Annotated in this window: 58 protein-coding genes, 1 other RNA gene and 1 riboswitch (1 of these 60 running past the window's edge); of the genes, 23 read left to right on the top strand and 36 right to left on the bottom strand. The window is 55.1% G+C overall.

Annotated features, from left to right (window positions below):
• The coding region (locus GYRE_RS07685; RefSeq protein ID WP_038254289.1) for a cobyrinic acid a,c-diamide synthase CobB at window positions 1-936 on the bottom strand (936 nt) is incomplete at its 3' end.
• A gap of 95 nt (window positions 937-1,031) precedes the next feature.
• Window positions 1,032-1,205: riboswitch (cobalamin riboswitch) on the bottom strand.
• 428 nt (window positions 1,206-1,633) lie between these two features.
• Here GYRE_RS07685 and GYRE_RS07675 point away from each other — a divergent pair.
• Window positions 1,634-2,500 (top strand): GHMP family kinase ATP-binding protein, encoded by an 867-nt coding sequence (locus tag GYRE_RS07675; protein WP_038254286.1) that lies wholly within the window; start codon window positions 1,634-1,636, stop codon window positions 2,498-2,500.
• 12 nt (window positions 2,501-2,512) lie between these two features.
• On the opposite strand, the gene cobD is transcribed toward GYRE_RS07675, so the two are convergent.
• From cobD to ffs, 3 genes are all read right to left on the bottom strand, one after another.
• Entirely contained in the window at window positions 2,513-3,586 is a 1,074-nt protein-coding gene (cobD, locus tag GYRE_RS07670; protein ID WP_038254283.1) for a threonine-phosphate decarboxylase CobD, read from the bottom strand.
• Window positions 3,583-4,371: a uroporphyrinogen-III C-methyltransferase gene (gene cobA, locus GYRE_RS07665; RefSeq protein WP_006818808.1), complete on the bottom strand. Its 789-nt coding sequence runs from the start codon at window positions 4,369-4,371 to the stop codon at window positions 3,583-3,585. Before cobA ends, cobD begins: the two co-directional genes overlap by 4 nt.
• Window positions 4,372-4,619: 248 nt before the next feature.
• Window positions 4,620-4,716, bottom strand: an RNA gene (ffs, locus tag GYRE_RS23625) — signal recognition particle sRNA small type.
• Between the two features lie 208 nt (window positions 4,717-4,924).
• On the opposite strand from ffs, the gene GYRE_RS07660 reads away from it, so the two are divergent.
• Both GYRE_RS07660 and GYRE_RS07655 read left to right on the top strand, forming a co-directional pair.
• Entirely contained in the window at window positions 4,925-5,332 is a 408-nt protein-coding gene (locus GYRE_RS07660; protein WP_006818806.1) for a hypothetical protein, read from the top strand.
• 62 nt (window positions 5,333-5,394) lie between these two features.
• Entirely contained in the window at window positions 5,395-5,706 is a 312-nt protein-coding gene (locus tag GYRE_RS07655; RefSeq protein WP_038254281.1) for an MGMT family protein, read from the top strand.
• A 34-nt stretch (window positions 5,707-5,740) separates the two neighbouring features.
• Here the strand turns inward: GYRE_RS07655 and GYRE_RS07650 are convergent, their stop codons facing one another.
• Window positions 5,741-6,256, bottom strand: a complete 516-nt coding sequence (locus GYRE_RS07650; protein ID WP_038254279.1) for a YbaY family lipoprotein — start codon at window positions 6,254-6,256, stop codon at window positions 5,741-5,743.
• Between the two features lie 214 nt (window positions 6,257-6,470).
• Between GYRE_RS07650 and tesB the strand changes: the two genes are divergently transcribed.
• On the top strand, window positions 6,471-7,331 hold the full coding sequence (gene tesB, locus GYRE_RS07645; protein WP_006818803.1) for an acyl-CoA thioesterase II: 861 nt from the start codon (window positions 6,471-6,473) through the stop codon (window positions 7,329-7,331).
• A gap of 51 nt (window positions 7,332-7,382) precedes the next feature.
• Here tesB and amtB read toward each other — a convergent pair whose 3' ends face one another.
• From amtB to GYRE_RS07620, 5 genes are all read right to left on the bottom strand, one after another.
• The gene (gene amtB, locus GYRE_RS07640; RefSeq protein ID WP_006818802.1) at window positions 7,383-8,669 is read right to left on the bottom strand and encodes an ammonium transporter AmtB; all 1,287 of its coding nucleotides are present in this window, start codon (window positions 8,667-8,669) and stop codon (window positions 7,383-7,385) included.
• A gap of 29 nt (window positions 8,670-8,698) precedes the next feature.
• The gene (glnK, locus tag GYRE_RS07635) at window positions 8,699-9,037 is read right to left on the bottom strand and encodes a P-II family nitrogen regulator (protein WP_006818801.1); all 339 of its coding nucleotides are present in this window, start codon (window positions 9,035-9,037) and stop codon (window positions 8,699-8,701) included.
• A gap of 210 nt (window positions 9,038-9,247) precedes the next feature.
• Window positions 9,248-11,026 (bottom strand): SmdB family multidrug efflux ABC transporter permease/ATP-binding protein, encoded by a 1,779-nt coding sequence (locus tag GYRE_RS07630; protein ID WP_038254277.1) that lies wholly within the window; start codon window positions 11,024-11,026, stop codon window positions 9,248-9,250.
• Window positions 11,019-12,785, bottom strand: a complete 1,767-nt coding sequence (locus tag GYRE_RS07625) for a SmdA family multidrug ABC transporter permease/ATP-binding protein (RefSeq protein WP_038254275.1) — start codon at window positions 12,783-12,785, stop codon at window positions 11,019-11,021. The genes GYRE_RS07630 and GYRE_RS07625 overlap by 8 nt, the downstream gene beginning before the upstream one ends.
• 43 nt (window positions 12,786-12,828) lie before the next feature.
• A complete protein-coding gene (locus GYRE_RS07620) occupies window positions 12,829-13,287 on the bottom strand; it encodes an Lrp/AsnC family transcriptional regulator (RefSeq protein WP_006818798.1) in 459 nt (152 codons plus the stop codon).
• 115 nt (window positions 13,288-13,402) lie between these two features.
• Here GYRE_RS07620 and GYRE_RS07615 point away from each other — a divergent pair, with 115 nt between their 5' ends.
• Complete coding sequence (locus GYRE_RS07615; RefSeq protein ID WP_038254274.1) at window positions 13,403-14,452, top strand: PLP-dependent cysteine synthase family protein; 1,050 nt, start codon at window positions 13,403-13,405, stop codon at window positions 14,450-14,452.
• Window positions 14,453-14,501: 49 nt separating this feature from the next.
• Here GYRE_RS07615 and cof read toward each other — a convergent pair whose 3' ends face one another.
• Window positions 14,502-15,320, bottom strand: coding sequence for an HMP-PP phosphatase (gene cof, locus GYRE_RS07610; protein WP_006818795.1), 819 nt, complete (start codon window positions 15,318-15,320; stop codon window positions 14,502-14,504).
• 122 nt (window positions 15,321-15,442) lie between these two features.
• Between cof and GYRE_RS07605 the strand changes: the two genes are divergently transcribed.
• Together GYRE_RS07605 and queC are read left to right on the top strand one after the other, a co-directional pair.
• Entirely contained in the window at window positions 15,443-17,143 is a 1,701-nt protein-coding gene (locus GYRE_RS07605) for an SgrR family transcriptional regulator (RefSeq protein WP_038254272.1), read from the top strand.
• 66 nt (window positions 17,144-17,209) lie between these two features.
• On the top strand, window positions 17,210-17,905 hold the full coding sequence (gene queC, locus GYRE_RS07600; RefSeq protein WP_006818793.1) for a 7-cyano-7-deazaguanine synthase QueC: 696 nt from the start codon (window positions 17,210-17,212) through the stop codon (window positions 17,903-17,905).
• 33 nt (window positions 17,906-17,938) lie between these two features.
• Here queC and GYRE_RS07595 read toward each other — a convergent pair whose 3' ends face one another.
• The 11 genes from GYRE_RS07595 to bolA form a co-directional block, all read right to left on the bottom strand.
• The gene (locus tag GYRE_RS07595; protein WP_038254270.1) at window positions 17,939-18,352 is read right to left on the bottom strand and encodes a type II toxin-antitoxin system HicB family antitoxin; all 414 of its coding nucleotides are present in this window, start codon (window positions 18,350-18,352) and stop codon (window positions 17,939-17,941) included.
• Between the two features lies 1 nt (window position 18,353).
• Complete coding sequence (locus GYRE_RS07590) at window positions 18,354-18,560, bottom strand: type II toxin-antitoxin system HicA family toxin (protein WP_038254269.1); 207 nt, start codon at window positions 18,558-18,560, stop codon at window positions 18,354-18,356.
• 52 nt (window positions 18,561-18,612) lie between these two features.
• The gene (locus GYRE_RS07585) at window positions 18,613-19,011 is read right to left on the bottom strand and encodes a YbgC/FadM family acyl-CoA thioesterase (protein WP_006818790.1); all 399 of its coding nucleotides are present in this window, start codon (window positions 19,009-19,011) and stop codon (window positions 18,613-18,615) included.
• A 115-nt stretch (window positions 19,012-19,126) separates the two neighbouring features.
• Entirely contained in the window at window positions 19,127-19,498 is a 372-nt protein-coding gene (locus tag GYRE_RS07580; RefSeq protein ID WP_038254267.1) for a helix-hairpin-helix domain-containing protein, read from the bottom strand.
• Between the two features lie 148 nt (window positions 19,499-19,646).
• Window positions 19,647-21,521 carry a peptidylprolyl isomerase gene (gene ppiD, locus GYRE_RS07575; protein ID WP_006818788.1) on the bottom strand — a complete coding sequence of 625 codons (1,875 nt, stop codon included), beginning with the start codon at window positions 21,519-21,521 and terminating at the stop codon, window positions 19,647-19,649.
• A gap of 202 nt (window positions 21,522-21,723) precedes the next feature.
• Complete coding sequence (hupB, locus tag GYRE_RS07570; RefSeq protein WP_002444653.1) at window positions 21,724-21,996, bottom strand: nucleoid-associated protein HU-beta; 273 nt, start codon at window positions 21,994-21,996, stop codon at window positions 21,724-21,726.
• A 210-nt stretch (window positions 21,997-22,206) separates the two neighbouring features.
• Window positions 22,207-24,561, bottom strand: a complete 2,355-nt coding sequence (lon, locus tag GYRE_RS07565; RefSeq protein ID WP_006818787.1) for an endopeptidase La — start codon at window positions 24,559-24,561, stop codon at window positions 22,207-22,209.
• A 183-nt stretch (window positions 24,562-24,744) separates the two neighbouring features.
• Window positions 24,745-26,019 (bottom strand): ATP-dependent protease ATP-binding subunit ClpX, encoded by a 1,275-nt coding sequence (clpX, locus tag GYRE_RS07560; RefSeq protein ID WP_038254263.1) that lies wholly within the window; start codon window positions 26,017-26,019, stop codon window positions 24,745-24,747.
• Window positions 26,020-26,125: 106 nt separating this feature from the next.
• Window positions 26,126-26,749 carry an ATP-dependent Clp endopeptidase proteolytic subunit ClpP gene (clpP, locus tag GYRE_RS07555; RefSeq protein WP_038254258.1) on the bottom strand — a complete coding sequence of 208 codons (624 nt, stop codon included), beginning with the start codon at window positions 26,747-26,749 and terminating at the stop codon, window positions 26,126-26,128.
• Between the two features lie 255 nt (window positions 26,750-27,004).
• Complete coding sequence (gene tig, locus GYRE_RS07550; RefSeq protein WP_006818784.1) at window positions 27,005-28,303, bottom strand: trigger factor; 1,299 nt, start codon at window positions 28,301-28,303, stop codon at window positions 27,005-27,007.
• Window positions 28,304-28,631: 328 nt separating this feature from the next.
• Window positions 28,632-28,949 carry a transcriptional regulator BolA gene (gene bolA / locus GYRE_RS07545; RefSeq protein WP_006818783.1) on the bottom strand — a complete coding sequence of 106 codons (318 nt, stop codon included), beginning with the start codon at window positions 28,947-28,949 and terminating at the stop codon, window positions 28,632-28,634.
• Window positions 28,950-29,260: 311 nt separating this feature from the next.
• On the opposite strand from bolA, the gene GYRE_RS07540 reads away from it, so the two are divergent.
• The 7 genes from GYRE_RS07540 (at window position 29,261) to cyoE (ending at window position 36,612) form a co-directional block, all read left to right on the top strand.
• Window positions 29,261-29,839: a lipoprotein gene (locus GYRE_RS07540; protein WP_006818782.1), complete on the top strand. Its 579-nt coding sequence runs from the start codon at window positions 29,261-29,263 to the stop codon at window positions 29,837-29,839.
• A gap of 47 nt (window positions 29,840-29,886) precedes the next feature.
• Window positions 29,887-31,371 carry a muropeptide MFS transporter AmpG gene (gene ampG, locus GYRE_RS07535; RefSeq protein WP_006818781.1) on the top strand — a complete coding sequence of 495 codons (1,485 nt, stop codon included), beginning with the start codon at window positions 29,887-29,889 and terminating at the stop codon, window positions 31,369-31,371.
• 453 nt (window positions 31,372-31,824) lie between these two features.
• Window positions 31,825-32,772, top strand: a complete 948-nt coding sequence (gene cyoA, locus GYRE_RS07530; RefSeq protein WP_006818780.1) for a cytochrome o ubiquinol oxidase subunit II — start codon at window positions 31,825-31,827, stop codon at window positions 32,770-32,772.
• A gap of 19 nt (window positions 32,773-32,791) precedes the next feature.
• Window positions 32,792-34,783 carry a cytochrome o ubiquinol oxidase subunit I gene (cyoB, locus tag GYRE_RS07525; protein ID WP_038254255.1) on the top strand — a complete coding sequence of 664 codons (1,992 nt, stop codon included), beginning with the start codon at window positions 32,792-32,794 and terminating at the stop codon, window positions 34,781-34,783.
• Window positions 34,773-35,387 carry a cytochrome o ubiquinol oxidase subunit III gene (locus GYRE_RS07520; protein ID WP_038254252.1) on the top strand — a complete coding sequence of 205 codons (615 nt, stop codon included), beginning with the start codon at window positions 34,773-34,775 and terminating at the stop codon, window positions 35,385-35,387. Before cyoB ends, GYRE_RS07520 begins: the two co-directional genes overlap by 11 nt.
• A complete protein-coding gene (locus GYRE_RS07515; protein ID WP_006818777.1) occupies window positions 35,387-35,713 on the top strand; it encodes a cytochrome o ubiquinol oxidase subunit IV in 327 nt (108 codons plus the stop codon). The genes GYRE_RS07520 and GYRE_RS07515 overlap by 1 nt, the downstream gene beginning before the upstream one ends.
• Window positions 35,714-35,724: 11 nt before the next feature.
• Window positions 35,725-36,612 (top strand): heme o synthase, encoded by an 888-nt coding sequence (gene cyoE, locus GYRE_RS07510; protein ID WP_006818776.1) that lies wholly within the window; start codon window positions 35,725-35,727, stop codon window positions 36,610-36,612.
• A 54-nt stretch (window positions 36,613-36,666) separates the two neighbouring features.
• On the opposite strand, the gene GYRE_RS07505 is transcribed toward cyoE, so the two are convergent.
• The gene (locus tag GYRE_RS07505) at window positions 36,667-37,335 is read right to left on the bottom strand and encodes a hypothetical protein (RefSeq protein ID WP_146751078.1); all 669 of its coding nucleotides are present in this window, start codon (window positions 37,333-37,335) and stop codon (window positions 36,667-36,669) included.
• 234 nt (window positions 37,336-37,569) lie between these two features.
• On the opposite strand from GYRE_RS07505, the gene GYRE_RS07500 reads away from it, so the two are divergent.
• Window positions 37,570-38,934 carry an MFS transporter gene (locus GYRE_RS07500; protein WP_038254246.1) on the top strand — a complete coding sequence of 455 codons (1,365 nt, stop codon included), beginning with the start codon at window positions 37,570-37,572 and terminating at the stop codon, window positions 38,932-38,934.
• 27 nt (window positions 38,935-38,961) lie between these two features.
• Here GYRE_RS07500 and GYRE_RS07495 read toward each other — a convergent pair whose 3' ends face one another.
• The gene (locus tag GYRE_RS07495) at window positions 38,962-39,453 is read right to left on the bottom strand and encodes a YajQ family cyclic di-GMP-binding protein (protein WP_006818773.1); all 492 of its coding nucleotides are present in this window, start codon (window positions 39,451-39,453) and stop codon (window positions 38,962-38,964) included.
• Between the two features lie 144 nt (window positions 39,454-39,597).
• Here GYRE_RS07495 and panE point away from each other — a divergent pair, with 144 nt between their 5' ends.
• Window positions 39,598-40,512 carry a 2-dehydropantoate 2-reductase gene (gene panE / locus GYRE_RS07490; RefSeq protein ID WP_038254245.1) on the top strand — a complete coding sequence of 305 codons (915 nt, stop codon included), beginning with the start codon at window positions 39,598-39,600 and terminating at the stop codon, window positions 40,510-40,512.
• Window positions 40,472-41,062 carry a protein deglycase YajL gene (yajL, locus tag GYRE_RS07485; RefSeq protein WP_038254243.1) on the top strand — a complete coding sequence of 197 codons (591 nt, stop codon included), beginning with the start codon at window positions 40,472-40,474 and terminating at the stop codon, window positions 41,060-41,062. Before panE ends, yajL begins: the two co-directional genes overlap by 41 nt.
• A 70-nt stretch (window positions 41,063-41,132) precedes the next feature.
• Here the strand turns inward: yajL and GYRE_RS07480 are convergent, their stop codons facing one another.
• The 3 genes from GYRE_RS07480 to thiI all read right to left on the bottom strand — a co-directional run bounded on the left by GYRE_RS07480 (window position 41,133) and on the right by thiI (window position 43,428).
• Window positions 41,133-41,561 carry a type II toxin-antitoxin system HicB family antitoxin gene (locus tag GYRE_RS07480; RefSeq protein ID WP_038254241.1) on the bottom strand — a complete coding sequence of 143 codons (429 nt, stop codon included), beginning with the start codon at window positions 41,559-41,561 and terminating at the stop codon, window positions 41,133-41,135.
• Window positions 41,562-41,564: 3 nt separating this feature from the next.
• Window positions 41,565-41,747, bottom strand: a complete 183-nt coding sequence (locus GYRE_RS07475; RefSeq protein ID WP_038254240.1) for a type II toxin-antitoxin system HicA family toxin — start codon at window positions 41,745-41,747, stop codon at window positions 41,565-41,567.
• Window positions 41,748-41,976: 229 nt separating this feature from the next.
• The gene (gene thiI, locus GYRE_RS07470; protein ID WP_038254238.1) at window positions 41,977-43,428 is read right to left on the bottom strand and encodes a tRNA uracil 4-sulfurtransferase ThiI; all 1,452 of its coding nucleotides are present in this window, start codon (window positions 43,426-43,428) and stop codon (window positions 41,977-41,979) included.
• 196 nt (window positions 43,429-43,624) lie between these two features.
• On the opposite strand from thiI, the gene xseB reads away from it, so the two are divergent.
• The 4 genes from xseB to GYRE_RS07450 all read left to right on the top strand — a co-directional run bounded on the left by xseB (window position 43,625) and on the right by GYRE_RS07450 (window position 47,696).
• Window positions 43,625-43,867: an exodeoxyribonuclease VII small subunit gene (xseB, locus tag GYRE_RS07465; protein WP_006818767.1), complete on the top strand. Its 243-nt coding sequence runs from the start codon at window positions 43,625-43,627 to the stop codon at window positions 43,865-43,867.
• A complete protein-coding gene (gene ispA, locus GYRE_RS07460; RefSeq protein ID WP_006818766.1) occupies window positions 43,867-44,766 on the top strand; it encodes a (2E,6E)-farnesyl diphosphate synthase in 900 nt (299 codons plus the stop codon). Before xseB ends, ispA begins: the two co-directional genes overlap by 1 nt.
• A gap of 25 nt (window positions 44,767-44,791) precedes the next feature.
• Window positions 44,792-46,654 (top strand): 1-deoxy-D-xylulose-5-phosphate synthase, encoded by a 1,863-nt coding sequence (gene dxs, locus GYRE_RS07455; RefSeq protein WP_038254237.1) that lies wholly within the window; start codon window positions 44,792-44,794, stop codon window positions 46,652-46,654.
• Window positions 46,655-46,721: 67 nt separating this feature from the next.
• Window positions 46,722-47,696: an aldo/keto reductase gene (locus tag GYRE_RS07450; RefSeq protein ID WP_038254234.1), complete on the top strand. Its 975-nt coding sequence runs from the start codon at window positions 46,722-46,724 to the stop codon at window positions 47,694-47,696.
• 71 nt (window positions 47,697-47,767) lie between these two features.
• Here the strand turns inward: GYRE_RS07450 and pgpA are convergent, their stop codons facing one another.
• The 6 genes from pgpA to nrdR form a co-directional block, all read right to left on the bottom strand.
• Window positions 47,768-48,280 (bottom strand): phosphatidylglycerophosphatase A, encoded by a 513-nt coding sequence (pgpA, locus tag GYRE_RS07445; RefSeq protein WP_038254232.1) that lies wholly within the window; start codon window positions 48,278-48,280, stop codon window positions 47,768-47,770.
• A complete protein-coding gene (thiL, locus tag GYRE_RS07440) occupies window positions 48,261-49,238 on the bottom strand; it encodes a thiamine-phosphate kinase (protein ID WP_038254230.1) in 978 nt (325 codons plus the stop codon). The genes pgpA and thiL overlap by 20 nt, the downstream gene beginning before the upstream one ends.
• A 73-nt stretch (window positions 49,239-49,311) precedes the next feature.
• The gene (gene nusB / locus GYRE_RS07435; protein WP_006818761.1) at window positions 49,312-49,731 is read right to left on the bottom strand and encodes a transcription antitermination factor NusB; all 420 of its coding nucleotides are present in this window, start codon (window positions 49,729-49,731) and stop codon (window positions 49,312-49,314) included.
• Window positions 49,732-49,751: 20 nt separating this feature from the next.
• Complete coding sequence (gene ribH / locus GYRE_RS07430) at window positions 49,752-50,222, bottom strand: 6,7-dimethyl-8-ribityllumazine synthase (RefSeq protein WP_006818760.1); 471 nt, start codon at window positions 50,220-50,222, stop codon at window positions 49,752-49,754.
• Between the two features lie 80 nt (window positions 50,223-50,302).
• On the bottom strand, window positions 50,303-51,406 hold the full coding sequence (ribD, locus tag GYRE_RS07425; RefSeq protein WP_038254227.1) for a bifunctional diaminohydroxyphosphoribosylaminopyrimidine deaminase/5-amino-6-(5-phosphoribosylamino)uracil reductase RibD: 1,104 nt from the start codon (window positions 51,404-51,406) through the stop codon (window positions 50,303-50,305).
• A gap of 3 nt (window positions 51,407-51,409) precedes the next feature.
• Window positions 51,410-51,859, bottom strand: coding sequence for a transcriptional regulator NrdR (gene nrdR, locus GYRE_RS07420; protein ID WP_006818758.1), 450 nt, complete (start codon window positions 51,857-51,859; stop codon window positions 51,410-51,412).
• Window positions 51,860-52,009: 150 nt separating this feature from the next.
• On the opposite strand from nrdR, the gene GYRE_RS07415 reads away from it, so the two are divergent.
• Both GYRE_RS07415 and GYRE_RS07410 read left to right on the top strand, forming a co-directional pair.
• Window positions 52,010-52,555, top strand: coding sequence for a SadB/YajI family lipoprotein (locus GYRE_RS07415; RefSeq protein ID WP_038254224.1), 546 nt, complete (start codon window positions 52,010-52,012; stop codon window positions 52,553-52,555).
• A 253-nt stretch (window positions 52,556-52,808) separates the two neighbouring features.
• Window positions 52,809-53,693: a nucleoside-specific channel-forming protein Tsx gene (locus GYRE_RS07410; RefSeq protein ID WP_038254222.1), complete on the top strand. Its 885-nt coding sequence runs from the start codon at window positions 52,809-52,811 to the stop codon at window positions 53,691-53,693.
• 72 nt (window positions 53,694-53,765) lie between these two features.
• Here the strand turns inward: GYRE_RS07410 and GYRE_RS07405 are convergent, their stop codons facing one another.
• From GYRE_RS07405 to secF, 3 genes are all read right to left on the bottom strand, one after another.
• Window positions 53,766-54,446, bottom strand: a complete 681-nt coding sequence (locus GYRE_RS07405) for a helix-turn-helix transcriptional regulator (RefSeq protein WP_038254220.1) — start codon at window positions 54,444-54,446, stop codon at window positions 53,766-53,768.
• 21 nt (window positions 54,447-54,467) lie between these two features.
• A complete protein-coding gene (locus tag GYRE_RS07400; RefSeq protein ID WP_038254219.1) occupies window positions 54,468-54,833 on the bottom strand; it encodes a VOC family protein in 366 nt (121 codons plus the stop codon).
• A 142-nt stretch (window positions 54,834-54,975) separates the two neighbouring features.
• On the bottom strand, window positions 54,976-55,298 hold the end of the coding sequence (secF, locus tag GYRE_RS07395) for a protein translocase subunit SecF (protein ID WP_006818752.1). 649 nt of this gene lie beyond the right edge of the window; only the last 323 of its 972 coding nucleotides appear in the window; the start codon falls outside the window, past its right edge; it ends in the stop codon at window positions 54,976-54,978.

Below are 55,298 nucleotides of genomic sequence, written 5' to 3'. Positions count from 1 at the left end.
AGCCGCAAGCTTACCGGCATGCAGCTCAGGGTAGCCGCCTCCCAGCCAGACCATCTGGCACTCGGGCAAATGAGAGTCATGTAGCGGGCTGAAGCGGACAACCTCAACGCCGGTGCGCTCCAGCAGGCTGATATTATCCGGATAATAGAAGTTGAACGCCTCGTCATCCGCCAGCGCAAGCGTCAGGCCGTGACCGGCGCCTTCTGCCGGGCATTCTGGCCAGCCCCCCTGAGGTAACGCCGTTATCTCACAGCACGCCAGCAGCGAGTCGATATCCAGCGTTTGAGTGAGCACTGCGGCAAAATCCCGCCAGGGCTGCTGGTTCACCACGGACTCACGGGCGGTCACCAGCCCCAGATGTCTTTCCGGTAAGGCAATGCCACTAACATGGGGGACGTAACCAAAGACAGGTACGGCGCAATAGTGCTCAATAGCCGTTTTCAGCAGCTGGTAATGGGATTCACTGTTGACGCGATTAACTATCACACCCGCGACTGGCACCGCGGGGTCGAAGTGCTGAAAACCCATGACCGTTGCGGCAATGGAGGTGGAAACGGCTTTTCCGTCGACCAGCAGGATAACCGGGCAGCCAAGTTGCTTCGCCATGGCCGCCGTGCTGCAGTCATTCGGATCGGTACCGCAGCCGTCGTACAGCCCCATCACCCCCTCAATAACCGCGATATCCGCATCCTGCATCTGCTCGCAGAACAAAGCATTCAGCACCGGTTGAGGGAGCATGAAGCTATCGAGATTTCGGGAAGTCACGCCGCAGACTGCTGAATGCCAGCCGGTATCGAGGTAATCCGGCCCCACTTTGTAGGGCTGTACGCGTAACCCACGCTGTTGCAATAAGCTTAACAAGCCAAGCGTTACTGTGGTTTTTCCACAGCCACTTCCTGTCCCTGCCAGCACAAACGCGTACTGCTTTGCCGCCATGACCCCGATCCTGTTCAGGGTGGTAGGGGTGTAGAGATACACGAAACCCGTCGTAAGGCTTTATGCATCAGAGCAACCCACTTCCCACCGAAGTTGTTGGTAGTTACCGACAGGCAGGTCTTCTGGCTTAGCGTCATCCTCACCCGCCCTTCCCAATCTCGCGATCAGTGGTATCTTCGGGGTCGTCAGCATCACAGCAGCGGGGGCTGCGGGGGATTTACACCCCCTTCCCTGGCACAATTGTGTGAACCTGTTGGCTTACATCTGCGAGAAATGGGCTTTCTCACAGGCACTATTACACATAACTGATACGACAATCGACTCGTATAAGAAAATACTTAGCAAACATCATGTCGCGCTGATTAAATTCGCCACGATGGTAATGAATACAATTAGGCACAACCCGGTGCTTTATCACAAAAAATAACAATGGCATTTCATTTTGCGATAAAAACAATATTTCTTGCGCTATGACAATTTGTTGCCAACTATTCACTAACGTATTTTTTTGACAACAACCATCGATATCAAATTAAATAATTCCAGAAACATTCCCAATATATCAAGTTTACGATAAGCACCAATAAAAGATATTCAGACTCAGTATTATGGATCCGCACATTGCGAAAAATCATGGTAATAGCACAATCCCCATGACACTATTCCGCGGAAGATTTCTGAGCATAAAGGTGAAAACGTGGCTGTTGCGCAGTGCCCTGCATCGTGCGGAGAATTAATCCAGGGCTGGATTCTGGACAGTGAAAAACTGATCTCCTGCCCGATCGACTGGTATAGCACCGTGGAAGTCCGTTCGGGGGCCCCTCTTGCCGATGAGCGCCCCCTCTCACGTGCCATGATAAACCAGGTCCTGGCGCTGTTTCATTACCCGGTGAAAATGAGCCAGAGCCTGCGCTTAGAGATCCACTCCACTATTCCGATTGCCAAAGGCATGGCCAGTAGCACTGCCGACATCGCCGCCACCGCCGTTGCCACCGCGCATCATCTGGGGCATACCCTCGATGAAGCTACGCTGGCGAAGCTTTGCGTTGCGCTGGAGCCCACCGACAGCACCATTTTTCGCCAGCTCACGCTTTTCGACCATAATGATGCCTCAACGCAAGAGGCCTGCGCAGCGCAGCCCAAAATCGACGTATTAGTGCTTGAGAGCCCGGAAACGTTGCGCACAGAAGATTATCATCGCACGCCGCGGCGCGCCGGGCTGCTTGCCGGTGCCCCGATGCTGAAACAGGCGTGGGAAAAAGTACGTCTGGCCTGCGCTTCTCAGGACCCCGTTCTTCTGGGGGAAGCCGCCACGCTAAGCGCTATCGCCAGCCAGCCGTTATTACCAAAACCGCATTTTTCCACCCTGCTGGATGTGGCTGAGGCGTGCGATTTATACGGTATTAACGTGGCACATAGCGGCAGCGTGGTGGGGTTATTACTGGACCGCCGCAAGCATGACGTTGAGCAGGTGCGCTGGCTCCTCGGGAAAAAACACCTCACTGCGCACTGGCCTGAGCAGCACCTGTTAACCATGGTTGAAGGTGGGGTGACCTTACTCTGACGGCAAAAAAGGTCAGCCTTCCTGCAATACGTCGGTTAAGGCATTGATGAGCTTTTTGTTTTGCTCTTCGGTACGTACCGCGACCCGATAACAGGAATCATCAAGGCCGGGAAAGTTTGCGCAGTGACGGATAAGAATATGGTGCTGCAATAGCGCCTGCTGCAGGTTAAGGTTGTGCCGAAGACATCTGAAAAAGATGAAATTCACCGCACTTTTCCACACCACCAGCGATGGGAAACCGTCCAGTCTCCGCCACAGTTCATCCCGCTGGCGGGCGATGTACTCATGGCTGGCCTGTATGTAACGTTCATCAGTAAGTAAATGCTGACCAACCAGAGCGGACAACGCGTTGATGGTCCACGGCTCACGGGTGTTTTTCATCAACGTAATGAGCTCGGTATGCCCACTCAAAAGATACCCTAAACGCAGGCCCGGAATGGCGAAGAACTTCGTAAGCGATCGCAGTAAATACAGGTATCGCGACGTCTTTAAGCGCGTAGCAAGCCCTGAACCTGAGGGGAGAAAATCAATGAAAGCTTCGTCAACAATCAGCGCTATCTGCAGCGTTTCACAAAGCGTGGCAAGTTGATTGAGCAAACCAGCATCCGGCATTAAGCCGGTTGGGTTATTGGGGGTCGCAATGAACAGACAATCGGGCCGATGGGTACGCACCGCATCAAGTAACGAAGTCGTCACCTGGAAGCCATCCGGTTCGCTCAACGCATAGTCGATAATCTGGCATCCCTGCTGCTGCAACGCGCGGCGATACTCGGCAAAACCCGGTACCAGTAACATGGCGAGGCGGGGAGCCAGCGCACGCACTAAACCATAAATCAGCTCCGTTTCGCCATTCCCCGCAATCACCTGGTCGTAGTCACACTGGTTCGCCCGGGCGATGGCCTGGTGAAGATGCCGGTATTCGACATCAGGATAATGTTCAATAACTTGCAGATTATTAACGATCAGCGATTTAACGCTTTCCGGGAGCCCAAGAGGATTGATATTGGCGCTAAAATCCAGCAATAGCGCAGGGTCAATCCCGGCCTGTAGCCCCATTTCGACAACGTTACCGCCGTGTTCACTCATTCAATATTCTCGCAGTGGATTTCGTCCGTAGTGATAGCGGCTGGCGTGGCGGCAAACGCCAGGACTTCCTGCAAATTGACGACTTCACCAACCACAATCAGCGCCGGAGCATGAATTTTTTCTCGCTCAACTTCAAGATGAATCGTCGCCAGCGTCCCTTTTACCATCCGCTGACGCGGCTGGCTGGCGTACATCACCACGGCAACGGGAGTCTGCGCCGACATACCGCCTTCTATAAGCTTTTGACAGATTTCGCTAAGCCTGGTCATCCCCATCAGAATGACGAGTGTACCGTGAATTTGTGCTAGCGCATGCCAGTTCTGTGGATCGTTTCCCTGACATAAATGCCCCGTCACCACATGAAAGCTGGAGGAGTAATTGCGGTGCGTGACGGGGATCCCCGCGTACGCCAGCCCGCCAATAGCAGAGCTTATCCCTGGGACAACTTCGAATGTCAGCCCTTCCCGAGCCAGCTGCTCCGCCTCTTCTCCTCCGCGCCCAAAAACATAGGGGTCTCCACCTTTCAAGCGAACAACCTGCTGTCCTGCCATGGCATATTTTACCAGGAGGGCATTGATTTGATCCTGAGGGATGGGATGATGATTTGGCATTTTCCCGACATCAATAATAAGGCAATTTTTCGCAGCTTGTTTTAAAAGGTCAGGATTAACCAAACGGTCGTGAATAATCACGTCTGCGCGGCGAATACAGTGCAAGCCTTTTACTGTTATCAACGATGCGTCACCCGGGCCCGCGCCAACCAGCCAAACTTTCCCCTTACTCATTGCTCAATCCTTAGTTAATATATTAATGTCCTGGAAAATGCCTGGTAGAAAATCACGCGAATTGTAGAGTCTGGTCTTTTAAAAAAACTTGAAGTATTTATCACTATGAATTGATTTATATAGAGCGTTGATGACCAGCATCTAATTTTCAGGCGTAAAACGATGAGCAAGAACATCATCCAGCATGGATTTGGGATGTGGTTTCGATTCAGAAGTGATGAGAAGGGTGTCGCAGAATTGGGTGGGGGCCCTGCCAGCTACATCCCGGCACACACGTCGTCTGCCCTGGCTGCTTCCTTCCGGACCTGACCTGGTGAACAGAGTAGCGTTGCGGGAGAACCAACAGAGCCCCCATTGAGAGCGTTGTTAACCAACGCGCAGGCGCATTATCATAGGCTTCCCCGCCAATTGCAAGCCATGCAGGTTCAGATGCTGGATTATTGCGCAGTTGCCCGCCCAGAGAAAAACACCACATTGCGAACTCCCTCGCAGCAAAATGGCAGATTTCGTCCAGACTAAAATGAAATCCACTCATTAGCTGCAGGGAACCACCATGGTCAACGCGCTCCCCCAGACGCTCACGCTTGCTATGCCAGCCATCGACGGCGTGACCATTCCACATAAAGGGCTGAACTATCTGCGCCCGGAACTCCTGCTGGACTTCGTCAGCATCAGCCCGCAGCCGGTGCTGTTCGTGACTCCGGTGGCCGTACTCTATGCCACCCTCGGTGTGGTCAGGTCGGTCAACCTTCGCCGGATCCCCATTACCGTTTCCGGCCGGGTCATCTACCCCATCTGTTCCCAACTGCTGCCGGACCTGCGTGCCAAGCTCATCATCAACACGACGGCAAGAAAGCTAAAATTCCTCGAAAGCCTGGTCGCCATGCGGGTGCAGCCAGCGGCAAGCGCCACTCAGGTGATTGGCCTGGCGCTGGAATTTACCGTTCAGCAACCGGCCTGAGGCGGCTTCACATCCTCCAGGCTGTGCCTTATTCTGTGCTTTTGGCTGCTCAGGAACCCGATATGGAACCGCAGGACTCTTTCCCACAGCGGGTATGGCAAATCGTTGCCGCGATTCCGGAAGGTTACGTCACGACCTATGGCGATGTTGCGCTACTGGCGGGGTCACCGCGCGCGGCACGTCAGGTGGGTGGTGTACTGAAACGACTGCCTGAAGGATCAACGCTGCCATGGCACCGGGTGGTTAACCGTCATGGCACGATCTCCCTGACCGGCCCCGATCTTCAGCGACAGCGTCAGGCGCTCCTTTCGGAAGGTATTCAGGTTTCAGGAAGTGGGCAAATTGATATGCAGAAGTATCGCTGGCGATATTAGTGGCCCTCTTCGGCTGAAGAGGGCCCGGGACGACTTATGGAACCTGGACCGGAGCAGCATCGGTCGGTGCCTGAACCGGGATCGCGGTTTGCTGAACCGGAACCAGCGTCAGATCCGCTTTGGTCCCGCCATGGTTAATAACCGACTGGAAGGTATCGGTGATGAACAGCAGTTTACCGTTCTGAGTAATTGCAGCACTCAGCAGGATGCGCGCGTTCGGCTGGATGTCAGCCGGGTTATACGGCAGGGCAAAGCTAAACGGTGCCTGTTTACCCTCGGTACGAACGGCTTTCTGCGACAGCACGCGTGATGGCGCATCCGCCAGGGAAGCGTCAGAGAGGGTAACGGTCAGAACCGCATCCGGCGGCAGGGCCACTTTCTGACGGATCCAGACGCTACCGGAAACCATTGGCTGCTGGACAGCGGGCTGTGCGGCCGCCGCGTTAGCATTCGGGTTCTGTTCTACGGTCTGTGTATTTGTGCTTTTACCAGCACAGGCGCTCAGGGCGACCGCAACAGCAACACCACTAACAATATGCACGAGTTTCATTCTTTTCTCCTTTTCATCCATGCATCCGCAGCAGTAATCCTGCGGATTAAGTGGTCAGAATAGTCGTAACGGTTTTAAGTGTGGCACAGATCACAGATATTTACCTGTCCGGTCACTGATATTCAGACAATTGAACCCATCTGACCACTTTCATTTCTTTGTTATACTCCGTCTATTCTGCGCCGCTGCGGTGTTTTCAACATTGGGGTTTCATATGAGTCAGGCACTGTCTAACCTGCTGACATTATTAAATTTAGAGAAGATTGAAGAAGGGTTATTCCGCGGCCAGAGCGAGGATCTTGGGTTACGTCAGGTCTTTGGTGGACAAGTGGTAGGCCAGGCCATGTACGCGGCGAAAGAAACCGTGCCAACCGAGCGATTGATTCACTCGTTCCACAGCTATTTTCTGCGTCCTGGCGACAGCCAAAAACCGATTGTCTACGACGTGGAAGTCCTGCGCGATGGCAACAGCTTCAGCGCCCGTCGGGTTGCCGCTATCCAGAACGGTAAACCGATTTTCTACATGACCGCCTCCTTCCAGGCGCCGGAAACCGGCTACGAGCATCAAAAAGCCATGCCCCCAGCCCCGGCACCAGACGGGTTGAAGTCAGAAACCGATATCGCCCGCTCACTGGCGCACCTGCTGCCGCCGCAGGCTAAAGAGAAGTTTCTCTGCGATAAGCCGCTGGAAATTCGCCCGGTGGAGTTTCATAACCCGCTGAAAGGCCATGTCGCCGAGCCTGCGCGTCAGGTATGGTTCCGCGCCAACGGCATCGTGCCGGAGGATTTCCGCGTGCATCAGTACCTGCTGGGTTACGCCTCTGACTTCAACTTCCTGCCAGTTGCGCTACAGCCGCACGGCGTGGGCTTCCTTGAAAAAGGGATGCAGGTCGCCACTATCGATCACTCCATGTGGTTCCATCGCCCGTTCAACATGAACGAGTGGCTGCTCTACAGCGTGGAGAGCACCTCGGCCTCCAGCGCGCGTGGGTTTGTGCGTGGGGAATTCTATACTCAGGACGGGATTCTGGTCGCCTCGACCGTTCAGGAAGGGGTAATGCGTAACCGGGGGTAGTTGGTGATAATGCCCGATAGAGATAGCACTACCGGGCAATCGTATAAAAAGTTATGCGTTGTAGGCGTTCTCGCCGTGGCTGTTGACGTCCAGCCCTTCGCGTTCCTGCTCTTCCGGAACCCGCAGACCGACGGTCAGGTCTGCCAGCTTGTAGCCAATAAAGGCCACCACGCCTGACCAGACGATCGTTATCCCGACGCTTTCGAGCTGTACCAACACCTGGTGCCACATCGTCACGCCTTCGGCGTAGCCGACACCGCCAAAGGCGGTAGAGGCGAAGAAGCCGGTCAGAATGCAACCGATGATGCCGCAGACGCCGTGAACGCCGAAGACGTCACAAGGGTCATCCACCCGCAGCCAGCGCTTCAGCGCCGTCACGCCCCAGAGCCCCGCCAGGCCGGCAACAATCCCGAGGATAAGCGAGCCACCCACCCCGATATAGCCACACGCCGGAGTCACCGCAACCAGCCCGGCGATGGCGCCAGAACAGGCTCCCAGCAGAGAAGGTTTACCGCGCACCACCCATTCGCCAAACACCCAGCCGAGGATGGCGGCAGCGGTGGCCACAACGGTGTTGACGAACGCCAGCGCCGCAATTTCGTTCGCCGCACTGGCAGAACCGGCGTTAAAACCAAACCAGCCGATATAGAGGATCGCGGTACCGGTGAACACCATCGGCAGGTTATGCGGTTTGAACGCTTCTTTGCCAAACCCGACGCGTTTACCGATGAGATACGCCCCCACCAGCCCGGCCACCGCAGCATTGATATGCACAACGGTACCACCCGCGAAGTCCAGCGCACCGTGCGAGGCCAGCAGGCCGCCCCCCCACACCATATGGGCGATCGGAACATAAGAGAGCGTCATCCACACCACCACAAAAATCAGCACCGCGGAGAAGCGAATACGCTCCGCCAGCGCGCCGACAATCAGGCCAACGGTGATGCAGGCAAACGACGCCTGGAACACGACGTGGATATACTGATAGAAGGTGCCCATCAGCGCTTTCAGCTCAATGTTCTTCAGCATCACCCACTCGAAGCTGCCAAAGAAGTTGCCACCGCTACCGAAGGCAAGCGTGTAGCCGTACACCACCCACAGCACGCACACCAGCGCAAAGGTGACGGTGACCTGGGTCAGCATTGAAAGGACGTTCTTGCTGCGGATAAGGCCACCGTAGAACAGGGCAATACCGGGGATGCTCATAAACAGCACCAGCGCGGTACAAATCATCATAAAGGCGTTGTCTGCTTTATCCGCCACCGCCGGTGCTGCCAGCGCCAGACCCGGCATCAGCGCCAGCGCCGCCAGGCTTGCTTTCATCAAAGGTTTTTTCATCGTGGTACCCTATCGCTGTGTGCCCGAAATCAGAGTGCCGCTTCGTCGGCTTCGCCGGTACGAATGCGAATGACGCGCTGCAGTTCGGCGACGAAGATTTTGCCGTCGCCAATTTTTCCGGTGTAGGCGGCTTTAGTGACCACGTCGATGACCTCATCGAGCTGATCGTCCGCAATCGCTACATCGATTTTCACTTTTGGCAGGAAATTGACGCTGTACTCTGCCCCACGGTAAAGCTCGGCATGGCCTTTCTGACGACCAAAACCTTTCACTTCCGTGACGGTCAGCCCCTGAATACCAATTGCGGAGAGCGCCTCACGGACGTCCTCCAGTTTGAATGGTTTGATTACCACGGTAACCAGCTTCATAGATCCCCTCCAGTCAGAATTCACTAATGGCTGCAGCTAACACAGGGTTCAAAGCAAGGGGCATGCCAAAAGTAAAAAACGTGCCGTCAGGCGGCAAATTGCGGGGGTTATGCCATTACAATCGCGGGATAAAAACGAAAAACGCACCATGCGGGTGCATGATGCGTGTCACAAAAGCATTGTGTTAGAAAAATGCCTGCCGCTGGTGCATCAGGCGGTTAAGGCATCTTCCTCAGCGCTGGCGGCAAGCTCTTCTCCGGCAAGCTGCAACTGATACATTTGCCAGTAACGGCCTTTGGCTTCAAGCAGTTGCTGGTGTGAACCCTGCTCAACGGCTTCACCCCGGTGGAGCACCATAATGGTATCGGCTTCCACGACGGTCGAAAGACGGTGGGCAATCACCACAAGCGTAGTGTGCTCGCGCACGGCGCTCAGCGCCTGCTGGATCGCACGCTCGGTACCGGAGTCTATGTTAGCGGTGGCTTCGTCGAGGATCAGCACCTGCGGGGTATCCACCAGCACCCGCGCCAGCGCCAGCAGCTGTTTCTGCCCCACTGAGAGATTATTCCCCTGCTCGCCAAGGTGAGTATGGATCCCCTCAGGCAGGCTGCGCGCAAGCTCCGCGAGCTGCACCGTCTCCAGCGCCTTCCACACCTGCTCTTCGCTGACGTCACGCCCAAGGGTGACGTTGACGAAGAACGACTCGGCCATCACCACCGGATCCTGCTGCACCATCGCCACGCCCTGGCGCAGCACCGAGTGGCTCAGGGTAGACAGCGAACGCCCGTCAAGACGGATGTCACCCTGGCTTAGCGGGTAATAGCCCATCAGCAGGCTGGCAAGGGTACTTTTCCCGCTGCCGGTATGCCCCACCAGCGCCACGAAACTGCGGGACGGGATGCTGAGGTTAATATTCTGCAGCACCAGCCGGTCATCGCGATAAGCAAACGAGACGTTATCAATATCAATCGACCCGCTCTGTAGCGGTGTGGTGTCGTGACCGTAGGTCTGACGCGGGCGGTCCATCAGCGCAAAAACGCGTTCACCGGCGACCACCGCCTGCTGCAGCATCGACTGCTGGGTCGTCAGTTCAATCAGCGGTTCGTTGAGCCGCCCCAGATAGCTGATGAAGGCGTACAGCACCCCCACTTCAATTGTTCCGACAGAGGTAAAACCAAACAGCATCAGCAACCCGCAGAGCACCAGCGCGGAAAACAGGCTCAGCAGCGGACGCAGCAGGAAGCCGTCGAGACGCAGCGTCTGCATTCGCGCCATGTAGTGCGAACGACTGGCCTCGTTCATCCGTTCACCAAAGCGCGCCTGCTGGCGGAACTGCTGGATAACGCTCATGCCGTTAATAATTTCGTTAAAGCCGTCGTTGATATCCGCCAGGTATGCCCGCACGCGGCGCACGATTGGCGTGCTGTAACGTTGATAAATCAGCATCACCACAATCACCGCCGGGAAGATGCACAGCGCGACCAGCGCCATGCGCCAGTCGAGGCTGAACATCGCTACCAGCATCGCACCTATCAGCGCCGCGCTGCGTAGTACGGTGGCGACGACGGTAACGTACAGATCGCGGATCACTTCCGTATCGTTGGTGACGCGGGAGATGATTTCGCCCACCGGCTGGGTATCGAACGCGCTCAGTGGCTGGCGCAGCGCCGCGTCCATGACGTCGGTACGCAGCTGCTGTACCACCCCCACGGCGGCACGGTTAAACAGCAGCGACTGCATATAGTGCAGGCTCGCCGCCAGCACCTGAAGCCCGACGTACACCGCGGCCAGCCCGGCCACAATGCCGAGGGGCAGGTAGTCTTTTGCGACCATGTTATCGATGAAATAGCTGATGAGCATCGGGCCGCTCACTTCGGCAATCGCGGCTATCCACATCATCCCCACCGCCACGGTGAGCGGTTTACGCCACGGGGAGCCATAGGCCAGCAGCCGTTTCAGCGTCGGCCAGAGTTGTCCTGCTTTACGCATGAGGCACCTCCTCTGCCGGCGCGTCGTTAAGCGCGGCCTCCAGTTGCTGATAGCGATACATATCGCGATACCAGCCGCTTTGCCCCGCCAGCGCCTCGTGGCTGCCGCGCTGGGCGATATGCCCGTGCTGCATCACGATTATCTCACTGGCATCGGTCAACGCCGAGAGGCGGTGCGCGCTGATAATCACGGTTTTGCCTTCGCCCCACTGGCGCAGGTTATGCAGGATCTGGTGCTCGGTACGGCCATCCACCGCCGACAGCGCGTCGTCGAGGATCAAAATTTCAGCTTCCAGCAGCAGTGCACGCGCAATGGCGATACGCTGCTTTTGCCCGCCCGAGAGCATCACGCCGCGCTCGCCCACTTCGGTATCGTAGCCCTGCGGCAGACGCAGAATATCTTCATGTACGCTGGCAAGCCTGGTCGCATGCTCAATTTCGGCCTGGGTCGCCCCCGGTTTGCCCAACGCGATATTGTTGGCTACGGTGTCGGAGAACAGGAACGGCGTCTGGCTCACCACCGCCAGGCGGCTGCGCCAGTCGTCCAGCCTGAGATGCGGCAGCGGAACGTCGTGGAAACAGATCTCTCCGTGTTCAACATCGTAATGACGCTGGATAAGCGACAGCACCGTTGATTTCCCGGCGCCGGTCGGCCCACAGATGCCGAGCATCTGCCCGGGCTTAAGGGTGAAATTGACATTTTCCAGCGTGCGGGTGTCGCTTTGCGGATAGTGGAACTCGTTGACAGCAACGCTCAATGTTCCGCGCCCGGCGGGCACCGCTTCGCTGCCGTCATTCACTACCGGCGCCTCGGCGAGCATCGCACGAATACGGCTGTACGCCGCGCTACCGCGCTCTACGATGTTAAACATCCACGCCAGCGCCAGCATCGGCCAAATCATAAGCCCGAGGTACATCATAAAACTGGTGAGCTGCCCGAGGGTGATACTGCCCTGCGTCACCATCCAGCTCCCGCCGCCAATGGCCAGCAGGTTCGCCATGCCGATGGCGATATAAATCGTCGGATCAAAGCGGGCGTCTACGCGCGCTACGCGCATGTTCTTCACACCGGTGTCGGCAGCATCGGCGGCAAACAGCGCCGACTGACGGTCCTCAAGGCCAAACGCCTTGATCATCCGGATACTGGTCATGCTTTCCTGAGTGCGGTTGTTGAGGCTCGAGAACGCCGCCTGCGCCAGCTTAAAGCGGTCGTGCAGCATGTCGCCGTAGCGCTTTATCACCAGCGCCATCACCGGCATCGGCACCAGCGCCAGCAGCGTCAACTGCCAGCTGATTTGCGTCGACATGACAATCAGCACCGCCAGCCCGGTGACCATAGAGTCGACCAGCGTCAGCACCCCTTCCCCGGCGGCAAACACCACGCGATCCACGTCGTTGGTCGCGCGCGCCATCAGGTCACCGGTACGGTGGCGTTGATAAAACTCGGGATGCTGGCGGCTCAGCTGGCGGTAGTAATCTTCGCGCAGCTCAACGGCGAGCTGGTAGGACGCACCGAACAGCAGCACGCGCCAGACGTAGCGCAGCAGATAGATAATCACCGCAATAAGCACCATCGTGCCGATCCACATCAGCACCTGGTGAGGGGTGAAATGATTTACGGTGACGCCGTCCACGATAATTCCCACCACTTTTGGCGGAATAAGCTGTAAGAAGGCAATCATAATAAGCAGGGATACCGCCCCGAGATAGCGTCGCCATTCCCGACGGAAGTACCAGCTTAATTGTGCAAATAAACGCAAGCGTCAGATCCTGAAGATATATTTCCGGTCGAAACCGTGAGAGTTAATCAATGGGTAAAGCCGTGGTGAACTTAATCTGCTCCATTGCAAAGCTGGATGTCACATCCGTGAGCCCTGGAACGTTGGTCACCAGACGTTTATAAAAATCGTCGTAGCGTTTCATATCCGCTACCTGAACGCGCATCAGATAGTCATACTCCCCGGCCATGCGCCAGAACCCCAGCACTTCCGGCATTTCGGTGACTTCCGTGACGAAGCGGCAGTACCACTCGCCGCTGTGGTGCTGCGTTTTGATAAGCACAAACGCCGTCAACCCCAGGCCGAGTTTTTCGGCATCCAGCAGCGCGACGCGTGAGAGCAGGATCCCGTCATCTTCGAGACGCTTCAGGCGTTTCCAGCAGGGAGTGGTGGTCAGATTAACGGCATCAGCCAGATCCTGCAAAGAGAGGGTGCAGTCTTCCTGCAACAGGGAGAGCAGCTTACGGTCAATTTTATCTAACACTGGCCACCTCAGGAGAATGATTTTCTCCTTTCATTCTATTTCAAAGGCGAAATGGCAACAATTTTTTCTGTGCTTTCCGCTAAGCTAGGCACAAAATGATAAACAGGAAGTGAAGATGAACAGCACCTGGGTCAAACATGCTATTAGCGAAATTAACGCCGATTATCAGCGCTCTGCCGACACGCATCTGATTCGTCTGGCGCTTCCGGCTTTTCCTGGTATTCAGCTGTATCTGAAAGATGAGAGCACCCATCCGACCGGCAGCCTGAAACACCGTCTGGCGCGTTCGTTGTTCCTCTACGGCCTGTGTAACGGCTGGATCAACGAAAACACCACCATTATTGAATCCTCTTCCGGCTCTACTGCCGTATCGGAAGCCTACTTCGCCCGCCTGTTGGGCCTGCCGTTTATCGCGGTAATGCCGTCCTGCACGGCAAAACGCAAAATCGAACAGATTGAATTTTACGGCGGCCGCTGCCACTTCGTGCAGAGCGCCTGCGAAATCTACGAAGCGTCTGAAATGCTCGCCCGCGAGCTGAACGGCCATTATATGGATCAGTTCACCTACGCCGAGCGCGCCACCGACTGGCGCGGCAATAACAATATTGCCGACAGTATTTTCCGTCAGATGACCCACGAGCCGAATCCGGAACCGTCCTGGGTGGTGATGAGCGCCGGAACCGGCGGTACCTCTGCCACCATTGGCCGCTACATTCGCTGCCAGGGCTATAACACCCAACTGATGGTGGTGGATCCCCAGAACTCTGTCTTCCACGACTACTGGCAGACCCGCGATACCAGCCTGCGTAGCCCAACCGGCAGCAAGATTGAAGGTATCGGCAGACCGCGCGTCGAACCTTCGTTTATTCCGGATGTGGTCGATGAAATGCTGCGCGTGCCGGATGCAGCGAGCGTGGCTACCGCGCTGTGGCTGGAAGGTCAGCTTGGCCGTAAAGTCGGCGCCTCGACCGGTACCAACATGTGGGGCGCACTGCAGCTTGCAACCCGTATGCGCGACGAAGGTCGTAGCGGCTCTATCGTGACGCTGCTGTGCGACAGCGGCGAACGCTACCTCGACACCTACTACAACCCGGAATGGGTGGCGAGCAACATCGGTGATATCGCGCCATGGCAGGCAGAACTTGCGGCAATGATGAAATCATAAGAAAAAAGCCGGGTGTCACTGGACGCCCGGCTTGCTGGAAGAGATCTCGTCACTCGGGGGAGTAAGGGATATGTGGTGTGTCCAGCCAATGAGATAAATAGTGGGAGACCGCCTGATTCTGGCAGTGTCCAATAACCGGTAAATGCGGAAGTTCCGCCTTCAGCTGTGCCATGGCGTTGCCCATGATCACCCCGCGCCCTACCAGCCCAAGCATTTCGCGATCGTTCATCGCGTCACCAAAAGCCATGCAGTCGCCAAGCGTCATACCCAGATGTCCGCTGAGTACCCCCAGCGCGGAACCTTTGTTACAGCCGACGGGTAAAATTTCCAGACAGTCCACGGCTGAGAAACACAGATGCGCGCGCTCGCCCAGCACGTCGTTCAGTTGGATCCGCAGACGACAGAGATCGTCATGATCGCCGCAGAAGCAGATCTTAGTCACCTCGTGGGCGGGGATCGTTCTCAGATCGCGCAGCTGGTAGTGGAAGCCGCTGAAAACATGCGCCTGTAGCAGCTCGGGCATCTCTTTGCCGGTTATCCAGCCGCTGTCGTTGAAAACGTGCATGCTGGCGCGGGTTTCCCACGTGCTGTGCAGAACAAGATCGGCAATTTCCGGCGAGAGATCGCTGCGGTGCAGGACCTCGCCTTCCTGAGAGTGAATGCGGGTCCCGTTGCCGGTAATCAGAAAAGCATCGAGAGAGAAACGGCCCATCAGATGGCGCATCTCCAGCACATGGCGACCGGTGGCAAATGTGAGGGTGATATCACGCTCGCGCAGACGTTTCAGCGTGGAGAGCGTCTCCTCACCTATGCGGTGGTTCGGCATCAGAAGCGTGCCGTCCATATCGAATGCTGCCAGTCTTGCCATGGTGTGGTATCCCGCTGTGAAATCATTTCCGCCTGTGATGCAGTATTCACTGGAATATACGGAAGTAATAGTGAATAGTTGATATTTATTGTTCCGGTTTTAGCCAGAGGATCCGTGTTGCGATGAGGCTACTCAATCGACTCAACCAGTTTCAGCGCCTGTGGCAGCCAGGCCAGGGCGCGACTCAACAGGTCACTATCACCGAACTGGCGGAGAGGTGCTTTTGCAGCGATCGCCACGTCCGAACGCTGCTGCGTCAGGCGCAAGAGGCAGGTTGGCTCGAGTGGCACTCGCAGTCCGGGCGCGGCAAACGCGGCACACTACGCTTTTTAACGTCCCCGGAAACCCTGCGCAGCCAGATGATGGAACAGGCGCTGAATGAGGGACAGCAGCAGAATGCGCTCGAGCTGGCGCAGCTGGCACCGGTGGAACTTCGCTCGCTGCTGCACCCTTTTTTAGGTGGCCAGTGGCAGAACAACTCTCCGACGCTGCGTATTCCCTACTATCGTCCACTCGACACCCTGCACTCGGGATTTTTGCCAGGACGGGCGGAGCAGCACCTGGTGGGGCAGATTTTCTCCGGCCTTACCCGCTTTACCGATACCTCATCGACCCCCATCGGCGATATGGCGCACCACTGGCAGGCCAGCGATGACGGGCTGCGCTGGGATTTTTTCATTCGCTCTACGCTCTTCTGGCACAACGACGACGCGGTGGAAACCGCCCAACTGCAGCAGCGTCTGGAAATGATCCTCCAGCAGCCACAGCTGCGTAAACTGTTTGCAAGCGTTGCGGCCATCAGCGTGAGCCACGCCCAGTGCCTGACCTTCACGCTGCATTACCCCGATTACTGGCTACCCTGGCGGCTTGCCAGCTACTGCAGCCTGCTTGCTCATCCGGAGCACCCCACGCTTGGCACCGGCCCCTTCAAGCTTAAGATCTTCGAGCCAGAGCTGGTGCGTCTGGAGAGCCATTCCCGTTACCACCTGAGCCACCCGTTGTTGCAGGCCATCGAATACTGGATAACCCCGCAGCTGTTCGATACGACGCTTGGCACCAGCTGTCGACACCCGGTAGAAATTGCCATCGGCGAACCGGACGAGCAGGACAACCTCCGGCTCGTCAGCAACAGCATCAGCCTCGGTTTTTGCTACCTGACCCTGCGCCAGACGCCGCGCTTAACCCAGCCGCAGGCCCGGCGCATTATTGCGCTTATTCACCGCACCACGCTGCTGCAGACGCTGCCGCTCGATGAAAACCTCATCACCCCCAGCGAAGAGCTTCTGCCGGGCTGGTCGATTCCACAATGGCAGGAAGAGGAGCAGGTAAAACTCCCCAACACCCTGACGCTGCTTTACCACCTGCCGGTTGAACTGCACACCATGGCAGAACAGCTTCGGCTGGCGCTGGCGGCTCGGGGCTGCGAGCTTAAGGTTATCTTTCATGATGCAAAAACCTGGGATAGCTGCACAGAGCTTGAAAACGCCGATGTGATGATGGGCGACCGGTTGATTGGCGAAGCTCCGGCCTACACGCTGGAGCAGTGGCTACGCTGTGACAAACTGTGGCCCAGCGTGCTGACGCCGCCGCAGTACGCCCATCTGCAGGCCACGCTTGATGCGGTGCAGCGCACGCGCGACGAAGCCTCGCGGACGCTGGCGCTGCAGGGGGTTTTCAGTAGCCTGATGGAAAGCGCCACCCTGACGCCGCTGTTTAACTATCAGTATCGGATAAGCGCTCCGCCGGGCGTTAACGGTATCCGGCTTAATCCCCGTGGCTGGTTTGATTTCACCGAAGCCTGGATCCCCGCCGACTCGCGGTGAAGGAGCTGGCTGCCCGGAGCTTCAGGCGCTACCATAGCGCCATCTTTTTTATTGTCAGGAATAGCTATGAAACGCGCCGTTGTGGTTTTTAGCGGGGGTCAGGACTCTACCACCTGCCTGGTGCAGGCCCTGCAGCAGTACGATGAAGTACATTGTGTTACTTTCGATTATGGTCAACGCCACCGCGCCGAGATTGACGTTGCTCGCGAACTGGCGCTGAAACTCGGTGCCCGCGCGCATAAAGTGCTCGATGTGACCTTACTGAACGAACTGGCAGTCTCCAGCCTGACCCGCGACAGTATCCCGGTTCCCGATTACGAGCCAGATGCCGACGGCATTCCGAACACCTTCGTTCCAGGGCGCAATATTCTGTTTCTGACCCTGACCGCTATTTATGCGTATCAGGTGAAAGCGGAAGCGGTGATTACCGGTGTCTGCGAGACCGATTTCTCCGGTTACCCGGACTGCCGGGATGAATTTGTCAAAGCCCTGAACCACGCGGTGGATCTGGGAATGGCGAAAGAGATTCGTTTCGAAACCCCGCTGATGTGGCTGGATAAAGCCGAGACCTGGGCGCTGGCTGACTTCTGGGGCAAGCTGGATCTGGTTCGCAGTGAAACGTTGACCTGCTACAACGGCATCAAAGGTGATGGCTGCGGTCATTGTGCAGCCTGCTCACTGCGCGCCAACGGGTTGAATCACTACCTCGCGGATAAAGCCGGCGTGATGGCGGCAATGAAGGCGAAGACGGGTTTGAACTAACCCAGTGCCCTGGCGGAAGTATTCTGCCAGGGTTTATAATCCGGGCTTGGTTATTCTTTCTATTGCCGCCTGCGCCAGAAAGCCTGAACGACTTTTAAATTCAGGATGGCGAGCAACACAGCGGTCGATACGGTCTATCAGGACTTTCGGCAGCGTCACGTTGATTTTTTCCGAACCGCCAAGCAGACGAGTGAGATCGATATCGACCAGAGCCCACGCCATTCCCTGATACTGTGAATGACCCACTAGATCGCTGATACTTGATACCGGAGGAATATCGTCCCCCATCTCAATCAGCAGTTCGATGTGTGCGGTAATCGCCTCGCTGGCATTAATCATCGCTTCTTCCAGCGTATCTCCTGCTGAAAAACACCCCGGCAAATCGGGAACAATCACCCCCCAGGCATGAACGTCATCACCGTTTTCAACTGCAATTGGGTAGTACATATTATCTCCAGGAATGCATCACAGGGTTGCTGACCCTTGCCTGGCGGCGGATGCTTTTCACCGTTCCGACAGGTAAATCTTTTTTTGGGTGCGGAACCGTCACCAGACCTGTCTTAATCGGGTGACGAAAGTGATGATGGCTTCCGGTCACCCTGATTAACATCCAGCCGTCAGCAACGAGTTCGGCTATCAGTGCCTTGCTGTTCATCCATGATATCCTGGAATTTAAAGTAACTCCAATAACCCCAACCAGAGGTTAGTTACGCCACCATCTGCTCCAGATGCGTGCGCAACTCCCCTTCCAGCGCCAGCGCTTTCTGGGTTTTAAGATCGATACAGACGAAGGTAATTAACGCATCTGCCACTACCTCGCCTTCGGGCTCAAGAGTGACCACCTGGCTCAGCACCCCGCTCTTCCCGTTCAGCTGTTGCACTGAACTGGTCACGGTCAGGAGATCGCCCAGCACCGCGGGGCGGCGGTAGTTGATGTTGATGTTCACCACCACGAACGCGATGTTGTGCTCGGTCATCCACTGGAAACCTGCGCTGTTTTCCAGCCCATCCCAACGCGCTTCTTCGAGAAACTCCAGATAGCGAGCGTTGTTCACGTGCTGGTAGACATCGAGATGGAATCCACGGACTTTGATTTGTGTTTGCATAGCGCAATAGCCTTCTAATCATTCTAAGTTGTTGTGAGTCGGGACAGAGGCCACACCACTGGTATGACCTCTCTAGTCTGGCAAAAAAATGCCACTCTGCAAGCCCCGTTGCGCGTCAGAGCATCAGATGTGAAAGATTACGCTCCACCAGCGAGCTACCCATCCCCGGAACCTGACGCAGATCGTCCAGGGTTTTGAACGGACCGTACTCCTCCCGGTAGCTAACAATAGCCTGCGCTTTTTTAAGCCCCACGCCGTTCATCGCTTTTGCCAGCTCCTCCGCTGAGGCGGTGTTAATGCTGACCCGGGTGCCATCATCCTCTGCGGGTTTCGTCGCCTCGGCTTTTTTGATGACGGGTGCCGCTTCTGCAGACTGACTTTGGCTCATCGGCGGCTTCGCCGCGTTGCCTGCAGCGACGGCACTGTGACCCATGATAGAAAAGGCGACGCTTGCCGCCACGATGAGGGTTTTGATTCCACGTTTCATGCTGTTTTCTCCTTGTTTGTTGACAGCGAGGTCACGATAACGGGAAGAAAACGCCACGACAAAAGGCAAAAATCAGAAATGGAAAAGGCCGCGAAAGCGGCCTTTTGGTATTACACGGTGTTACTTATTTCTGCGAAGCGGATTCCGCTTACTGCTGTTCGGCAACGAGATCGCCAAGCTTAATTTTGGCAGATTTACGCAGGTTACTCATCAGCGCTTCGAAGGCAATCTGAGCGTTGTTCTGAGTAATCCCCTGAACCATCGCTTTCTTCTGCGCTTCCGGCATTTCGCCCGCTTTCACTTCGTCGAGCGCCAGCAGCACCACGTTGCCCTGCATGTCGCTGCCGATACCATAGCTCGGCTTGTCTTTCTGCGGCAGTGCCAGCGTGAACGCGACCTGGCTCAGCGGATCCTGGCCGGTACGGCTCAGGGTTTTCGCTGCACCGAAGGTCAGGCCAGCGGCTTTCATTGCCTCATCGCCTTTACCTTCTTTCAGCGCAGCCAGCAGCTTCTCAGCATCGACTTTCGCCTGCTGTTCCGCTTTGGTGTGCTTCACAATATCCGCAACCTGAGCTTTCACTTCGCTGAGCGGTTTAACGGCTTCGGCTTTGTGCTCGCTCACGCGCAGCACGAAGGCACGATCGCCATCAACGGTGATAATGTCGGAGTTGCTACCCGGGGTGCCATTCTCACCGACCAGGCCACCATTGAAGATAGCATCTGATACCGGTTTGAAATTCAGCGCTTCTGGCAGGCTGTCACGGCTGAACCACTCGGTTTCAACCACTTTCATGCCAGACACCTGCGCAGCCCCTGCGAGAGATTCGTTGTCGTTGCTTGCCGCTTCGCTCACTTTCTGCTGCAGCGCGTAGTAAGCGTCCAGCGCTTTCTCTTGCTTCACTTTGGTGGCGATACCGTCACGAACTTCGCTCAGCGGTTTCACTTTTGCAGGTTCGATGTCATCAAGACGTGCAACCAGGAAGCCGACGGAGGATTTGATAACACCAGACAGCTGACCTTTGTCTTTCAGACCGGCGTTTTTCAGCTCGTCAGGGGTGGTACCCGCTTCCAGCCAACCCATATCACCGCCGTTACGGGCAGAAATGATGTCGGTAGATTTGGCTTTTGCGACGGTAGCGAAATCAGCACCTTTGTTGAGTTCATCCAGCGCAGCCTGAGCATCGGCTTCAGTTTTGGTCTGAATGACGCTGTAGCGGTTACGCTGCGGCTGAGTGAACAGATCCTGATGCTGATCGTAGTAAGACTGAATTTCTACGTCAGAGGCGGTTTCCGCCATATCAGCGGCATCCATCTTGATATAGCTGACGCGGAACTGCTCCGGCGTCATGAAGTTGCCTTTGTTCTGCTCGTAGTAAGCGTTGATCTCTTCATCGCTCACCTGCTGTTTAGCCGCCAGCGCGTTAACATCAATAGTCGCTTCACGCACAACACGCTGTTGAGAAACCAGCGCCGCAAGCTGATCGGTTTCACCCGGCAGCATGAAGTCGGTACCCGCAATGGCGTTGATGAGCTGCTGGGTGACCAGCTGGTTACGCAGCGCCTGGGCGTACTGGTCGGCACTCATCCCCATCTGGTTGACGATGCCGTTGAAGCGCGCGTTGTCGAATTTGCCGTTAGACTGGAACGCCGGCGTGGCGAAGATAGCCTGCTTCACCTGAGCATCGCTGATGCCAAGGCCGAGTTCGCGGGCATACTGATCCAGCAGCGATTCGTCGATCAGGCGGTTGAGCACCTGCTGACGCATCGATTTCATATAGTTGGGGTTGCTGGCGAGCTCAGAGAAGTTATCGCCCAGCTGTTGCTGCATACGGTTACGTTCGCTGGCAACCGCGTTTTCGAACTGGTTACGGCCAATCTCCTGACCGTTCACTTTCGCGGCATAAGTATTGTTACCGCCAATCAGGTAGCTACTGACGCCGGTCAAAATGAACGACACAATAATGATACCGAAAATAATCTTGAGCACGATGCTGTTAGCTGCCGTGCGTAAGTTGTCCATCATGGTGTAACAACGCTCCGCTGTAGGTGACTTTATACCTCGCGCAGCATACCACGTGATGACCGCTGCGCGTGAGGACGTATTTTGACAAGAAAACAGGGCGATTGTCAGCCCACAAGGCAGATAAACCCGTAGAAAGGCATAAAAAAAGGCACATCCATTGATGCGCCCTTGTACTCTGTCACATTCCCTCAGGGGGAATCGATCAGTTTACTGCGTCTTTCAGTGCTTTACCTGCACGGAAACCAGGCACTTTAGCGGCAGCAATGGTGATCTCTTTACCTGTTTGCGGGTTGCGACCAGTACGGGCAGCACGCTCTTTAACAGCAAAAGTACCAAAGCCAACCAGCGCCACGTCATCCCCAGCCTGCAGAGATTCAGTAACAGAAGCGATCAGTGCATCTAAAGCACGTCCAGCTGCAGCTTTAGAAATGTCCGCACCCGCAGCAATTTTGTCAATCAGTTGAGATTTATTCACTGTTTTCTTCCTCTCTTTATAATTTATATCGCACCAGGATCCTTTATGGTGCGACCGCGCAGCAGTTATATCAGGAGTGTCATAACCTTACAACACCAGTTATTGATGACAGACCTAATCAGTAATCTAAGTTAGCTATACAAAAAAAGGCTGGCAAGTACGAATTGACTTACCAGCCTTGATTTTATCAGCGCTATTTGCGCGATGTCACTATTTTGCGGTCACAACCTGCATTCCGTAGGGTGCATTCTGCAAGGCGAGAGCAAGAACTTCCTCAATTCGCTTAACAGGATGGATGTCCAGATCGGCAATCACGTTGTCCGGAATCTCTTCCAGATCACGTTTATTTTCGTCCGGGATCAGAACAGTCTTAATTCCACCGCGGTGTGCCGCGAGCAGTTTTTCTTTAAGACCGCCGATCGGCAGCACCTGGCCACGCAGGGTGATTTCACCGGTCATCGCCACATCGGCGCGAACCGGGTTGCCGGTAAGGCAAGAAACCAGCGCAGTACACATAGCGATACCAGCACTCGGGCCATCTTTCGGGGTGGCCCCTTCCGGTACGTGAACGTGAATGTCGCGTTTTTCGTAGAAATCTGGGTTGATACCCAGCTTCTCGGCGCGCGCGCGCACCACGGTCAGCGCTGCCTGGATGGATTCCTGCATCACTTCACCCAGTGAACCGGTATAGGTCAGTTTGCCTTTACCCGGAACGCAGGCGGTTTCGATAGTCAGCAGATCGCCGCCCACTTCCGTCCACGCCAGACCGGTTACCTGGCCAACGCGGTTTTCGCTGTCTGCACGGCCATAGTCGAAGCGCTGCACGCCAAGATATTCATGCAGATTGTCGCCGTTAATCTCGATGTGCTTCAGGGTCTTATCCAGCAGCAGCTGTTTAACCGCCTTACGGCACAGTTTCGAGATTTCACGCTCAAGGCTACGCACGCCCGCTTCACGGGTGTAGTAACGGATGATGCCCACAATGGCGCTGTCATCCACCTTCAGCTCGCCTTTTTTCAGTGCGTTACGCTCAATCTGTTTCGGCAGCAGGTGCTGTTTAGCAATGTTCAGCTTCTCGTCTTCGGTGTAACCGGACAGACGAATAACTTCCATACGATCCAGCAGCGGTGCCGGAATATTCATGGAGTTAGAGGTCGCCACGAACATGACGTCGCTGAGATCGTAGTCTACTTCCAGGTAGTGATCGCTGAACGCTACGTTCTGTTCTGGATCAAGCACTTCCAGAAGTGCTGATGCCGGATCGCCACGCATGTCGGAAGACATTTTGTCGATTTCGTCGAGCAGGAACAGCGGGTTTTTAACGCCCACTTTCGCCATTTTCTGGATAAGTTTACCCGGCATGGAGCCGATGTAGGTCCGGCGGTGACCACGGATTTCCGCTTCGTCACGCACGCCGCCCAGCGCCATACGGATGTACTTACGTCCAGTCGCTTTGGCGATAGACTGACCCAGCGAGGTTTTACCCACCCCCGGCGGTCCTACCAGGCACAGGATCGGGCCCTTAATTTTGTTCACACGGCTTTGTACCGCGAGGTACTCAAGAATGCGGTCTTTGACGCGCTCAAGGCCGTAGTGGTCGGTATCGAGGATTTCCTGAGCCTGACGCAGGTCTTTTTTGACCTTGCTGCGGGCGTTCCACGGAACCTGCACCATCCACTCGATGTAACCACGCACAACGGTCGCTTCAGCTGACATCGGAGACATCATTTTCAGCTTCTGCAGTTCGGCTTCCGCTTTTTCTTTTGCCTCTTTCGGCATCTTCGCGGCGTCGATCTTACGCTTCAGCGCTTCGTTTTCGTCCGGGGCGTCGTCCATCTCGCCGAGCTCTTTCTGAATGGCTTTCATTTGCTCGTTCAGATAGTACTCGCGCTGGGATTTCTCCATCTGCTTCTTCACGCGGTTGCGAATACGCTTCTCAACCTGCAGCAGATCGATTTCGGATTCCATCATCGCCATCAGATATTCCAGACGTTCGTTAACGTCGGACATCTCCAGCACAGACTGCTTGTCAGCAAGCTTCAGCGGCATGTGGGCTGCGATGGTATCCGCCAGACGTGCAGGATCGTCGATGCTGTTCAGCGACGTCAGCACTTCTGGTGGGATTTTTTTGTTGAGCTTGATATAGCCTTCAAACTGGCTGATGGCGGTGCGAACCAGCACTTCCTGCTCGCGCTCATCAATCGCCGGAGACTCAAGGTACTCGGCTTTTGATGAGAAGTGATCACCATCATCGGTCAGCGCGGTGATACGCGCACGCTGCAGCCCTTCTACCAGCACTTTAACGGTGCCGTCAGGCAGCTTCAGCATTTGTAAAATGGAGGCCACGGTCCCGACGGTGAAAAGATCGTTTACACCCGGCTCATCCGTTGACGCTTCTTTCTGCGCAACCAGCATGATTTTTTTATCATGATCCATGGCAGCTTCGAGACAACGGATAGATTTTTCCCGCCCTACAAATAAGGGAATGACCATGTGCGGATAAACCACCACATCGCGCAACGGCAATACGGGGATTTCAATGCGTTCAGAACGCTCAGGATTCATAGAGCTCTCTCTTAGTTTAGTTTCCGCCAGGTAGCCGATGGCGCGGTAAAAAACCTGCCACCGTTAACATGTAATCCAGTATATGGGGATGTTTCCCCTACATTCAACGCCGGGAATGCAGGAAAAATAAAAGGGGAGATAAAATCTCCCCTTTTGGCTTAACTGATTGAGTGATTTGGCTAATTATTCGCCAGATGCCTGCTGAGTTTCAGACTTACCGTAGATAAGCAGCGGTGCGGACTGACCGGCAATAACCGATTCGTCGATAACCACTTTTTCAACATCTTCCATCGACGGCAGATCGTACATGGTATCGAGCAGCGCCGCTTCAACGATAGAGCGCAGACCACGGGCACCGGTTTTGCGTGCCATCGCTTTACGCGCGATAGCGTCCAGCGCTTCGTCACGGAACTCCAGATCCACGCCTTCCAGGTTAAACAGCGCCTGATACTGCTTGGTCAGCGCGTTTTTCGGCTCTTTGAGGATCTGAATCAGCGCTTCTTCGCTGAGCTCGCTCAGGGTAGCTACCACCGGCAGACGACCGATGAACTCAGGGATCAGACCAAACTTGATCAAATCTTCTGGCTCAACCTGCGACAGCAGTTCACCTTCGTTAGCTTTTTCCGATTTCGCTTTCACCGTTGCGCCAAAACCAATGCCGGAGCCGGTTTCAACACGATTCGCGATCACTTTGTCGAGGCCTGCGAATGCCCCGCCACAGATGAACAGGATTTTCGAGGTATCAACCTGCAGGAACTCCTGCTGCGGATGCTTACGGCCACCCTGCGGCGGTACGGCTGCTACGGTGCCTTCGATAAGCTTCAGCAGTGCCTGCTGTACGCCTTCGCCGGAGACATCGCGGGTGATCGACGGGTTATCCGATTTACGGGAAATTTTGTCGATCTCATCGATGTACACAATGCCGCGCTGGGCTTTCTGTACGTCGTAGTCACATTTCTGCAGCAGCTTCTGGATGATGTTTTCGACATCTTCACCCACGTAACCTGCTTCGGTCAGCGTGGTGGCATCAGCCATAGTGAACGGGACATCCAGCAGGCGCGCCAGCGTTTCAGCCAGCAGAGTCTTACCGGAACCGGTCGGGCCAATCAGCAGAATGTTGCTCTTGCCCAGCTCAACACCATTGCTGGTATCGCCGTTGCGCAAGCGTTTGTAGTGGTTGTACACCGCCACTGCCAGCACTTTTTTCGCTGGTTCCTGACCGATAACATAATCGTCCAGGTGATGACGGATTTCATGCGGCGTCGGCAGAGCACTACGCTCACGATGCGGAGCCACTTCTTTAATCTCTTCGCGGATGATGTCGTTACATAAGTCGACACATTCGTCGCAGATATACACGGACGGACCGGCAATCAGCTTACGCACTTCATGCTGGCTTTTGCCGCAAAAAGAGCAGTACAACAGTTTGCCCGAGCCATCTTTGCGTTTATCTGTCATGAGTCCAAACCTCTTCTTAAGTTCTTTGTGCCGCACATGACGACGCAAATGCCAGTCTTAACGGAGTACCGCCTTCTACAGTATAGCGGCACTCCACACCCTGACATTATTTACGATGGGTCAAAATGGAGTCGACCAGGCCGTACTCAACCGCTTCGCCTGCGGACAGGAAACGATCGCGTTCAGTGTCGTTCTCAATCTGTTCAAGGGATTGACCCGTATGATGCGCCATAAGTTCATTCATGCGCGCTTTAACCTTCAGGATCTCTTTGGCGTGGATTTCAATATCCGTCGCCTGGCCCTGATAGCCGCCCAGCGGCTGGTGAATCATCACGCGGGAGTTAGGCAGACAGAAACGTTTGCCCTTCGCGCCCGCCGTCAGCAGGAATGCGCCCATAGACGCGGCCTGCCCCATACAAATGGTGCTGACGTCTGGTTTGATGAACTGCATGGTGTCGTAGATGGACATCCCTGCGGTGATCACGCCACCAGGTGAGTTGATGTAAAGATAAATGTCTTTTTCCGGGTTTTCCGCTTCCAGAAACAGCATTTGCGCCACAATCAGGTTCGCCATGTGGTCTTCCACCTGGCCGGTCAGAAAAATAACGCGTTCCTTAAGCAGACGGGAGTAGATATCAAAAGAACGTTCACCACGTGAGGTCTGTTCGATGACCATCGGCACCAGAGCCATGTGGGGTGCAAAGTTATCTCGTTCGCCACTGTATGACATTTCCGTCTCCTGGATAAAATTTGAAAAAACCTGCTGCACTGATTGTAACCCTACCGACAGAATATCAGCCAGTCACATGTTGTCGTATTGCTGGTTATGGGTACGACACTTGCATGTTTCAAGCATAACAACCTTTTTCTGAACTGTAACCTTTCTGTGATGGATGAGAAACGTGCAACATCCCTCAGCGCCATAAAAAAACCCGTCACCAGAGGCGACGGGTTTTTCACATAACCGGCTAACCGTTAAGCGGAATTACGCCTGCTGGTTCATCAGCTCGTTAAAGGTAGTGGCTTTATCAGTCACTTTCGCTTTTTCCAGAACGGTTTCAACAGCTTGTTCTTCCAGAGCGACGTTACGCATGTTGTCCATCAGCTCTTTGTTTTTGCTGTAGAACTCGATAACTTCTGACGGATCTTCGTAGGCAGAAGCCATTTCTTCGATCAGACCCTTCACACGCTCTTCGTCAGCTTTCAGCTCGTGGGTACGGATAACTTCACCCAGCAGCAGACCAACAACAACGCGACGTTTAGCCTGCTCTTCGAACAGTTCACGCGGCAGTTCCAGAGCCTGTTTCTCGTTGCCACCGAAACGCTGTGCAGCCTGGCGACGCAGAACGTCGATTTCGCTGTCGATCAGGGCAGACGGGATGTCGATGTTGTTGGCGTTAACCAGACCTTCGATAGCCTGAGACTTGATGCGGTTACGCACGGCGCCTTTCAGCTCGCGTTCCATGTTCTTACGAACTTCGGTACGCAGCCCAGCAACGGAACCGTCTTCTACGCCAAAGCGCTTGATGAAGTCAGCGGTGAATTCCGGCAGTTCGCGCTCTTCAACTTTCTTCAGGTTGATAACGAACTTCGCTGCTTTACCTTTCAGGTTTTCAGCGTGGTATTCTTCCGGGAAGGTTACTTCGATGGTGAACTCTTCGCCTGCTTTACGACCTTTGATACCGTCTTCGAAGCCCGGGATCATGCGGCCCTGGCCCATAGCCAGTACGAAATCAGTCGCTTTACCGCCTTCGAATTCTTCACCGTCTACAGAACCGATGAAGTCGATGGTGACACGGTCTTCAGCGTCAACAGCGCCTTCTTTGTCTTTCCAGGTCGCCTGCTGCTTACGCAGGGTGTCCAGCATGCCGTCAACGTCGGTGTCGGTCACTTCAACAACCGGTTTTTCAACTTCGATAGTTTCCAGGCCTTTCAGCTCAACTTCCGGATACACTTCGAATTCTACCGCGTAGGTGAAGTCTTCACCCAGCTTGTATTCGCCCGGAACGTAGTTCGGAGCGCCAGCCGGATTGATTTTTTCTTTGATGATCGCGTCGATAAAGTTGCGGCTCATCAGGTCACCCAGCACGTCCTGGCGAACAGAAGCGCCATAACGCTGAGCAACAACAGTCATCGGTACTTTACCCTTACGGAAGCCGTCAATGCGTACTTTTTTCGCAACGTTGACCAGCTCGCTTTTTACAGCAGTTTCGATGCTGTCAGCAGGGATAGTAATCGTTACACGGCGGCCAAGGCCCTGAGTGGTTTCAACTGAAACTTGCATCTTGTTACCTCAAAAAAATCACAGTGCTCGGTCAACTCTGAATCAGACTGCGCATTACCGGGAGAGAACTCAATCGCCATCCCTGTCGCCAGAATCATCCCGAAGACGTTCCATAAAATAAGACGCCGCATTATAGCGGCATCACTTGGGGGAGTCGAGGACGGTGGTCGCCTGTTGCTGCGGCTTTTTTCACAAATTCAAGCGATGATTCGTTCAAAAATCACGCCACACGTTCAAAACTCAGGAAAAACAAAACGGCCAGACGGCCGTTTTCTCATATTCTGTACGCAACATACTGGAAAAGTTCCGTACGTTGCAATGCGTTTTGCTAGGCGATACTACCAGCTCCGCGGCAAGGAGGCGACGCGAAGACGGTATCCTGCAGGTTTTCCCACTCCTTTACGGTGTAGGTATGCAGCGCCAGCGCGTGCACCGTGGTAGAGAGTTCTGCCGTCAGGGTGCCGTAGATCATACGATGCCGATTGAGGAAACGTTCGCCGGTAAAACGATCGCTGACCAGAACCACTTTAAAATGGCTTTCTGAGCCGGCAGGTACGTTATGCCGATAACTTTCGTCTACCACCTCCAGGAATACGGGTGCAAATTCGGTTCTTAATTTCTCTTCGATTTGTTCACGTATCATCATGACATTACTCCTCCGACAACGCTGAGATGCCGCCTTTACTTTTAAATGTTAGCCGCTTTTACCGCTTCCATTACATCAAGACAACAAATATTTAGCTTTCGTCCTATATTCTCAGCCAAACGGGTGAAGTTAACTGGTTTGCTCCTCCTTTTGGCGGCTAAAAAGCCCGACCGCACGCCGTAAGGTCAGAAAACGCACAACACGATGAAATTACATGCGTTGCCCACTTCCCCTCATCGATGGCGATGTTATGATGGCGGGAAATTTTCTAAACCACATCACCACCACCACCCAAGCGTTGAGAGCCTGACATGTTGAAAAAAATCCTCTTTCCGTTGGTAGCCCTGTTTATGCTGGCCGGATGCGCCACACCGCCTACCACGATTGACGTCAATCCTAAAATTGCCCTGCCGCAGCAGGATCCGAGCCTGATGGGCGTAACCGTCAGCATTAACGGCGCCGATCAGCGCAAAGACCAGGCGCTGGCGAAAGTCACCCGCAACGACCAGCTGGTCACCCTGACCGCCTCCCGTGACCTGCGTTTCCTGCTGCAGGAAGTCCTTGAGAAGCAGATGACCGCGCGCGGTTATATGATTGGCCCAAGCGGTGCGGTGGATCTGCAGATCATCGTTAACCAGCTGTATGCTGACGTTTCTCAGGGTAACGTTCGCTATAACATCGCGACCAAAGCCGATGTCGCTATCATCGCTACCGCGAAGAATGGCAACAAGATGACCAAGAACTACCGTGCGAGCTATACGGTTGAAGGTGCTTTCACCGCAACCAACCAAAATATCGCTAACGCCGTTAACAGCGTGCTGACTGACACCATCGCCGATATGGCGCAGGACACCAGCATTCACGACTTCATTAAGCAAAACGCCCGTTAATCGCGGCAGTCTGACCCGGCGCCCTGCCGGGTCAGCGTTCAGGACTCATGGCCAATCACTACTTACGTATTTTTCAGCAACCTAAATCAGCCATTCTGCTGATCTTAGGCTTTGCCTCCGGGCTGCCGCTGGCGCTCACCTCCGGCACGCTACAGGCGTGGATGACGGTCGAGAATATCGATCTCAAAACCATCGGCTTCTTCTCTCTTGTTGGCCAGGCTTACGTCTTTAAGTTCCTCTGGTCGCCGGTAATGGACCGCTATACGCCACCGTTCCTTGGTCGTCGTCGCGGCTGGCTGGTCACCACGCAAATTCTCCTGTTAATTGCCATTGCGGCCATGGGTTTCCTCGAACCCGGCACTCAGCTGCGCTGGATGGCGGCGCTGGCGGTGGTGATTGCGTTTTGCTCCGCCTCGCAGGATATCGTGTTTGATGCCTGGAAGACCGACGTGCTGCCAGCCGAAGAGCGTGGTACCGGTGCGGCAATCAGCGTACTGGGCTATCGCCTGGGGATGCTGGTTTCCGGTGGTCTGGCGCTGTGGATGGCCGATAAATGGCTGGGCTGGCAAGGAATGTACTGGCTAATGGCGGCGCTGCTGGTGCCGTGTATCATTGCCACGCTGCTCGCGCCGGAGCCAAGCGATGTTGTCCCGGTACCGAGAACCCTCGAGCAGGCGGTGGTTGCACCGCTGCGTGATTTCTTTGGCCGCAACAACGCCTGGCTAATTCTGCTGCTTATTGTTCTTTATAAGCTTGGCGATGCGTTTGCCATGAGTCTGACCACCACTTTTCTTATCCGCGGCGTCGGCTTTGATGCCGGTGAAGTCGGGATGGTGAATAAAACCCTCGGTCTTATCGCGACGATTATTGGTGCCCTGTATGGTGGGGTGCTGATGCAGCGCCTGAGCCTGTTCCGTGCGCTGCTGATTTTCGGCATTCTGCAGGGGGTATCTAACGCCGGTTATTGGCTACTTTCCATCACCGACAAGCACCTGATGTCGATGGCGGTGGCGGTGTTCTTCGAAAACCTGTGCGGCGGGATGGGCACCGCGGCGTTTGTGGCGCTGCTGATGACCCTGTGTAACAAATCCTTCTCGGCAACGCAGTTTGCGCTGCTGTCGGCGCTCTCCGCCGTAGGACGCGTATACGTAGGGCCCATTGCCGGCTGGTTTGTGGAAGCCCACGGCTGGCCAACGTTCTATCTGTTCTCCGTATTTGCCGCCGTACCGGGCATTCTGCTGCTGCTTATCTGCCGTAAGACGCTGGAATATACCCAGCAGACCGAAAGCTTCATGATGCGTCGTCACTTCAGCGGTGCTTATCAGTTTGCGCTATATCTGCTGCTGCTCGGCTGTCTGCTGCTGGCGCTGTGGCTTATCATGCTGGCGCTGAACGCCATCGACTACACCAGTTTCTCGTTCCTCGCGGGGCTGCTGGAAGTCGCGGCTCTGATCGCCATCGCTGGCGTTCTGCTGGGGGCCATACTGGATTATCTGGCGCTACGCCGGACAGAAGAGCATAAGCTTGCCTGAAGCATGGTGACCGTTGTAGTTGCCAGAGGTAATTATAACGGTCATTTGCTATTTATTTTTTACTTGTTAATTTGTGCGCTTTAGATTCTGGAAATTACTGGCAACTTTAACTGCCTTTTATTTCTTTAACCGATTCAGCTGATGAATAATTATTTTTTTGTTCTTTTCGTGTCTTTTTATTGATAACTTTTTGTTAATTATTTGTGTATTTTTGGTGATGGTTATACCAATTATCCTCCTACCCCTTCGTTTACTCCTTCATTCGTTATAACGCCCGTGCGGCGCGGCTTTTGTCTGAAATTTATACATATATAGCAACATATGTGACATGCACGGCAGAACATGGCAACACATAACTGACAGTACTCCAATGATGTTTACAGTAATGTAACCTTCCCGTAAAATGCCCCCACACTTTAAACGCCACCAGATCCCGTGGAATTGAGGTCGTTAATGAGACTCAGGAAATACAATAAAAGTTTGGGATGGTTGTCATTAATCGCAGGCACTGTGTTACTCAGTGGCTGTGATTCTGCGCTACTTGACCCCAAAGGACAGATTGGACTGGAGCAACGCTCACTGATACTGACGGCCTTCGGCCTGATGATGATTGTCGTTATTCCCGCCATCTTGATGGCAGTTGGTTTCGCCTGGAAGTACCGTGCGAGCAATAAAGATGCGAAGTACAGCCCTAACTGGTCACACTCCAATAAAGTGGAAGCTGTGGTCTGGACAGTGCCTATCCTTATCATCCTGTTCCTTGCCGTTCTGACATGGAAAACCACACACGCACTTGAGCCAAGCAAACCGCTGGCGCACGAAGAAAAACCAGTTACCATCGAAGTTATTTCTATGGACTGGAAATGGTTCTTCATCTATCCGGAGCAGGGTATTGCCACGGTCAACGAAATTGCCTTCCCGGCAAACGTTCCGGTGCAGTTCAAAGTCTCCTCCAACTCAGTGATGAACTCGTTCTTCATTCCGCGTCTGGGTAGCCAGATTTACGCGATGGCCGGTATGCAGACTAACCTGCATCTGATTGCCAACGAACCAGGCACCTACGACGGTATCTCCGCCAGCTACAGTGGCCCGGGCTTCTCTGGTATGAAGTTCAAAGCCATTGCCACGCCAGACAGAGCTACTTTCGACCAGTGGGTCGCAAAAGTGAAGCAGTCTCAGAGCACCATGAATGATATGGACGCTTACGAGAAACTGGCGGCACCTAGCGAATACAACAAGGTGGAATATTTCTCCAGCGTGAAACCAGACCTGTTTGTTGAGGTACTCAACAAGTTCATGAGTCACGGTCACATGAACATGGCACCGGCTGCTGAAGGTGAGCACAGCTCACATGAAGCGATGGAAGGCATGGACATGAGCCACGCGGAAACCGCTCACTAAGGGGCCGAGGAAGAAAACGATGTTCGGAAAATTGACACTGGATGCAGTGCCCTACCATGAACCCATTATCATGGTTACGGTGGCTGCGATTATCATCGGGGGTCTGGCGGTTCTCGCCGCGATCACTTACTTCGGTAAGTGGTCTTACCTCTGGAATGAGTGGCTGACGTCTGTCGACCACAAAAAACTTGGCGTGATGTACGTCATCGTCGCCATCGTCATGCTGCTGCGTGGCTTTGCCGATGCGGTCATGATGCGTAGCCAGCAAGCGCTGGCATCTGCAGGTGAAGCGGGCTTCCTGCCGCCTCACCACTACGACCAGATCTTTACCGCGCACGGCGTGATTATGATCTTCTTCGTAGCGATGCCATTCGTTATCGGTCTGATGAACCTGGTGGTTCCGCTGCAGATCGGTGCTCGCGACGTTGCGTTCCCGTTCCTGAACAACCTGAGCTTCTGGTTCACGGTTGTCGGCGTGATTCTGGTGAACCTGTCACTGGGTGTGGGCGAATTCGCACAGACCGGTTGGCTGGCTTACCCGCCGCTCTCGGGGATTGAGTACAGTCCGGGTGTTGGGGTCGATTACTGGATTTGGGCGTTGCAGCTCTCCGGTATCGGTACAACGCTGACGGGTATTAACTTCTTCGTGACCATCATCAAAATGCGCGCACCGGGCATGACCATGTTCAAGATGCCAGTGTTCTCCTGGGCATCGCTGTGCGCCAACATTCTGATTATCGCGTCCTTCCCGATCCTGACCGTCACCATCGCGCTGCTGACCCTCGACCGTTACATTGGTACCCATTTCTTCACCAATGACATGGGCGGCAACATGATGATGTACATCAACCTGATCTGGGCCTGGGGCCATCCGGAAGTGTATATCCTGGTTCTGCCTGTCTTCGGGGTCTTCTCTGAAGTGGCGGCAACCTTCTCGCGTAAACGTCTGTTTGGTTACACCTCTCTGGTGTGGGCAACCGTCTGTATTACCGTTCTGTCGTTCATCGTTTGGCTGCACCACTTCTTCACCATGGGTGCGGGCGCGAACGTAAACGCCTTCTTCGGTATTGCTACGATGATCATCGCAATCCCAACCGGGGTTAAGATCTTCAACTGGCTGTTCACCATGTACCAGGGCCGTATCGTGTTCCACTCAGCGATGCTGTGGACCATCGGCTTCATCGTCACCTTCTCCGTAGGTGGGATGACCGGCGTACTGCTGGCCGTACCGGGTGCTGACTTCGTACTGCACAACAGCCTGTTCCTGATTGCTCACTTCCACAACGTTATCATCGGTGGTGTGGTATTCGGTTGCTTCGCAGGTATGACCTACTGGTGGCCGAAGGCGTTTGGCTTCACCCTCAACGAAACCTGGGGTAAGCGCGCGTTCTGGTTCTGGATCATCGGCTTCTTCGTGGCATTTATGCCGCTGTACGTGCTGGGCTTCATGGGTATGACCCGTCGCCTGAGCCAGCAGATTGACCCGCAGTTCCACTCAATGCTTATCATCGCAGCTTGCGGTGCAGCACTGATTGCTCTGGGTATCCTGTGCCAGCTGATTCAGATCTTCGTTTCTATTCGCGACCGCGAGCAGAACCGTGACCTGACCGGTGACCCATGGGGTGGCCGTACGCTGGAGTGGGCAACCTCTTCTCCTGCGCCGTTCTACAACTTTGCCCACGTGCCGCACGTTCATGAGCGTGATGCATTCTGGGAAATGAAAGAAAAAGGCGAAGCGTATAAGAAACCTGCGGGTTACGAAGAGATCCACATGCCGAGAAACAGCGGCGCGGGTATCGTCATTGCCGCTTTCGCAACCATCTTCGGTTTTGCCATGATCTGGCATATCTGGTGGATGGCGATCGCCAGCTTCGCCGGCATCATCATCACCTGGATTGTGAAAAGCTTCGACGAGGACGTGGATTACTACGTACCGGTTGCGGAAATCGAAAAACTGGAAAACCAGCATTTCGATGAAATCACTAAAGCAGGGCTGAAAAATGGCAACTGATACTCTGACGAACGCGCACGCCCACGCGCACGAACATGGGCACCATGATTCAGGGCCGACCAAGATTTTCGGCTTCTGGATCTACCTGATGAGCGACTGTATTCTGTTCTCGATCCTGTTCGCGACCTATGCCGTTCTGGTGAACGGCACTGCAGGTGGCCCAACAGGTAAAGACATTTTCGAACTGCCGTTCGTCCTGGTTGAAACCGCACTGCTGCTGTTCAGCTCGATCACTTATGGCATGGCGGCTATCGCTATGTATAAGAACAACAAGAGCCAGGTTATCTCCTGGCTGGCGTTGACCTGGCTGTTCGGTGCCGGATTTATCGGGATGGAAATCTATGAATTCCATCACCTGATCGTTGAAGGCATGGGCCCGGATCGCAGCGGCTTCCTGTCAGCGTTCTTCGCGCTGGTAGGTACCCACGGTCTGCACGTGACTTCCGGTCTTATCTGGATGGCAGTGCTGATGTTCCAGGTGGCTCGTCGCGGCCTGACCAGCACTAACCGCACCCGTATCATGTGCCTGAGCCTGTTCTGGCACTTCCTGGACGTGGTGTGGATCTGTGTGTTCTCTGTAGTTTATCTGATGGGGGCGATGTAATGAGTCATGCAACCGATCACGGCGCTTCCCACGGTAGCGTAAAAACCTACATGACAGGTTTTATCCTGTCGATCATCCTGACGGTTATCCCGTTCTGGATGGTGATGAACGGTACAGCTTCCCATGGTGTTATCCTGGGTACTATTCTGGTATCAGCTGTTGTACAGATCCTGGTTCATCTGGTTTGCTTCCTGCATATGAACAGCAAGTCTGACGAAGGCTGGAACTTAACAGCCTTTGTGTTCACGATCCTTATCATCGCCATTGTGGTGATAGGTTCAATCTGGATTATGTGGAACCTCAACTACAACATGATGGTTCGATAAGAGCGGCGCGTATGTTTAAGCAATACCTGCAAGTCACAAAGCCTGGCATCATCTTTGGCAACCTGATCTCCGTGATCGGCGGTTTCCTGCTGGCCTCTAAAGGCCACATCGATTACCCGCTGTTCGTCTGGACGCTGGTCGGGGTGTCTCTGGTGGTCGCATCTGGCTGCGTATTCAACAACTACATCGACCGTGATATCGACAGGAAGATGGAAAGGACCAAGAATCGGGTGCTGGTAAAAGGCCTGATCTCTCCCAAGGTCTCGCTGGTGTACGCCACCTTGCTGGGTATTGCTGGCTTCATGCTGCTGTGGTTTGGCGCCAATCCCCTGGCCTGCTGGCTGGGGGTGATGGGGTTCGTGGTTTATGTCGGCGTTTACAGCCTGTACATGAAGCGCCACTCCGTCTATGGCACGCTGATTGGCTCTCTCTCCGGCGCTGCGCCGCCGGTGATTGGCTACTGCGCGGTGACTAACGAGTTCGACAGCGGTGCGCTGATTCTGCTGGCTATTTTCAGCCTCTGGCAGATGCCGCACTCCTATGCCATTGCGATTTTCCGCTTCAAGGATTATCAGGCAGCGAACATTCCGGTTCTGCCGGTCGTGAAAGGCATCTCCGTTGCCAAAAACCACATCACGCTCTACATCATCGCCTTCGCTATTGCGACGCTGATGCTCTCGCTTGGCGGTTACGCCGGATACAAATATCTGGTGGTGGCTGCTGCGGTGAGCGTCTGGTGGCTTGGCATGGCGCTGCGTGGTTATAAAGTCGAAGATGACAGAGTCTGGGCGCGTAAGCTGTTCGTCTTTTCCATCGTCGCTATCACCTCGCTTTCCGTGATGATGTCCGTCGATTTCATGGTTCCGGATTCACACAGCCTGCTGACTTACGTCTGGTAAGTTTTTCAGTGCACAAAAAACCGGGTTGATACCCGGTTTTTTTATGCCTGCCGTTCAGGGTGAGACTTTTACTGCGCTGGCGTTGAACGCTCCGGTACCGCGCGAACCGTTCACGCTTTCCAGTACACCCTTTTTCACCGTACCGTTCGGGTTCAGTGTCACAAACAGCGTGTTGATTTTCCCTGACGCTGTCCCTGCAAATTCCCCGACGATGGGCACAAAGCTGATAGCATCCTTTGTGAGACCATCCCAGACGTACATCATCACCTTGTTACCATCGTCATCAAAGACGTAGCTGTGCGGCTTACCATATTTTGCCTCTACGGTAGCCTCAACGGTGGTCCCTGGAATAAGGAACTGGTTAATTTTCTCCTGAGACGCGGTAATCAGCCACTCGGCAGTGCCACCCGGGTGGAATGCAACATGCTTTTGCACAACACCGTTATCGACCAGCGCCACCAGCCCCGTCGTCGTCGGCCCGCTGGTTGGTGTATTTGCCCAAGTGGAGCGCCACAGGTAGTTGAGTTTGCCTTTTTCCGTTGGCGTTATCGCCTTCTGCTCACCAAATTTTGTTTTCAGCTCGGCAAGTGAGGTTTGGCCATCAATAATACTGCTCTGGGTCTGTAACACCGACGCCTCACTCAGTGCCGGCGGTTTCGGCATTAAAACACAGCCAGAAAGTGTCAGCGCCAGAACGCTTATCACCATCCCTTTTCTCAACATATTTATGCCCTTTCGTTCAGAATGACCGAATAAAAAGCTGAATAATCACAACACCTTGTTTTTATTGAGGGATTAATTTCCCTTAAATACGTTACCCGGTTTACCGCAGGGCGTTAACCCCCTATATTTCACGGTTTTCCCCGCCCCTCTTCGGCAATATCTGTTAAACAAAGAGTTATTTACCCCCACCGAGGGGCGAACTACACTATGCCCTGCATTTAAAAAGAGGTGGTAATGAACGATTACAAAATGACACCGGGTGAATTGCGCGCGACCTGGGGTTTAGGGACCGTATTTTCTCTGCGCATGCTCGGCATGTTTATGGTCCTGCCAGTTCTGACCACATATGGCATGGCGCTGCAGGGTGCCAGCGAAGCGCTTATCGGGTTAGCCATTGGTATTTATGGCCTTGCTCAGGCCGTTTTTCAGATCCCTTTCGGGCTTATTTCTGACCGTATTGGTCGCAAACCGCTTATCATCGGCGGGTTGGCTATTTTCGTGGCGGGTAGCGTTATTGCTGCCCTCTCTGATTCTATCTGGGGCATTATTCTTGGCCGGGCGCTGCAGGGTTCAGGGGCGATTGCCGCCGCGGTGATGGCGCTGCTCTCCGACCTCACCCGTGAGCAGAACCGTACCAAAGCGATGGCGTTTATTGGCGTCAGCTTCGGTGTGACCTTCGCTATCGCCATGGTGCTGGGGCCCATCATTACGCATAAACTCGGGCTGCACGCGCTGTTCTGGATGATTGCGGGCCTGGCCACGCTCGGCATTGCTCTGACTCTGTGGGTAGTTCCCAACAGCCAGAATCACGTGCTAAACCGTGAATCCGGGATGGTGAAAGGTTGTTTCAGCAAAGTGCTGATGGAGCCGAGACTCCTTAAGCTCAACCTTGGGATTATGTTCCTGCATATTCTGCTGATGTCGACGTTTGTCGCGCTGCCAGGGCAGCTTGAGGCCGCAGGATTCCCGGCACCGGAGCACTGGAAAATCTATCTGGTCACCATGCTGGTGTCGTTTGTCTCCGTTGTGCCATTTATCATTTATGCCGAGGTCAAACGCCGCATGAAGCGGGTGTTCCTGACCTGCATCGCGATTCTGCTGATTGCGGAGATTGTGCTGTGGGGGTCGGGCGCTTACTTCTGGGAACTGGTGGCGGGCGTTCAGCTGTTCTTCCTCGCCTTTAACCTAATGGAAGCGCTGCTGCCGTCGCTTATCAGTAAAGAGGCGCCGGCCGGTTACAAAGGTACCGCGATGGGTATCTACTCCACCAGCCAGTTCCTTGGGGTGGCCATTGGTGGCTCACTCGGCGGCTGGCTGGACGGTTTCTTCGATTCGCAAACGGTGTTCCTCGCCGGCGCGTTAATCGCCACGGTCTGGCTGCTGGTTGCCACTACCATGAGTGAACCCCCGTACGTCAGTAGCCTGCGGGTTGAAATTCCTGATGGGGTTGAAGCCGATGACGCGCTGCAGGCGCGGCTGCTGGCGACGCCTGGGGTAAGCCAGGCACTGGTCGTTGCCGGCGAACGAACCGTCTACGTTAAGATTGACAGTAAAGTGACCAACAGATTTGAGGTCGAACAGGCGCTAAGTGCAGCATAAAAAAAGCGGGATAATCCCGCTTTTTTATTAGTCGCGAAAGTTTTTAAACTGGAACGGTTGCCCCAGATTACCGCCGCGAACCAGCGCCATGACAGACTGCAAGTCGTCACGGGATTTCCCGGTAACGCGAATCTCTTCGCCCTGAATCTGTGCCTGCACCTTCAGTTTGCTGTCTTTAATCAGCTTAACAATTTTCTTCTGCACGCTGCTTTCAATGCCGGTTTTGAGCTTCGCTTCAACGAACCAGGTTTTGCCGCTGTGGACAAACTCTTCCGGCACTTCGATGGAGTTCCCTTCAATGCCGCGCTTGAGCAGCTTCGCACGCAGAATATCCAAGAGCTGGTTGACCTGGAAATCAGATTCACTCAGCACCTTGATGCTCTCGTTTTTCTCGTTCAGCTCGATGGTGGCCTCAACGCCACGGAAATCAAAGCGTGATTCCACTTCCCGGGCCGCGTTATCCACTGCGTTTTTCGCTTCCTGAAGATCAACTTCAGAGACAATATCGAAAGATGGCATGTTTTACTCTCCCTCTCTTTTTGATGCGATGCATAATACCTGCAACCTGAGATAACACAACCTGTTATACCGATGATGTCAGGATGTGGGACAAGGCTATAATACAGAGGTTAACACCTGTCGGACGGCAGGTGAGGAGGAAAAATGAAGATTACCGTACTCGGATGCGGTGCCCTGGGGCAGCTCTGGCTGACGGCGTTACAGCGTAGAGGGCATGAACTTCAGGGATGGCTTCGCGTTCCTCAACCCTGGTGCAGTGTCAATGTACAGGATATCGACGGCAGCGTAAGCAATGCGCTGCTGACGGCGAATGACCCGGAGTTTCTGGCCACCAGCGACCTGCTGCTGGTCACCCTCAAGGCCTGGCAGGTTTCAACGGCCGTTAAGAATCTCGCCCGGGAGCTGCCCGCCAGTAGCCCAATTGTGCTCATTCACAACGGAATGGGAACGCTGGATGAGCTAAAGAACCTCGAACAGCCGCTCCTGGTGGGGCTCACCACCCAGGCGGCGCGCCGCGACGGCAACCTGATAATCCATGTGGCAAATGGCACCACTCATCTGGGGCCTGCCAATGAAAAGGCGCAGCAGCACAGCGAACTCGCCGATATTCTGCATGCGGCGTTACCTGATGTCGCCTGGCATAACGATCTCGGTACCGCCAGCTGGAAGAAGCTCGCGGTAAACTGCGTGATAAACCCGCTTACCGCCCTGTATGATTGCCCGAATGGCGATCTGGTGAAGTACCCCGATGAAGTGGCGTTGGTCTGTGCTGAAGTGGCGGCGGTCATGCAGCGCGAAGGGCATCATGCCACCGCGGAAGACCTGCTTTTTTATGTCTGGCAGATTATTGAAAGCACGGCGGGAAACATCTCGTCAATGCTGCAGGATATCCGCGCCCAGCGCCACACCGAGGCCGATTACATCACCGGCTATCTGTTAAGACGCGCGCGGGCCCACGGTATCAGCGTGCCGGAAAACGCCAGATTGTATGAACTGATTAAACGCAAGGAGAATGAATATGAGCGCGTCAGCACTGGTGTGCCTCGCCCCTGGGAGTGAAGAAACCGAAGCGGTGACCACTATCGATCTGCTGGTTCGCGCCGGGATTGCTGTCACAACCGCAAGCGTCGCCAGCGATGGCGCCCTGGCGGTGACCTGTTCGCGCGGGGTGAAACTGCTTGCCGATGCACCGCTGGTGCAGGTGGCAGACGGCGACTACGATGTCATTGTCCTGCCGGGTGGTCTTAAAGGCGCGGAAGTTTTTCGCGACAGCCCGTTGCTGGTAGAAACCGTGCGCCAGTTCCATCTCTCCGGGCGTATTGTTGCCGCGATCTGCGCGGTGCCGGGAACCGTGCTTATTCCCCATGAAATATTTCCGATCGGCAACATGACCGGCTACCCGGGCCTTAAGGAGACGATCCCGGAAGAACACTGGCAGGATAAGCGCGTGGTCTGGGATCCACGGGTCAACCTCGTCACCAGCCAGGGGCCGGGTACATCGATTGATTTTGCCCTGAAGATTATCGCTCTGCTGGTCGGCCGTGAAAAAGCCCACGAGGTGGCATCACAGCTGGTGATCGCGGCCGGGATCTATAACTACTACGAGTAAGCGTGAAGGCCTGATGCCCTCTTCTCTCTCAGCCGCCGGGAGAGAGAAAGCGTCGACTCGTCGGATGATATTAAGCACCCGGTATTGCCGTCATTTCCAGACGCCAGCCAAGCACCTGCAGCGCGTTGGCAATGGTATCAATCCGGGTGGCATGTCCCAGCCTGACAAGACGCGTGACCTCCTGAGGACGTGTTCCCAGCTTTCTTGCAAGCTCTGCCTGTGTGATGCCGCTACGCAGCATCGCGTTTAGCAGCAACACCTTTGCCGTCACGCTGGCGGGCAGCTCAATATAATCATCACCTGCATGTAATGGTTCTGGCAGTGGAATCAAGCGTTCATCCTCGAAGTAAAACTCCAGCGCCGTGACCAGCGCATCTGCCGCCATCATTTTCGCCTCCTCCAGAGTATCTCCCCCGGTCAACGCCTCCGGAATATCGGGAAATGAGGCGAACCATCCACCTTCGAGGTCGTCTTTTTCGATAACGAGTTTATATTGCATCCGTTATTCCTCACGTATGTCCAACTGACGAATAATTGCGTGGCGTAGCTTTGAATTCAGCTCTTTGCCGGGATGGCGGGGCATAACCGTTTGCCGCCCATTGAGATATACCTTCAGATGATTAGCACCATCAACAAATGTTGCCCCTTGTCGGGCAAGCCAGCGCTGAAACTCCCTTTGCTTCATCCGTGCGTCCTTAGTATAAACTTTTTTGTTTATAAAAAACTCTACCGTGAGGCTGGATAGCGTTATATCGCTCACAAAAAATGGCGCAACAAAGCAGCAAGGATTTTACGAGGACGATTCAGGAAAAGATGAAGGGAGATGGAGTTAGACACTGGGGTATGGAGAAGGCCTGATGCCCACACCCCAGCCCTCTCACAGAGAGAGGGCGGGTAAGCACCGCTCGACGGTTTTATTCCGGGCGGTACACTTTTACGTTGGTGAAGCCCTGCTCGCGCAGATACAGCGCCTGCAGACGGCTCATCACACCACGTTCGCACCACAGTAACCAGGTTTTGCTCTTATCGAGGTCACCGAATTTGGTGCTGAGTTTGTAGAACGGCAGAGAGACCACGTCTACGCCCTCAACCTTCAGCGGTTTGTCGTCCTGTTCGTCGATGGAACGAATATCCAGGATCACGTCATTTGGGCCAAAACCGCTGACGGTTTCTACTTCCACGACGTCCTGCGAGGCCTGCTGCGCGATATCACGGATATCAACGTTAGAGGCTTCCGCCACGACTTTATCCAGGATGCTGAAGTCAAAGTTGGCTTCTTCCGCCTCAATTTTTGCTTTCACCGCTTTCACGGTCGGGCTCTTCGAGATAACGCCGCAGTATTCCGGCATGGTGCGGGCAAAGTCTTCGGTACCAATCTCACGCGCCAGATCGATAATGTGCTCTTTGTCGTGAGAAATCAGCGGACGCAGGATCAGCGTATCGGAGACGTTATCGATAAGGCGCAGGTTGGTCAGCGTCTGGCTGGACACCTGCCCCAGCGCTTCACCGGTCACCAGCGCCTGTACGCCGTAGCGTTCTGCTACCTGAGAGGCGGCACGTACCATCATACGCTTGAGCACGACGCCCATCTGACCGTCGTCAACTTTCTCTAAGATCTCGCCCACGACCGGCTCGAAGTTGATAGCCACAAAGCGAACGCGATGCGAACTGCCAAAACGGTTCCACAGGTAGTGCGCAACCTGACGGACGCCAATTTCGTGCGCGGCACCGCCCAGATTGAAGAAGCAATAGTGCACACGGCAGCCACGACGCATCAGCATGTAGCTGGAAACGCCCGAGTCAAAGCCGCCGGAAATCAGTGACAGCACGTCTTCCTGCGTACCGATCGGGAAACCGCCAATACCTTCGTAGCGACCTTTCACCAGCAGCAGACGGTCGTTTTCAATTTCCAGGTTCACCGTCACATCCGGGTTGGTCAGCTTAACGCGCGCTGACTCGATGTTCTGGTTGAGGCCGCCGCCCACGTAGCGTTCGACTTCGATGGAGGTGAACTCATGCTTACCGCGACGCTTCACGCGCACGCAGAAGGTTTTGTTGTCGAGCTTGTCACGCCAGTCTTCCAGGGTTTTCTCGAAGATATCGTGCATCGAGGTGAACGGTACGTCTTCCACTTCGAGAATATGGTGAATGCCCGGAATACGCGTCAGAGCATCACGAATAATCGGCCCCTGACTCTCTTCTTTTGCGCGGACTTCAATATGGTCCCAGTGACGGACGACGGCGAGCGTCTCGGAGTACTGCTTCAGAACGTTACGAATGTTTCCGGTCAGCATCTTAATAAAGCGCAAACGCACAGATTGGCTTTTGATAGTGATTTCCGGGAACAATTTAATGATAAACTTCATGGCGGTAATGGTTCGTTGGCAAACTCTGGGTTTGCGTGACAAGAAAAGTACAGCAGTCCACATCTGCGGCTGCATCCAGGCGCGGGAGTATATCATCTTCGCTACCAACCTGCGCGTTACCATTTTGCGTTATTTGCTTCGCCGCCTGACTTCGTTACCATAGGCGGGTCGCGACACCATATGAGCCACATTCACTATGCCAAAGAAAAATGAAGCCCCGGCCAGCTTTGAGACTGCGCTGCATGAGCTTGAACAAATTGTCTCCCGACTGGAGACCGGCTCCCTTCCGCTGGAAGAGGCACTGAATGAATTTGAACGCGGCGTGCAGCTGGCACGCCAGGGGCAGAGTAAACTGCAGCAGGCCGAGCAGCGTGTACAAATCCTGCTGGCCGACAGCGAAGATGCCCCGCTGACTCCTTTCGCTCCGGACGCTGAGTAATGGATTTCTCGCAACAGCTTAACACCTGCGTCGTTCGTGCGAATGATGCCCTGCGCCGCTTTATCGAGCCGCAGCCATTTCAGAACACTCCACTGGTGGAGGCGATGCACTACGGCGCACTATTGGGCGGTAAACGTCTGCGCCCGTTCCTGGTGTACGCCACCGGTGGCATGTTCGGTATCAGCCTGAATACGCTGGATGCGCCCGCCGCCGCCGTAGAATGCATTCATGCCTACTCGCTGATGCACGACGATCTTCCGGCGATGGACGACGACGATTTACGCCGTGGCCAGCCAACCTGTCATATTCGTTTTGGCGAGGCCAACGCAATTCTGGCCGGTGATGCGCTACAAACGCTCGCGTTTTCTATACTGAGTGATGCCCCGATGCCGGAAGTCTCGGTAAGCGATCGTCTGGCGATGGTTTCCGAACTGGCACAGGCAAGCGGTGTCGCCGGGATGTGCGGCGGTCAGGCACTCGATCTGGAAGCCGAAGGCAAGCAGGTTGACCTTGAGTCGCTCGAGCGCATCCATCGCCACAAAACCGGGGCACTGATCCGCGCCGCGGTACGCCTGGGGGCGCTGAGCGCGGGTGAAAAAGGCCGCGCGGCCCTGCCGGTGCTGGATAAGTACGCCGAGAGTATTGGCCTGGCGTTCCAGGTTCAGGATGACATTCTTGATGTGGTGGGGGATACTGCGACCCTTGGGAAACGCCAGGGCGCCGATCAGCAGCTTGGCAAAAGTACCTACCCTGCCTTACTGGGCCTTGAGCAAGCCCGGATGAAAGCCCGTGACCTTATCGAAGATGCCCGCCGGTCGTTGAACGAACTGGCCGCACAGTCTCTGGATACCACGGCACTGGAAGCGCTAGCGAACTATATAATCCAGCGTGATAAATAATTGATAACCCCACGATGAGTCTCTGATGAGTTTTGATATTGCCAAATACCCGACGCTGGCGCTGGTAGATTCCACTCAGGAATTGCGTCTGCTGCCAAAAGAGAGTCTACCGAAACTGTGCGACGAGCTGCGTCGCTACCTGCTCGACAGCGTCAGTCGATCGAGCGGGCATTTCGCCTCCGGGCTTGGCACGGTGGAACTCACCGTGGCGCTGCACTACGTCTACAACACACCGTTTGATAAACTTATCTGGGACGTTGGCCATCAGGCCTATCCGCATAAAATTCTGACCGGCCGTCGCGACCGCATTGGCACCATTCGCCAGAAAGGTGGGCTTCACCCGTTCCCGTGGCGTGGTGAAAGCGAGTACGACGTGCTGAGCGTAGGCCACTCCTCGACCTCCATCTCCGCCGGAAGCGGTGTGGCCATTGCCGCCGCACGCGAAGGCAAGCAGCGCCGCACCGTCTGCGTCATTGGCGATGGCGCTATCACCGCCGGAATGGCGTTCGAAGCGATGAACCATGCGGGTGATATCAAACCGGACATGCTGGTTATCCTCAACGATAACGAGATGTCGATTTCCGAGAACGTCGGAGCGCTCAACAATCACCTGGCGCAGCTGTTGTCCGGTAAGCTCTATTCCTCTTTGCGTGAAGGCGGCAAAAAAGTCTTCTCCGGCGTACCGCCGATTAAAGAGCTGCTCAAACGTACCGAAGAACACATCAAAGGCATGGTGGTGCCGGGTACGCTGTTCGAAGAGCTGGGCTTTAACTACATCGGCCCGGTTGACGGCCACGACGTGCTGGGACTCGTTACCACGCTTAAAAACATGCGTGATCTGAAAGGCCCGCAGTTCCTGCACATCATGACCAAGAAAGGGCGTGGGTATGAGCCTGCGGAAAAAGACCCGATCACCTTCCACGCGGTGCCGAAATTCGATCACACCAGCGGCGTGCTGCCAAAAAGCAGCGGCGGTCTGCCGAGCTATTCGAAGATTTTTGGCGACTGGCTGTGCGAAACCGCAGCGAAAGACGACAAACTAATGGCTGTTACTCCGGCGATGCGTGAAGGCTCCGGAATGGTGGAGTTTTCGCGCAAATACCCTGAACAGTATTTTGATGTTGCCATTGCCGAGCAGCACGCGGTCACTTTCGCCGCAGGCCTCGCCATTGGTGGTAAGAAACCGATCGTTGCTATCTACTCCACCTTCCTGCAGCGCGCCTACGATCAGGTTATTCACGACGTGGCTATCCAGAAGCTGCCGGTCCTGTTTGCTATCGATCGCGCAGGCATCGTCGGTGCCGACGGGCAGACGCACCAGGGCGCGTTTGACCTCTCCTTCCTGCGCTGCATTCCGGATATCGTTATCATGACGCCAAGCGATGAAAACGAGTGCCGCCAGATGCTCCACACCGGCTATCACTACAACGAGGGTCCAAGCGCCGTGCGCTACCCGCGCGGTTGCGGTACCGGAGCTGAACTGAAGCCGCTGGAAAAACTGCCGCTCGGCAAAGGTGTCGTCAAACGCGAAGGCGAGAAGCTCGCGATCCTCAACTTCGGCACACTGCTGGAAGAGGCCGCAGCGGTTGCAGAAAAACTGAATGCGACGCTTGTCGATATGCGCTTTGTGAAGCCGCTCGACGAACAGCTGATCCTCGACATGGCAGCACGTCATGAGGTTCTGGTGACGCTCGAAGAAAACGCCATCATGGGTGGTGCGGGCAGCGGCGTGAACGAAGTCCTGATGGCACACCGCAAGCCGGTACCGGTGCTGAACCTCGGCCTGCCGGATTTCTTCATCCCTCAGGGAACTCAGGAAGAGGCCCGCGCCGATCTGGGCCTTAACGCCTCCGGTATTGAAGCCAGCATCAACGCCTGGCTGGCGTAACCCTCCCCCACTTTTCGCTCCTGCTATGCTTTAACCATACGTTTTAGCCATCAGCAGGAGCGAAACCATGCAATATCATCCCTTAGGAAAAACGGACCTTCGCGTCTCGCGGCTGTGTCTCGGCTGCATGACGTTTGGTGAGCCCGACCGGGGCAATCACGCCTGGACTCTGCCGGAAGAGAGCAGCCGTCCGATAATTCAGCACGCCCTTGAAGGCGGAATTAACTTCTTCGACACCGCCAACAGTTACTCCGACGGCAGCAGTGAAGAAATAGTCGGACGTGCGCTACGTGACTTTGCCCGCCGTGATGATGTGGTAGTTGCCACCAAAGTCTATTTCCCCTCCGGCGACCTGACGGAAGGCTTATCCCGCGCCCAGATTATGCGTTCCATCGACGACAGCCTGCGTCGTCTGGGCATGGAGTATGTCGATCTACTGCAGATCCACCGCTGGGATTACAACACCCCCATTGAGGAGACTCTTGAGGCGCTGAATGACGTCGTGAAGGCGGGAAAAGCGCGCTATATCGGCGCATCGTCGATGCACGCGTCTCAGTTTGCACAGGCCCTCGAACTGCAGGCACAGCACGGCTGGGCACGGTTTATCACCATGCAGGACCACTACAATCTGATTTACCGGGAAGAAGAACGCGACATGCTCCCCCTGTGCGCCAGAGAGGGCGTGGCGGTGATCCCGTGGAGCCCGCTGGCACGAGGACGTCTCACCCGTCCGTGGGGAGAAACTACCGCACGACTGGTGTCTGACACCGTCGGGAAAGATCTCTACGACAACACCGAAGCCAGCGATGCCAAAATCGCCGAGCGCCTGGCCGCCATTGCCGAAGATTTAGGCGCAACGCGTGCCCAGGTGGCACTGGCCTGGCTTTTGAGTAAGCCGGGTGTGACGGCACCGGTCATCGGTACCTCGAGGGAAGAGCAGCTGGATGAGTTGCTGAATGCCGTTGATATTACGCTTAAACCTGAACAAATTGCCGAGCTGGAAACACCGTACCAGCCGCACCCGGTGGTGGGTTTTAAATAGCAGATTAGCCATCGTACAGCCCCTCTTCCAAAGGGAGAGGGGCTGAAATTGAATTACGATGTAGGGGGGGGTTAAATCAGCCCCAGCGGCCAGTGATGACCTATCAGATAGAGGATGCCGGCAGAGATCACCCCGGCAACGATATCGTCGACCATGATCCCCATACCGCCGTGCACGTTGCGATCGAACCAGCGGATCGGCCATGGCTTCCACATATCGAAGATCCGGAAGATGACAAAGCCTGCGGCCACCCACTGCCAGTCGTTGGTGGGTATCGCCATCAGCGTTATCCACATACCGACAAACTCGTCCCAGACGATACTGCCGTGATCGTGAACGCCCATATCTTTTGCCGTACGATGGCAAAGATAAACCCCGATACAGATACCCAGCATCACCAGCAGCGAGTAGAGCTGCCATGGCAGAAACGTCATCAGATACCAGAACGGGATAGCCGCGAGCGACCCCATGGTTCCTGGAACGATTGGGCTTAAACCGCTGCCAAACCCGGTCGCCAGCAGGTGCCACGGGTTACGCAGGTTCAGGCGGCTTTTGGCAATATCTTTAGTCCACGTCAAAGTGATCGTATCCCTTCATATCTAACGTAACGCGCTGACCGTCACGCATAAAGTGCATGCCTTCAGCGTCACCGGTAATCTGGCCGATGCAGGTCACCGGTACACCAAAGTGCCCCACCGCAACATCAAGCGCCCCACGATTAAGCTCCGGTACGGTAAAGCACAGTTCATAATCTTCACCGCCGCTGAGCGTCCAGCGTAGCGCCTGATCCGGCTCTACCTGACGCAGCACCGCGTCAGAAAACGGCAAATCGTCGAGAACGATATTCGCCCCGCAGCCGCTGGCTTTAAGAATATGGCCGAGATCTGAAATCAATCCGTCAGAGAGATCGATAGCCGAGCTTGCCAGATGACGCAGCGCCTGACCGTGCAGTACTCGCGGCGTCGGACGCAGGTGACGCTCCAGCAAATACGCTTTGTCATCGGCCTGCGTTACCGTAAGACGGTCTTGCAGGATAGCGAGCCCGGCCGCGCTATCACCTGGCGTTCCGGTGACGTAAATCCAGTCTCCCGGTTTTGCACCATCGCGCTTCAGCGCACGCCCGAGCGGCACATAGCCGTGAATGCCAAGCGTCATCGACAGCGGCCCACGGGTGGTATCGCCGCCAATCAGCTGCATATCGTAATAGTTTAGCTGCTCGAAGAGGCTATCGCTGAAAGCGGAAAGCCAGGCTTCATCGACACCCGGCAACGTTAACGCCAGCGTCAGCCACGCGGGCTCAGCGCCCATCGCCGCCAGATCGCTAAGATTCACGGCCAGCGCTTTATACGCCAGGTCAGCGGGTGAGATATCTGGGAGAAAATGAATGCCCGACACCAGGGTGTCGGTGCTGATTGCCAGCGTCTGCTTTTCAGGAACGTTCAGCAGTGCGCAATCGTCGCCAATGCCGGTTTCAACATCCATACGGGACGTTCTTACACGGTCAAAATAACGGGCTATCAGGGAGAACTCGCCGCATGCCATAGTTCAGGCCTCAGCAGTAGAAAAAATAAGGCCGGGCTAGCGAGCGATACCCGCTATCAACCCGGCCTGCAGATTACTTTTTGCGGGGACGGATGGCCGGAGCTGCTTTATCCAGCACACCGTTAACGAACTTGTGACTGTCTTCAGCACCGAAGGTTTTCGCCAGTTCGATAGCTTCGTTGATGGCCACTTTGTACGGCACATCGTCACGTTTGGACAGTTCGAACAGCGCGATACGCAGAACCGCTTTCTCCACCTGGCCCAGCTCTTCGAGCAGACGGGACAGGTACGGCTTCATCAGGCCGTCGAGATACGCGCTGTTAGTCGCCACTCCGGTCAGCAGTTCACGGAAGTACAAGACGTCTACATCTTTCACGTCCTGTTCCGCCAGGAACTGGTATTCAACATCAGCGATGTCGTTTTTGGATAACTGCCAGGAGTAAAGCGCCTGGACGGCACACTCACGGGCGCGGCGACGAGCAGCAGGTTTCACGGAATTCCCCTTACAAAAAATCAGGCCTTGATGGCTTTCAATACATTGATCATTTCAATTGCGGTCAGTGCAGCTTCTGCACCTTTGTTACCGGCTTTGGTGCCAGCACGCTCGATGGCTTGTTCAATGCTTTCAGTGGTCAGAACACCGAAAGCAACCGGGATCTCGCAATCCTGAGCGACGTGCGCCAGGCCATTGCTTGCACCACCGGCTACATATTCGAAGTGCGCCGTGCCGCCACGGATAACGGTACCGAGCGCAATCACCGCGTCGTACTTACCGGTTTTCGCCAGAGCGCCGGCTGCCAGCGGCAGTTCGTACGCGCCAGGTACCCAGACCACGGTAATGTTTTCATCTTTGACCTGGCCAATGCGCTTCAGGGCGTCAACGGCACCTTCCAGCAGGCTGTCGTTGATGAAGTTGTTGAAACGCGCGATGGTGATGGCGACGCGGGCGTCCGGAGTAGCAACGTTTGCTTCGATAATGTTCATACTTTTCCTTTACGGGTTCATTTTGTAGCCCCGCAGGGGGGCGGATTCTATCATAATAATTCCGGCACTGCCGAAGTTTATCAGACCGGTGTTAAATGCACACACAGGTCAGGGCCGACCTGGCGAATCTGGCTAAACTGGAGTTGGGGTGCATCACGCAGTTTCTCAAGCCCTGGCAGCACAAACAGGCCGCGGGCATCGTTGCCCAGAAGCTTCGGCGCCAGGTAGACCACCAGCTCATCCACCAGTCCTGCCTGCAGTAGCGCACCGGCAAGCGTTGGCCCGGCTTCCACCCACAGGCTGTTAATCTGCGCCTTACCGAGCTGCATCATTAGCAGCACCAGGTCGAGATGCCCGTTATGTTCCGGCACCTGCAGCGCGCGGACGTTTTCCGGCCATTCACGATTATCCTCCTGGCTGCGCACAATCCAGGTTTCGCCGCTCTGCTGCACGATGCGATGTTCCGGTGTGACCTGACCCAGACGGTCGAGCACAATGCGCAGCGGCTGGCGCAGCGCTTCACGCGGATAAATCGCCTGAGTATCCGGGTTGAGTTCATCCCAGCGTACGGTCAATGCCGGATCATCCGCTAACACGGTGGCTGCGGTCGTCAGAATCGCGTGGCTTTGCGCGCGCAGGCGCTGCACGTCGCGACGGGCAGCCGGAGAGGTTATCCACTGGCTCTCGCCGCTCGCCATCGCGGTACGGCCATCAAGCGATGCCCCCAGCTTCAGCTGGATATACGGGAAAGCAGTACGCATGCGCTTCAGGAAGCCCTTATTGAGCAGCTCCGCTTCGCTCATCATCAACCCGTGGCTGACGTCGATACCCTCCTCTTTTAGGCGATGCAGACCGCGCCCCGCAACCTGCGGATTCGGGTCCTGCATGGCAGCCACCACGCGGGACACCCCGGCGGCGATTAATGCCTCACAGCACGGCGGCGTGCGCCCATGATGGCTGCAGGGCTCAAGCGTCACGTAGGCGGTTGCGCCTTTGGCTTTATCACCCGCCATGCGCAGGGCGTGAACTTCCGCATGCGGCTCACCGGCACGGTAATGGAACCCCTCCCCAACCACAACGCCATCTTTGACAATAACGCAGCCAACGTTTGGGTTGGGATGAGTGGTAAAACGTCCGCGTTGCGCCAGCTTTAGCGCTCGCGCCATGTACATTTCATCCTGCATGGCTCAATCCTGTAGGCGGGCTATTTCTTCGCCGAATTCTTTAATGTCTTCGAAGCTACGGTACACCGAAGCAAAGCGGATGTAGGCGACCTTATCGAGTTTTTTCAGCTGTTCCATCACCAGGTTACCGATCATTTTGCTCGGCACTTCGCGTTCACCGGTGCCACGCAGCTGGGTTTTAATATGGTTCAACGCCATTTCAACGTCATCGGCGCTCACCGGACGTTTCTCCAGCGCCTTCAGCATGCCGCTGCGCAGCTTGTCTTCATTGAAAGGTTCACGCACATCGTTACTTTTCACCACCCGCGGCATTACCAGCTCAGCCACTTCAAACGTCGTGAAGCGTTCGTTGCAGACCAGACACTGACGGCGGCGGCGCACCGACGAGCCTTCACCGACCAGACGCGAGTCGATGACTTTGGTATCTACGGCTAAACAGAATGGGCAATGCATATCACTTCCTGAATGTGGGGTGAACTGAACTCTATTTTACCCTGAACTGCTCCGACAACAAAGGCAGACCGTTTTTTGAGACAAAGCCCGATGTCAGCCACGGCGTGGCTGACTACCATTAAGCCAGTATGGGTTTCAAGGAAAAATGAGATGAAGACAAGACGTTACCTAAGAATAGTTCTGCTGGGAAGCCTCTTTACCCTCAGCGCCTGCGCACAGCAAAGTGAAGTTCGCCAGATGCATCAGAGCGTCAGCACGTTGACGAAAGAGATGACTCAACTGAACCAGGAGACGGTGAAGATAACGCAGCAAAATCGCCTGAATGCGACCTCATCAAGCGGAGTATATCTGCTGCCAGGCTCAAAAACCCCGGCGCGGCTGGAGAGCCAGATAGGAACGCTTAAGATGTCGCTCCTGAATGTGGCACAAAACGCCCAGGGTACGCGCGCGACGTTACGCATTCAGGGTGAGTCCAACACGCCGCTGCCCGCGTTTAGCGGCACCGTTGAATGGGGACAAATTCAGGGCACAACGGAAAACTACCAGGAAGTGAATGTCCAGAATCAGCTCATCAATGCGCCCGCCAGCGTATTGGCCCCGAGCGACGTCGATATTCCTCTGCAGTTGAACGGCATTACCCCGGCGCAGCTCGGGTTTATCCGCGTCCACGACATTCAGCCCGTCACCCAGCCGTAGACTATTCCTCCCCCTATTTCTTCAAAGCCGGGCAAAGTTCCCGGCTTTCTGCAATTAAAGCACGCAAACGTGAACGCAATCGATTACGTGAATGTTGAATCTGTGAAACAAAACATATTTTTGTGAGCAATGATTTCTATAATAGGCACCGCAGAAACATGAATTATTAAGAAACGCTACAGCGATACGTTCAGAAACGCGACAGCGGGACTCTTTTACACCCCAGATGGGGTTTCAAAACAGTGGCATAACGATGAAAAAAACATTACTGGCAGCTGGCGCTGCCCTGGCGCTCTCCGCATCTTTCACTGCTGGCGCCGCAGAGAACGACAAACCCGAGTATCTCTCCGACTGGTGGCACCAGAGCGTTAACGTGGTAGGCAGCTATCACACCCGTTTCGGACCGCAGATCCGTAACGATACCTACCTCGAGTACGAAGCCTTTGCCAAAAAAGACTGGTTTGATTTCTACGGCTACGTGGATCTGCCGGTATTCTTCGGTGGTAACACCGACGCGAAAGGTATCTGGAACGACGGCTCCCCGCTGTTCATGGAAATCGAGCCGCGCTTCTCCATCGATAAACTGACCGGCACCAGCCTGGCGTTTGGCCCGTTCAAAGAGTGGTACTTCGCGAACAACTACATCTACGACATGGGTCGTAACGAATCTCAGCAGCAGAGCACCTGGTACATGGGTCTCGGTACCGATATCGATACCGGCCTGCCGATGAGCCTGTCTCTGAACGTGTATGCGAAGTACCAGTGGCAGAACTACGGCGCCTCCAACGAAAACGAGTGGGATGGCTACCGTTTCAAAGTGAAATACTTTGTACCGATTACCCAACTGTGGGGCGGCCAGCTGAGCTACATCGGCTTCACCAACTTTGACTGGGGCTCCGATCTGGGCAGCGATAACTTCTACGACAACAACGGGAAGCACGCACGTACCAGCAACTCTATCGCCTCCAGCCACATCCTGGCGCTGAACTACGATCACTGGCACTACTCAGTGGTTGCTCGTTACTGGCACAACGGCGGCCAGTGGGCTGACGACGCCAGCCTGAACTTCGGCAACGGTGACTTCAGCGTGAAATCTACCGGCTGGGGTGGTTACCTGGTGGTCGGTTACAACTTCTAATCCCGACGGGTTATACAGCCCTTTCCTGCGGGGAGGGGCGAATACAAAACGCCAGCTTACGAGCTGGCTTTTTTATTGCTTCACCTTACGCAGAAAGTCGCTAAGTGAGCGATCGCCCCGTTCGCTGAAATGCCTGCCGGTCTCCTGTACCTTCAGACAGCGATCGAGGCGAAAACAGCGGTAATCCTCCCGCCGTTCACACCAGGCCACCAGCAGCCAGTGCTCCCCCCAGAAGAACATGCCAAGAGGCTGAACGTCGCGCCAGGAGAGCTGGCCACCTTCGTCGCGATAGTGCAGCGACAGCACCTTCTGCGCGGAAACCGCGCGGTGAAAATCATCAAACAAGCGACGAGAATGCGGCTGTGCGCCAAGATCCGGGGCAAAAATACGGGTTTGTTCGGCTTTACGTCGGCTGTCGGCGGGCAGGATCGCCAGCACCTTCTCCTGAGCCGACTCCAGCGCCTGTGAGAGCGTATCGCCGCCCCAGGTTTTCAGCATGCTGATAGCCACCATCAGCGCTTCAGATTCGTGTGCGGTCAGCATCAAAGGCGGCAGGTCATAGCCTTCCATCAGCCGATACCCGCTGCCGGCCTCCCCTTCCACCGGCACACCAGAGCAGGACAAGTCGCGGATATCGCGATAAATCGTGCGTTCTGAGACCTCCAGCCGCTCCGCGAGAAGCGCCGCCGTCGTCAGCCTCCTGCCACGCAGGATCTGCACAATCTGGAATAAACGGTCGGCGCGTCGGGACATTCTTTTACTCCACAATAGCTATCAGGCTGGCTGGTGCAGTCCGACACGGTTGCCTTCGCAGTCGGTGAACAGAGCAATGGTACCGATATCCTGGGCAAGCGCGAGTGGGCCAAACACGCACTGGCCGCCCGCCTTCTCAACGCGTTTGAGCGTTGCCGCCAGATTGTCGGTATGCAGATAAATAATAGCGCCTTGCTGTGACGGAGCGATACCGTCAAACTTTGCCAGCGCCCCACCGGGCTGTGGATCCTGATGCGGGAATACCGCCAGTTCGGCGCAGTCCATGGTTTCCCGACGAAGCTGAACTTCCATTACCGGCTCATAAAAAGCAATCGCCCGATTCATATCTGTGACCGGAATTTCAAACCAGTTAATAACGTTGTTCATGATGACTCCTGACATGTTGAGTGGGTTCAGGAGCAGTCTATGACAAGCCTCCTGACAGCGTAGTGTCAGGAGTGTTTGCCTGATTTTGCGGCAAAAAAAATCCCGGCCGCAGGGCCGGGATTTTACAGACGCTTAACGTCTCTTATGGCAGGAGCGACGGCTGATCCGCGCCTTCCTTCTCAACTTTCTGCTGGAGCATATGCTCGCGCTTCATGCCGAGTTTCAGCGCCAGCGCTGACGCCACGTAGATAGACGATGCGGTACCGATGGTGACACCGATAAGCATGGTCAGCGAGAAGCCTTCCAGCACCGGGCCGCCGAAGAGGTACAGCATCAGGATAACCATCAAGGTTGTCCCGGAAGTAATCAACGTACGGTGCAGCGTCTGGGTCAGCGACACGTTAAAGATTTCGTAAGGGGTACCGCGACGAATTTTGCGGAAGTTCTCACGAATACGGTCAGATA

It is taken from the genome of Yokenella regensburgei ATCC 49455, from assembly GCF_000735455.1.
GTDB classification, from domain to species: domain Bacteria; phylum Pseudomonadota; class Gammaproteobacteria; order Enterobacterales; family Enterobacteriaceae; genus Yokenella; species Yokenella regensburgei.
Note: the sequence above shows the minus strand (reverse complement) of the source record. Positions and strands in the feature narration are given on the sequence as shown.

What these genes read in the sequence shown, in the direction of transcription:
- GYRE_RS07400 (WP_038254219.1), bottom strand. Translation starts at nt 54,833, where the DNA reads ATGAACAACGTTATTAACTGGTTTGAAATTCCGGTCACAGATATGAAT.
- panE (WP_038254245.1), top strand. Translation starts at nt 39,598, where the DNA reads ATGAAGATTACCGTACTCGGATGCGGTGCCCTGGGGCAGCTCTGGCTG.
- clpP (WP_038254258.1), bottom strand. Translation starts at nt 26,749, where the DNA reads ATGTCATACAGTGGCGAACGAGATAACTTTGCACCCCACATGGCTCTG.
- GYRE_RS07655 (WP_038254281.1), top strand. Translation starts at nt 5,395, where the DNA reads ATGGAACCGCAGGACTCTTTCCCACAGCGGGTATGGCAAATCGTTGCC.
- ribH (WP_006818760.1), bottom strand. Translation starts at nt 50,222, where the DNA reads ATGAACATTATCGAAGCAAACGTTGCTACTCCGGACGCCCGCGTCGCC.
- GYRE_RS07415 (WP_038254224.1), top strand. Translation starts at nt 52,010, where the DNA reads ATGAAGACAAGACGTTACCTAAGAATAGTTCTGCTGGGAAGCCTCTTT.
- GYRE_RS07405 (WP_038254220.1), bottom strand. Translation starts at nt 54,446, where the DNA reads ATGTCCCGACGCGCCGACCGTTTATTCCAGATTGTGCAGATCCTGCGT.
- cobA (WP_006818808.1), bottom strand. Translation starts at nt 4,371, where the DNA reads ATGAGTAAGGGGAAAGTTTGGCTGGTTGGCGCGGGCCCGGGTGACGCA.
- GYRE_RS07595 (WP_038254270.1), bottom strand. Translation starts at nt 18,352, where the DNA reads ATGTACTACCCAATTGCAGTTGAAAACGGTGATGACGTTCATGCCTGG.
- GYRE_RS07410 (WP_038254222.1), top strand. Translation starts at nt 52,809, where the DNA reads ATGAAAAAAACATTACTGGCAGCTGGCGCTGCCCTGGCGCTCTCCGCA.
- yajL (WP_038254243.1), top strand. Translation starts at nt 40,472, where the DNA reads ATGAGCGCGTCAGCACTGGTGTGCCTCGCCCCTGGGAGTGAAGAAACC.
- GYRE_RS07605 (WP_038254272.1), top strand. Translation starts at nt 15,443, where the DNA reads ATGAGGCTACTCAATCGACTCAACCAGTTTCAGCGCCTGTGGCAGCCA.
- ppiD (WP_006818788.1), bottom strand. Translation starts at nt 21,521, where the DNA reads ATGATGGACAACTTACGCACGGCAGCTAACAGCATCGTGCTCAAGATT.
- GYRE_RS07590 (WP_038254269.1), bottom strand. Translation starts at nt 18,560, where the DNA reads ATGAACAGCAAGGCACTGATAGCCGAACTCGTTGCTGACGGCTGGATG.
- cyoA (WP_006818780.1), top strand. Translation starts at nt 31,825, where the DNA reads ATGAGACTCAGGAAATACAATAAAAGTTTGGGATGGTTGTCATTAATC.
- queC (WP_006818793.1), top strand. Translation starts at nt 17,210, where the DNA reads ATGAAACGCGCCGTTGTGGTTTTTAGCGGGGGTCAGGACTCTACCACC.
- thiI (WP_038254238.1), bottom strand. Translation starts at nt 43,428, where the DNA reads ATGAAGTTTATCATTAAATTGTTCCCGGAAATCACTATCAAAAGCCAA.
- cobD (WP_038254283.1), bottom strand. Translation starts at nt 3,586, where the DNA reads ATGAGTGAACACGGCGGTAACGTTGTCGAAATGGGGCTACAGGCCGGG.
- xseB (WP_006818767.1), top strand. Translation starts at nt 43,625, where the DNA reads ATGCCAAAGAAAAATGAAGCCCCGGCCAGCTTTGAGACTGCGCTGCAT.
- tig (WP_006818784.1), bottom strand. Translation starts at nt 28,303, where the DNA reads ATGCAAGTTTCAGTTGAAACCACTCAGGGCCTTGGCCGCCGTGTAACG.
- GYRE_RS07660 (WP_006818806.1), top strand. Translation starts at nt 4,925, where the DNA reads ATGGTCAACGCGCTCCCCCAGACGCTCACGCTTGCTATGCCAGCCATC.
- GYRE_RS07450 (WP_038254234.1), top strand. Translation starts at nt 46,722, where the DNA reads ATGCAATATCATCCCTTAGGAAAAACGGACCTTCGCGTCTCGCGGCTG.
- cyoE (WP_006818776.1), top strand. Translation starts at nt 35,725, where the DNA reads ATGTTTAAGCAATACCTGCAAGTCACAAAGCCTGGCATCATCTTTGGC.
- GYRE_RS07540 (WP_006818782.1), top strand. Translation starts at nt 29,261, where the DNA reads ATGTTGAAAAAAATCCTCTTTCCGTTGGTAGCCCTGTTTATGCTGGCC.
- GYRE_RS07495 (WP_006818773.1), bottom strand. Translation starts at nt 39,453, where the DNA reads ATGCCATCTTTCGATATTGTCTCTGAAGTTGATCTTCAGGAAGCGAAA.
- glnK (WP_006818801.1), bottom strand. Translation starts at nt 9,037, where the DNA reads ATGAAGCTGGTTACCGTGGTAATCAAACCATTCAAACTGGAGGACGTC.
- ampG (WP_006818781.1), top strand. Translation starts at nt 29,887, where the DNA reads ATGGCCAATCACTACTTACGTATTTTTCAGCAACCTAAATCAGCCATT.
- GYRE_RS07505 (WP_146751078.1), bottom strand. Translation starts at nt 37,335, where the DNA reads ATGTTGAGAAAAGGGATGGTGATAAGCGTTCTGGCGCTGACACTTTCT.
- dxs (WP_038254237.1), top strand. Translation starts at nt 44,792, where the DNA reads ATGAGTTTTGATATTGCCAAATACCCGACGCTGGCGCTGGTAGATTCC.
- GYRE_RS07630 (WP_038254277.1), bottom strand. Translation starts at nt 11,026, where the DNA reads ATGCGTAAAGCAGGACAACTCTGGCCGACGCTGAAACGGCTGCTGGCC.
- cof (WP_006818795.1), bottom strand. Translation starts at nt 15,320, where the DNA reads ATGGCAAGACTGGCAGCATTCGATATGGACGGCACGCTTCTGATGCCG.
- ribD (WP_038254227.1), bottom strand. Translation starts at nt 51,406, where the DNA reads ATGCAGGATGAAATGTACATGGCGCGAGCGCTAAAGCTGGCGCAACGC.
- GYRE_RS07585 (WP_006818790.1), bottom strand. Translation starts at nt 19,011, where the DNA reads ATGCAAACACAAATCAAAGTCCGTGGATTCCATCTCGATGTCTACCAG.
- GYRE_RS07515 (WP_006818777.1), top strand. Translation starts at nt 35,387, where the DNA reads ATGAGTCATGCAACCGATCACGGCGCTTCCCACGGTAGCGTAAAAACC.
- tesB (WP_006818803.1), top strand. Translation starts at nt 6,471, where the DNA reads ATGAGTCAGGCACTGTCTAACCTGCTGACATTATTAAATTTAGAGAAG.
- thiL (WP_038254230.1), bottom strand. Translation starts at nt 49,238, where the DNA reads ATGGCATGCGGCGAGTTCTCCCTGATAGCCCGTTATTTTGACCGTGTA.
- ispA (WP_006818766.1), top strand. Translation starts at nt 43,867, where the DNA reads ATGGATTTCTCGCAACAGCTTAACACCTGCGTCGTTCGTGCGAATGAT.
- cyoB (WP_038254255.1), top strand. Translation starts at nt 32,792, where the DNA reads ATGTTCGGAAAATTGACACTGGATGCAGTGCCCTACCATGAACCCATT.
- GYRE_RS07615 (WP_038254274.1), top strand. Translation starts at nt 13,403, where the DNA reads ATGAACAGCACCTGGGTCAAACATGCTATTAGCGAAATTAACGCCGAT.
- lon (WP_006818787.1), bottom strand. Translation starts at nt 24,561, where the DNA reads ATGAATCCTGAGCGTTCTGAACGCATTGAAATCCCCGTATTGCCGTTG.
- GYRE_RS07475 (WP_038254240.1), bottom strand. Translation starts at nt 41,747, where the DNA reads ATGAAGCAAAGGGAGTTTCAGCGCTGGCTTGCCCGACAAGGGGCAACA.
- GYRE_RS07480 (WP_038254241.1), bottom strand. Translation starts at nt 41,561, where the DNA reads ATGCAATATAAACTCGTTATCGAAAAAGACGACCTCGAAGGTGGATGG.
- GYRE_RS07520 (WP_038254252.1), top strand. Translation starts at nt 34,773, where the DNA reads ATGGCAACTGATACTCTGACGAACGCGCACGCCCACGCGCACGAACAT.
- clpX (WP_038254263.1), bottom strand. Translation starts at nt 26,019, where the DNA reads ATGACAGATAAACGCAAAGATGGCTCGGGCAAACTGTTGTACTGCTCT.
- GYRE_RS07580 (WP_038254267.1), bottom strand. Translation starts at nt 19,498, where the DNA reads ATGAAACGTGGAATCAAAACCCTCATCGTGGCGGCAAGCGTCGCCTTT.
- bolA (WP_006818783.1), bottom strand. Translation starts at nt 28,949, where the DNA reads ATGATGATACGTGAACAAATCGAAGAGAAATTAAGAACCGAATTTGCA.
- GYRE_RS07650 (WP_038254279.1), bottom strand. Translation starts at nt 6,256, where the DNA reads ATGAAACTCGTGCATATTGTTAGTGGTGTTGCTGTTGCGGTCGCCCTG.
- nrdR (WP_006818758.1), bottom strand. Translation starts at nt 51,859, where the DNA reads ATGCATTGCCCATTCTGTTTAGCCGTAGATACCAAAGTCATCGACTCG.
- amtB (WP_006818802.1), bottom strand. Translation starts at nt 8,669, where the DNA reads ATGAAAAAACCTTTGATGAAAGCAAGCCTGGCGGCGCTGGCGCTGATG.
- GYRE_RS07500 (WP_038254246.1), top strand. Translation starts at nt 37,570, where the DNA reads ATGAACGATTACAAAATGACACCGGGTGAATTGCGCGCGACCTGGGGT.